The sequence below is a fragment of the Amycolatopsis sp. NPDC050768 genome, from assembly GCF_040654155.1.
Taxonomy (GTDB): Bacteria; Actinomycetota; Actinomycetes; order Mycobacteriales; family Pseudonocardiaceae; genus Amycolatopsis.
The window spans coordinates 1-56946 of record NZ_JBFAHL010000029.1 but is presented as its reverse complement, the minus strand read 5'-3'; the positions used below and the strand labels follow the sequence as shown (position 1 = coordinate 56946).

Here is a 56946-nt window from a genome sequence, read left to right as displayed (position 1 = left end):
CCCAGATTCGCTTCGGGCAAGGAGCTTCGGCGAGAGCTCGGCTCCCTCGACATCGGGCGGAAAAAGGCGGACGTCATCCTGTTCGTCGACTCCTTCACCAGGGGCTTTCGGCCTCAGGTCGCCGGAGCTGCGGCTCGCGTGGCCGCGGACACCGGTCGGCAAACGTTCTGCGAAACCGACGTCTGCTGCGGTTTGACCTGGATCTCCACCGGCCAGCTCAAGACCGCGAAGAAGGTGATGGCGCGTGCGGTGCGGAAGTTGGATGACGGGTCTGAGACGCCTATCGTCGTCCTGGAACCGAGCTGCGCGGCCGCTCTGAAGAAGGACTTGCCGGAACTGCTCGGCTCGGCCTCGGCCGAACGTGTCTCGGGTCGAATCCGGAGCTTTGCCGAAGCTGTGACGGAATGGGCTGAGGAAGGCTGGCGCCCGCCGGCGGTACCGACGAGCGTCACGGTTCAAACACACTGCCACGAGTACTCGGCCTTCGGGGCAACCACCCAGCGTCGGGCGCTGGCCGGCCTCGGAGTAGCCGAGGTTCTCGAAGTCGGCGGATGCTGCGGTGTCGCCGGAAACTTCGGCTTCGAGGCCGGGCACTACGAGGTATCCCTGCGCGTTGCCGAACAAGCCCTGATTCCGGCCTTGGCGCGGACACCGGTCGGGAATCCGGTCCTGGCAGACGGATTCAGCTGTTCCGTGCAGGTCGCGCACGTTGCGCCCGACCGGGCGAGCCTGCACCTCGCGGAACTGATCGACCCGGCCGACACCGTAATGTAATCACCTGTCTTCAGCATTCGTCCCCTACTGGCACACCCACCGAGGCCGAAGAGTGCCTCCGGCGCAGCACCGGCAGCGCCTTCCATACATCAGTTCATTTCGACAGTGTTGTCAGTAGGGTCCATAGTTCCGGGCGCGTGTGACCTAACGTCGTCCTCAGGAGACGGGTCTAGATTGGACGCTCGAAGCAACCCGAACTCGGCGCATGATTTCAGAGAAGCCGCCGAACAGCCGCGGCTCACTCAGGAGGAAATCATGACTGTCAGGACGCATCGCGTAGGCCGCCAGGGCTTGACGACGTCGGTCGAAGGCTTGGGCACGATGGGCATGACCGCGATGTACGGAACGCCGAACGACATCGAGTCGGAAGCCACTATCCGCCGGGCGGTCGACCTCGGGGTCACGCTCTTCGACACGGCAGACATGTACGGACCCTTCACCGGCGAGGAGCTCGTCGGGCGGGCACTGGCTCCCTATCGCGACCGGGTCGTCGTCGCCACCAAATTCGGCGGAGTGACCCTCGACGAGACCGGAAAGATCGTCGGCGGTCCGAACGGCCGGCCCGACTACGTACGACAGGCGGTGGAAGGCTCGCTTCGCCGCCTGGGCACGGATCACATCGACCTGTACTACCAGCACCGCGTCGACCCGGGGGTTCCGGTGACCGAGACCTTCGGCGCGCTGGGCGAACTGGTGACTGAGGGCAAGGTTCGCTACCTCGGCATCAGTGAGGCGTCCGCGGAGAACATCCGCGCAGCCCACGCTACGGCACCACTGTCGGCTGTGCAGACCGAGTACTCGTTGTTCACGCGGACCGTGGAGACCAACGGTGTGCTCGACACGGTGCGCGAACTGGGCATCGGGTTCGTGGCGTACTCCCCCCTCGGACGGGGGTTTCTGACCGGTGAGCTGCGCACACTCGACGAGCTGCCGGAGAACGATTGGCGCCGCAGCGCGCCGCGGTTCAGTGGAGACAACTTCGCGGTCAACCTCGCTCTTGCCGATCGTGTGCGGGTAATCGCGGACGAGTACGGCGCGACGCCGGGGCAGCTCGCACTGGCGTGGGTGCTCGCGCAGGGGATCACGGCCATCCCCGGTACCAAACGCCGCCCCTATCTGGAGGAGAATGTCGGCGCCGTGGAACTCACCTTGGACGAAGCAACGCTGACCGCGCTCGACGAAGCGATTCCGGTCGACCAGGTCGAGGGTGAACGGTACGTTGCCGCTGCGATGAAGGCAATCCAAGGGTGATCACGTGACTGAGCACAACGACCTGGGCCGCTTTCTCCGGGCTCGGCGCGAAATGTTGCGGCCAGCGGACGTCGGTCTCGTCGCCGGCGGGCGGCGCCGCACGCCCGGCCTGAGGCGCGCGGAAGTGGCCATGCTGTCGAACATCTCCGTCGACTACTACGAACGGCTGGAGCAGTCGCGCAACGCACATCCGTCACAGGGAATGCTGGCGAGTCTGGCGCGAACGCTCCGATTGTCCGTCGACGAGCGCGACCATCTGTACCGGCTCGCCGGCTACTCGCCGCCTCTGACGGCCACCACGGACGGCTATGTCGATCCCGCGATGATGTACCTCCTCGATGCGCTGAACTCGGTGCCCGCGCAGGTCGTCGACGACATCAACACGGTGCTCGCGCAGAACCGGCTCAGTCAGGCCCTCGTCGGCTCGTGGGACCTCGGAAACCATCGCGATGGCAACGTGACTTGGCGCTGGTTCACCGATCCCGAGTCGCGTGCGCTCAACGTTTCTGAGGAACACGAGGCGATCGGACGCGCCTACGTGGCCGACCTGCGGGCGGCCTCGGCACGTCGCGGAACCGACGTCGTGTGCGATCAACTCGTCGTCGATCTTCTCCAAGCGAGCGACGAGTTCGGCCGGTACTGGACCGAGATGCTCGTGGAGCCCCTCCGCTCCACTCGCAAGAAGCTCGTTCACCCCCACGCGGGACCGCTGGACGTGCAGTGCGACTTCGTCCTTTCCGCGGCCACCGGCCACCGGATGGTGATCTTCCGGCCCCAGCCGGGCACCACCACCGCCGCGGCCTTCGAGTTCCTGAACGTCCTCGGCGAGCAGACTTTTCGCGCGTGAGACCTCTGTTCCTCGCACGTGATTGACATCTGTTCTGGCATGAGAAGTTGAACCTGTGCAACGCAGTGCAGACGTTGCGATTGGTCCGGCAGTCCGTCGGGCGCGATGATTCCCTTTACAGCCGGACTCTGATTTGTGATGGCTGCTCTGTGAGGCGCATGGCTTCAGACAAGGTCTTGTCGAGTGAATCCAATATTCAACTCCTGAAAGGAGCCACTCCGCCATGTCTTCTGTCGTGCTCGTGACCGGCGCTTCAACCGGGATCGGCAACCTGACCTCTCGCGCGCTCGCCGCGCAGGGGCACATCGTCTACGCCAGCATGCGCGACGTCGCGGGCCGCAACGCCGCCCGTGCCGACGAGCTCAGGGAGCTCGGCCGCCACGAGGGACACGACCTGCGGGTCGTCGAGCTTGACGTCCAATCCGAGGCTTCCGCCGAGACGGCTGTGTCGGCCATCCTCGCCGAGGCCGGCCGGCTGGACACCGTCGTGCACAACGCCGGGCACCTGTACATCGGCTACGTCGAGGCCTTCACCCCCGAAGACGTGCAGCGCCTCTTCGATATCAACACGATCGGCATCCAGCGGGTGAACCGCGCGGTCCTGCCGCACATGCGTGAACGGCGATCGGGCACGCTCGTGTACGTGGGCAGCACAACCTCGATCGTGGTGCCGCCGTTCATGGGGCCGTATGTGGCCTCGAAGACCGCGGCCGACGCACTCGCGCAGGTCACGGCTTATGAGGTCGGCCAGTACGGTATCGAGACCACCATCGTGATGCCCGGTCCCTTCACCCAGGGCACTGAGCACTTCCCGCACGCCACTCACGCCTCGGACACCGATCGCAGTAAGGGCTACTCGGACCTGGACCCACTCGTCGCGCGCACGGAGGAAGCCACCGACGCACTCTTCCCGCCCGGCGTGGACGCACACCCCCGCGCCGTTGCCGACGAGATCGCACGAGTGCTCGCACTTGCCACGGGTACCCGTCCTTTCCGGACCGTCGTCGACTTCAGCCAAGCTGGCGTCGAGGAGGTCGTCGAGGTGCTCCACCGCGCGCAGGAAGCCTTCGTGACCCGGCAAGGCTACGCCGAACTCCTCCGGGTCAAGCGGTAGCCGGGCGCGCACCGGAATATCCGCGCAGCCGGTCGATTTGCGTCACCGGAGCCGGATCTTGCGGGCGACGCAAATCGGCCGGCCGGGCGCCTCGATACCGAGACTGTGCGGCTTGGCTGATCGCAGCCGATTTCAGTCGGGCATTCGGGAACCAGCGAGCTGAGGTTCTAAGCTCTCGTGGAGCTGTTGGTGTTTGGCTGGTCGAAACTGTGCAGCAGAACCTGTGTCGTGTGTTGGATGTGCTCGATGAGGGTGGCGACTGCGAGGTCGGCGTCCTTGGCGAGGATCGCGTCCAGGATGGACTTGTGCTCGCCGGTGATATCGCGGTTCTCGTGTCCGAGGGGAACGGACCAGCGTCGGTAGAGTTCCGCGGAGTCGCGCAGCGAGCGGGCGATCGCCAGAAGTCGAGGGTTCGGGCAGCCCGACAGCAGGGCCAGATGGTAAGTGGCGTGCGCCTCGGACCATTCTTCGGAGATGCGGTCGGGATCGTCAGCGTCCATCTGCGGGGTCTGCTGGAGCCGGTGGTGTGCGGCAAGGACCTCGCTCTCCCATCGCACGTCGTCTTGTGCGAGCGCCTCGCGCAAGACGAGTGACTCGATCGCGACCCGAGCCTCGGTCAGGTGCTCGAGGTCTTCGACGGAGATCGGCGTGGTGCGGAAGCCGAGCTGGGGTTCGGCTTGGACCAAGCCTTCGGCGGTAAGTCGGGACAGGGCCTCGCGGACCACGCCCATGCTGGCGTCGTACTTGCTGCACAGCTCGGCGAAGGGCAGTCGGCTGCCCGGAATCTGACGTCCGGCCAAGATGTCCTTGCGCAGTGCTAGGTACACCCGCTCGGCGCGAGTCGAGGACTTGGTCGAAGGCATGTCGACCAGTCAACCACGTTCGAGTTCTTCGAACAATGTCGAAAATTAATTGACATATTGATAACTCTGAGTCAGGCTGATGCCCGCAGCACGGCGAGCTGCCCGGACGACCGGCAAGGAGGCCGCGACGTGGTGGACGAAGCAGCTTTTCGTGAGCTGATGGGTGCCGTCTGCGCGCCGGTTACGGTGGTCACGACCACGACGGGCGAAGGCCGGCCCCACGGCACGACGGTCAGCTCGTTCGCCTCACTCTCCTTGCGGCCCCCGATGGTGAGCTTCGCGCTCGACACGGGATCGGCTCTGCTGAGCCACGTGCGCGAGTCGCGGCGCGTGGGCGTGAACGTGCTGGCGCACGGCCAGGAATCTGTCGCCACGGCTTTCGCGGGCCGGGGCGAGGCGAAGTTCGCCGGCTTCTCGTGGCGCGACGACGACGGCTTGCCGCGCCTTACCGGTGCCGGCGGTTGGCTGGTCGGGACGGTGACGCAGCTCGTCTCCGGCGGCGATCACGTGCTCGTGCTGGCGGAAGTCATGGCGTCCGAGGTCGCCGACGCCCCGCCGTTGGTCTACGCGCGCCGCACCTTCGGCACCCACTCCCGGCTCGGCGAGCGCGCCGAACCACTGTCCTGACCGCTGCGTTTCGCGACCGATTTTCCCAACGAGCAAAGGAGCCCGTGATGTCCATCATTCTCGACCGGCCGAGCGCGACCGCCGAGGACCGCCGGCTGCGCACTGATCTTGTCGAACGCGCGGCAAAGCTCGTGCCGTTGCTGGCGGCGAACGCGAAGCGCGCCGAGGACGAGCGGCGGGTGCCGGAGGAGAACATCCGGTTGATCGAGGAGGCGGGGTTGTTCACCATCATGCAGCCGCGCCGCTTCGGTGGCCTCGAGGTCGACTTCCGCACGAAGCTGGAGGTCACACGGGAGCTCGCGCGCGGTTGCGGGTCGACGGCGTGGGCGACGAGCCTGATGAACGTCTGCGCGTGGTTCACCGGGCTCTGGGGCGCGCAAGCGCAGGAGGACGTGTGGGGTGAGAACCCGCGCAACCGGGTCGCGGGCGTGTTCGCGCCCAGCGCCACCGCGAGGGTGGTCGAGGGCGGCTTGGTCGTGACGGGCAAGTGGGGCTGGGCCTCGGGGTGCCTGCACTCGCAGTGGGCGCTCGTCGGCACGCCGGCGGTCGAGGGTGAGGGCAAGTCCTACGACCAGGGCATGGTCCTGATCCCGATGTCGGAGCTCACCATCGAAGACACCTGGTTCGTCGTCGGCATGCGCGGCACCGGTTCCAACACGCTGGTGGCCGACGAGGTCTTCGTCCCGGAGCACCGGTTCATCTCGGTGCCGAAGATGACTCTCGGCGAGGTCGCCACCCCGTTCAAGGACGAGGCTCTCTATCGGTCGGCGTTCGTGCCGGGTGCCGCGATCATTCTCGTGGGGCCGCAGCTCGGCCTGGCCCAGGCGGCGCTCGACCTCGTGCTGGAGAAGGCGCCCAAGCGCGGGATCTCCTACACGTTCTATGACAACCAGACAAAGGCGCCCGTCGTGCAGCTGGCAGTGGCCAAGGCCGCGTCGCTCATCGACACCGCGCACCTGCTGGCCTACCGCGCCGCGGCAGAGATCGACGAGAACGCCCACAACAGCGTGTTCCCCGACTACACCGCGCGGGCGAAGGCGCGGATGGACGTCGGCCAGGCCATCGTCACGGCGCGCGAGGCCATCCGGGAGCTGGTGACCGCGCACGGCGCGTCGAGCTTCGCGGAGTCGAGCCCGATGCAGCGCATCTGGCGCGACAGCGAGGTCGCCAGCCGCCACGCCGTCGGCAACCCCGAGATCAGCGCCGAGGTCTACGGGCGGGCGTTGCTGGGTATCCACGAGGGCGTCAGCCCGCTCGTGTGACCGGATTTCCCCGCCACAGTAACGAACTCACCCTGGAGTGGAGTGTCATGACCGAACCGCGCATGCCGTGGCAGGACCTCGTCGAGTACTCCGAGACGCACGAGCTGCTGGCCAAGCAGCTCTACGTGGTGTTCTCGACGCCGACGAACGGGCTCGGCCCGGTGCTGGAGAACCTCGACCCGCACGTCGAGTACCAGACCAAAATGGAGCTTGACGGCGTCATGTTCGCCGCCGGTCCCTTCGCCAGCGACGACCTGCAGGAGTGGCACGGCGAAGGCATGTTCGTCTACCGCGCGAGCTCGCTGGAAGAGGCGACGAAGTTCGCGGAGGCCGATCCCATGCACCAGTCCGGTGCTCGCAGCTTTCGCGTCCGGTTGTGGCTGCTGAACGAGGGCACCTTTTCGGTGCAGCTGTTCTACTCGGGCGGCCGGCCGAAGATCAGCTGACGGCCCGCTCGAGCCCGCCGGACGAGCAGGAGGTGACCATGTGACAGTGGTGGCGACGGAAGTCGGCATCGACGCCGACCCGATCCGCGCGCGAGTCTCGCGCGCTCTGGACGAACTGGCACGCGGGCACGCGATCGTGCTGGCCGACGACCTCGCCGGCGGGCTCGGCGTGCTGGTGTTCGCGGCCGAGAAGACGGTTACGGGAGCGATGACGTTCGTCGTCGAACATTCCTCTGGGCTGGTGTGTGTGGCGCTCCCGACGGCGCGCTGCGCACAGCTGCGGCTTCCACCGATGTGCCCGCCCGAGGACCGTTCGGCGCCGGACTACTGCGTGACGTTCGACGCGGCCGAGGGCACGACGACGGGAATTTCCGCGCGCGATCGGGCGCGTGGTGCCCGGCTGCTCGCCGATCCCACGACCACGCCCGAAGACCGTGTGCGGCCGGGGCACCTCATCCCGTTGCGGGCGGCCGACGGTCGGGTGCTGGAGCGGGTGGGCCGAGCCGAGGCCGCAGTGCGGCTCACCGAGCTGGCAGGCCTGGCGCCCGCGGCCGTGCTCGCCGAGGTGGTCAGCCCGGCGGACCCGACGCGGCTGTGCGAAGGCACCGAAACGGCGGCGTTCGCGGCGGCACACGGATTGGTGTGCGTTTCGCTGACCGACGTCGTGGAGTACGAACTGGCCGCGCTGGACGAACCCGTGCCGACGGCCCGGATGAGAGGACCTTCATGAAAATCGGCTATCTCGACGGCCGCGCGGTGCTGGCGGTACCCGGGGGAGTGCTCGACGTGCACCGTGCGAGCGGCGGGAAACTGCCCTCGGCCGGGGCCGAGCTGTTCGGTGTCTGGGACGAACTGCGTGCGCTCGCGCAGCACCATGCCGCCGACGCCGTGTTCACTGTGGACGAAGCCCGGCTGGGCCCACCGTGCCCGGCCCCGCGGCAGGTGTTCGCCATCGGGCTCAACTACCGCGACCACGCGTCCGAAGCCTCGTTCGCGGTACCGGACTCGCCGACGGTGTTCCCCAAATACGTCTCGAGCTTCACCGGAGCCCACGGCGAAGTGACGCTCAACAGCGACACGGTCGACTGGGAGGTTGAACTCGTCGCGGTGATCGGCATGGGCGGGCACCGGATCCCGGTGGCCGATGCCTGGTCGCACGTGGCCGGCCTCTCGGTCGGCCAGGACTTGTCGGACCGGACCGTGCAGATGAGCGGCCCGGCGCCGCAGTTCGGACTCGGGAAGTCGTTCCCCGGGTTCTCGCCCATCGGTCCGTGGCTGGTCACCCCGGACGAACTGGCCGACCCTGACGACCTCGAGCTGGGCTGCTCGGTCAACGGCGAGCAGGTGCAAAAGGGCCGGACCCGGGACCTGGTGTTCCCGATCCCCGAGCTCATCGCGCGGCTGTCCGAGGTCGTGACACTGTATCCGGGCGACGTGATCTTCACCGGTACGCCGGCTGGGGTGGGGATGGCCCGCACCCCGAAGTGGTTCCTCAAGCCCGGCGACGTGCTGACCAGCTACGTGCGCGGGATCGGCGAAATGCGGCACGTGCTCGTCGGCGCGGACGCCTGACACCGGACGGCGAAGGAGCAGAAACTGTGGCATTGCACAAGATGGCGGCGGTCGTGATCGGCGTCCCGAACGTCGCCGAGACCGCGGCCTACTACACGGAATTCGGGCTCACACCCGGCGGCAACGGCTGGTTCTCCACTGTGGACGGCGGGAACCAGCTGCGGCTGGTCGACTCGCCGATGCGGCGGCTGGTGTCGTTCACCGTGGGCGTCGACGACCCCGATGACCTCGACCGCGCCGAAGCCACGCTGCGCGCGGTGGAGGCTGTTGTCACGCGTGGCGCCGGGCGGCTGACGGCGATCGACCCGGTCGGCGGAGTCGAGGTCACGCTCGAAGTCCTGCCCCGCCTGCGCCAGCCCGAGACTCCGGCCACGGTGTACAACGGCCCGGGCCGCATCGAGAGGGCCGGCGCCCGGGCCAACGGGGTGCTGCGCACGAACCCGATCAAACCGCGCAAGCTCGGCCACGTCGTGATCGGCACGACTGACTTCGTGATGTCGCACCGGTTCTTCGTCGAGGGCGTCGGCTTCAAAGTAAGCGACCTGATCAAGGACACCGGGGCGTTTCTGCGCTGCTCGACCGACCACCACAACCTGCTGCTGCTCAAGGCGCCCGTGAGCTTTCTGCACCACACCTCCTGGCAAGTCGACGACGTCGACGAGGTCGGCCGTGGCGCCACCCGCATGCTGGAGGACCATCCCGAACGGCACATCTGGGGCCTGGGCCGCCACCACGCCGGGTCCAACTTCTTCTGGTACCTCAAGGACCCCGCGGGCAATTTCTCGGAGTACTACAGCGACCTCGACTGCATCCTCGAAGACCAGCTGTGGAAGCCAGAGGCCTTCGAAGGTGCGAAAGGCTTGTTCAACTGGGGCCCACCGCCACCCCCGTCGTTCCTGCACCCGGACGACCTTGCTGCGCTGATGACCGGAGCACACGCACCCGGCTGACACCTCGCGCAGCGTAGTGACGACGGGCCGGCGCGATGATCGCCGACCGTCGTCAGCGAGCGGAGAATCGATGCGCTCCGGTAGCCGCGGGGCCGGCGATGTGCAGCTTGCCCAGGCGGCTACCGGAGCGCATCGCGCCGCCCATCGGGGACAACAATGCGGTTGCTCGCCTTGTCCGCACGGGGATTGGCGAACGGCACGGCAGCGTGGTCTATCGCCGGTCGGTCCGGAACTTTCATTCGCCGGCCGCAATGCAGGCTTCGCGCAAGATCCTGGTGTCAGCTCGCAGTAGCGCAGTCGAGCCCGAGCAGGCGCTCGGTGTTGCGGTGCGCGATCTTCTCCTTGTCCTCATCTGAGATCGGCGCGTCCTGGAGGAATGCAACTGCGCCCTCGTTGCCGATGAACGGATAGTCGACGGCGTAGAGGATCCGGTCGACTCCGACGGTGTCGATGCAGTACCGCAGCTGGGCTTGGCTGAACATGCCGCTCGGGGTGATGAAGACGTTGCCGAGAAAGTAGTCGCGGAAGGTCCGGTTGAGCCCCGTTGCCGACTGGGGGAGGGCTTCGTCGATCCGGTCGAGGTAGAAGGGGATCATCTCACCCCAGTGCCCGAGGATGAACTGCAGGTCGGGGAAGCGGTCGAGGACGCCAGCGAAGGCCAGGTGCAGGAAGTGGACGGCGGTTTCCTGGTGCCAGCCCCAGGCCGCGGTCTGCAGCCGAGTCGTGACCGGGAGCGCGAGGCCGTCGTAGTTTTCCGCGCTCGTCGCGCGCGGCGGCGGGGTCGGGTGCAGGTAGATCGGGACACCGAGATCCGATGCGGCGCGCAAGATGGGATCGAACCGTGGCTGGTCGAGGAACTCGCCGTCGGTGCGCCCCATGATCATTGTGCCGACGAAACCCAGCTCGGACACACATCGCCGCAGCTCGTCGCCGGCGATCTCGGGCACAGCCGTGGGCAATGCCGCGAACGCGGAGAACCGGCCAGGGAAATTCCGCATCGCCGCGGCGGCGCGGTCGTTGGCAGCGCGGGTCAGCCCCTCGGCGACGTCAGCCGGCAGGAACTGGGCCAGGCACGACAGCACCTGCATCGTGATGCCGGCGCGGTCCATATCTGCCACCCGTGCCGCGCCGATGTCCATGAGGATTTCGGGGGAGGGTGAGTAGGGTAGGCCGCTGTCGGCTGCGTATGCGGCTGCGAAGCCGGGGCTCAGCTCGAGGGTTGTCTTCGCCGACGCCGAGGCGATCGCGGGGTCGGCGAAATGCTCTTCGAGTGTGATGATGCGCATGGGAAACCTCTGACTCGCGCGACGTGGACGGTGAACTTTGCCGGATCCTCCACTCCAGACTCGACGTGGCGGGGCACAAGGTCAAACAGTTGGATCTGATCACTCGATCGGTGCCGCTGATGGCGGCTGCTGGTGTGGAGGCGGAATGGAACTTCGGCATCTCCGGTACTTCGTGGCCGTCGCCGAGGAAGGTGGCTTCAGCAGCGCCGCCCGGCGGTTGCACGTGGTCCAGCCGACGCTCAGCATGCAGATCAAGGCGCTGGAAGACGAACTGGGCGGTCCGTTGTTCGACCGGGGTCCCCGAAGCGTTCAGCTCACTGCGGCGGGCGTGGCTTTTCTCTCCGAGGCGCGTCGCGTCCTCGCTCTGAGCGAGCGTGCGAAGGCCACCGCGCGGCTCGTCCTGGGCGGCGAGACCGGAAGCGTGCGGATCGGCTTTTCGGGTGCCACGGTGTTTGGCGGTGTGTTGACCGACTGCCTGCGCAGTTACCACGAGACCTACCCGCGGGTCCGGATCGAGCTACAGGAGGCGAGCCCGACGCAGCAGCATGACTCGATCCGCGCCAACGAGCTGGACGTTGGGTACAGCGCGTCACCAGAGCACGGCGGCGGGACGGGGCTGAGGGCCGAACCGGTGTATTCGGCAGATTTCCTCCTCGCCTTGCCCAGCCACCATCCCCTCGCCGTGCACGATGTCGTTCCTGCTGAGGCGTTGCGCGGTCCCGAGTTGATCGGGTACGCGACCGGCACGCACGAAGATCCGATCCCCGACGCTCTGAGGGCGCGTCTCGGCCTCGATGTCGAACCGACGCGCCACCGCGCCGGCAGCACGCTCAGCGTGCTCGAGCTCGTCGCTGCGGGGGTCGGCATCGCGCTGGTTCCGGACGGGGTCGACCGGATCGCGGTACCGAGCGTCGTCTACCGCGCGCTGTCCGGATTCGGGGCGAAGGCCGAATTCTCGCTCGTCCACCGCACCGACGAGACGAACCCGGCCGTCGTCGCCTTCCTCGAGACCGCCCGAGGTCCGAAAGCGACGGTCCAGCGGCATCCGGAAATCCCCTTCGCACCTCGTTGACGTCCGAATTCAGGAGCGCGCTCGTGAACAGAGACCGGCGGTGCCCTTTGCCGTTACCGGTAGTTGTGGGAGCACTCTGCGTGCCGATGATCGGTAGACTCGAACGGAACACCGAACCGACTTCGCGGCTCGGTTCGCAGCACGCCTCGATCCGGCCACAGGTGTCTCGTAGCTCGAAGGAACCGGCTGGCCCGGTAGCCCGTGGTGCTGACCTTGGTCCTGACAGGCAGGCCCGGTTGGCGGAATCGGAGGAATTATGAACGGCAGCGGCGGCGGTTGCGCTGCAGCAAGTCGCCGAAGTCAGCTGGCGCCGTTGTGCAGGTACCCGGTCTTCGTGACCAGCGACCCTTGCAGCGCCGCACGCGATGGGACACGAGCTCTGTCGCCGCACCGGCTTCGGCCGGTTGGCGCGATCCCGTTCGCGACCCGGCTGCATGCTGTCGACGTCGGCGCGGTGACCGTTGGTTACAAGGAGTACGCCGGAGAAGTCGTGATCGAGTCCACTGCACCGCTGGACTACTACATGCTGCTGATGCCGTTGCGGGGACGCCTCGACATCGCCAAAGACGGTGCTGCTGTCGGCGTCCCGCCTGGTTCGGGGGCGGTTGTCGGACCCGGAGACGGGCTGAACATGCGCTTCGCTGGGGATAGCGCGGAACTCGTTGCGAAGATCCCCTTGGGAGCGATGCAACGGCACATGCGTGGGCTTGGTCGCGGGCGCGGTGCCAACCTGCGGGTGCGGTTCGCGCTCACGACACCCGGCCCTGCCGAGTGGATGCGCGCCCTGGCGTTTGCTTCGGCCACAGTGGATCGATGCGCTCGCGGCACTGTTCCTGCCGAAACTGGACGACTGATCGAGGACGCGCTGGTCTCGACGCTCCTGTTGTCGCAGCCCCACGACCTCGCTGCTGAGCTGTATCGTGGGCCCGACGACGACCGAGCCCTGATCCTTCGTGTAGCCGAGGAGTTGCACGCGCTCCCGGCCCGGCCGAGCATTCCGGAGCTTGCTCATCGGCACGGATTGAGCACACGTGCGCTGCAAGATGGATTCCGCCGTGTCCTCGGTGTGCCACCTTCTGTCTACCTCCGGGACCTGCGGTTGGATCGGGTTCACGGCGACTTGTCGCGGGATGCGGGCGACACGGTGGCCGAGGTCGCCTATCGGGCTGGGTTCACTCACCTCGGCAGGTTTGGCATTGCCTACCGTCGTCGATTCGGTGTTCTCCCGTCAATGACGTTGGCGACTGCTCGCCGTGCGCGTGATGCGGATACTCGCGTGTAAAGAGGATTGTCGGTTTGGTCGGCAGTGGTCGCTTCTTGCTTCGTCGCGCCAGGCGCCGCTGCGCTTGGCAACAAACGCCGCCACGTTTGCCGGCTCGACGAGGATGGTGTCAGCCCCGCCGTACCCGCCGACTGCGCCGTGCTCGTGATGCGGATAGTTCGACGTGAAGCGGATTGTCAGGTTCGTTGAGTTTGGTCACAATCGCGGTGTCTGTGAATTGGCTTCAAGATGACGACGTGGAGTGCTGCATGACCATGACGACCGCGAATGCTCCTGGTGCCGTGCGGCGCCACCGAATGCTTGTCGGCGACGCCTGGGTCGACGCCGTCGGTGGTGAGACTATCGAGAGTCGTAATCCTTTTGACGGGAGTGTCTTCGCAGAAGTGCCGGCGGGCGGGCGGCCGGACGCGGCCGCTGCTATTGCTGCCGCGGCCGCGGCCCAGCCGGAGTGGGCGGCGACGGCGCCAGGGGTCAAGCAGCGGTTGTTTCTTCGTGCAGCTGACCTGCTGGAGGAGCGTGCCGATGACGTCGCCGAGGCGCTGGCTCTGGAAACCGGGGCGGGACGGGCATTCGCGCTGTATCAGATTGGCTGGTCGGTCTCGCAGCTGCGGCACGCTTCGGGTTGGGTGTACCGGCCTTCAGGCGAGATGTTGCGAACCGAACACCCCCACACCATGTCCACGGCCGAACGTCGACCGCTCGGAGTGGTCGCCAGCTTCACCCCCTGGAACGGCGCGCATGTGCTGGCCTGGCGCGCCGTCATCGCTCCACTGGCCGCCGGTAACACGGTGGTTCTCAAGCCGTCCGAAGAAGCGCCCGTTACAGCGGGACTGCTTGTCGCGGAGATCATGCGGGACGCTGGGTTCCCTGCGGGGACGGTCAACGTCGTAACTCACGCCGGACCGGCTGCGGCCGAGGTCGCCGAGGAATTTTACGTCAACCCGGCCGTGCGTTGCCTGTACTTCACCGGCTCTGCCGGCACCGCCCGTACCATCGGGAGCCGGGCCGGTGGAGCACTCAAACGAAGCGTGCTGGAACTCGGCGGATACAACAACATCGTGGTTCTCGACGACGCCGACCTGGACCGGGCCGCGCGTATCGTTGCCTTCAGCGCGTTCTTCCACCAGGGCCAGATCTGTATGAACGCCAGGCGGGTGCTCGTGCAGAGTTCCGTGCATGACGCGTTTGTGGCGCGACTCGCCGCGGTAGCCGAGTCGTTGGCTGTGGGGGATCCGAGTGATCCTGCCACGATCGTCGGCCCCTTGATCACCGAGCGGGCGCTGGACCAGGTGACCACTCGGGTGGCCTCGGTCGTGGCCGCCGGCGCGAATGTGGTCACCGGTGGGACGTCTGACGGTCGGTTGTACCGCCCGACCGTGCTGACGAACGTGCCAGACGATCATGACATCTCCTGCGAGGAGACCTTCGGACCGGTGGTAGTCGTCCGCCCGGTCCAAGACGAAGAAGAGGCCGTGGGATTGGTCAACGCCAGCCGCTACGGTCTGTCCTTCTCGGTGTTGACCGGCGACACTGGCCGTGGAATCGCTGTCGCGCAGCGCATCGACTGCGGCGCCGTTCACGTCAACACGCCGACGATCAACGATGAGGCCCACGCGCCCAATGGCGGGATGAAGGACAGTGGCTGGGGTAGGTCCGGCGTTGATGCGCTCGACGACTTCACCGAGATCCGTTGGGTCACTGTCGACATGGGTACGCGAGAGCTCCCACTCTGAGGTCTTGCGGGGGCATCGGGCCGACGTCGTCAACCGGCCGGGTGCCCCGCAAGGCCCTTTTACCGATACCGCCTCGGTGGCGGCAATTGCCTGTCCCGCCACGCAGAACGCAACGGCAGCCGCCGCGCCCGCCGTGTCGGCAAGTCTGGCGCACCGCGCGACGTGGTCACAGCTGTTCGCGGACCCCAATCAGCTCGGTGGCCTGGGCGGCGTCCACTCGATAACACCTCGCGCGCTCTGTACCCCGGTGGCGGTCCCGGATCCGCGGTGACTGCCGCCTACGCGAGCATCCGGAGATGAAACGCGCCACGGCAGGTTGACCGTCGCGAAGAGCGACGACCCGGTGGTTGCTGACGACGACGTTCGCCGCGAGCCGGCCACCCCGCTGGCAGGCGCGGCGGCGTATCCGTCGCGCCCGCCCGGCAGGCGGGGTCAGTGCGTGTGATCGCCGCCGGTGCTTTCGGAGATCTCGAAGATGTTGCCCCACGGATCGCGGAAGAACGCGAGCCGTGCGCTGATTTCGAGGATTTCGAAGGGCTCGTTGACGATCTCCACCCCGCGGCTGCGGAGCTCGGCGAGGACCGTGTCGACGCTGTCCACGGACAGGCACACGTGGTTGTAGCCGTTGACGGACATGCTGTCGTCGATGTTCGCGAATCGGGGCTGGGCCACGGCGCCCGGTCCTCCGAGGATCTCCAGGTGGAAGTCGTCCTGAGTGGGTGGCAGGAGGAAACCGAGAGTCAGGTCGCCATAGGGCCAGGTCTGCGCCAGGCGCCAGCCCAGGGTGTCGACCCAGAACGCGCGCGCCTCTTCGAAGTCCGGGTAGCGAATCGCGATGTGGTGTCCGCGCATCGACGCGAACGGCGACGCGGGATTCTGCGGCAGGGTGGCCGTCGGCGGCATGTAAGTACTCCTCGGGAATACGGGCCTCCACACCGGAGGCTCTGAGGTCCACAACTACGCCGAACGCGTGAAGCCACCCAGACCTTGCGTCGCCTACGTTTCCCGGGACTATGACTGCCAGGGACTGGCTGACCCGCCGCGAGGTGGGATATGCGGTGAGGCACCCGATTACGGTTGTCCCGACGAGAGGACCGGCCATGCCTGCGCTGCCGCCGTTGCACGCGTTGTCGGCGGCGTTCGTGGCGCGGTGGCCGCTCGGGGCGCGCGGGGCGGCGAGTGTCGGGGTGCCTTTGCTGGTCGGGGTGCTCGCCGGGCGGGCGGACCTGGGGGCAATCGCGTCTCTGGGCGGGCTGGCGGGTGTTTACGCGGGAGACGCGCCGCGGCGGCATCGGCTGCGAGTGGTCGCTGCGGTGGGGCTCGCGTTGACGGTGCTGGTGCCACTGAGCGGGCTCGCGGCGTGGGCGCCGTGGCTGTCGATCGTCTTCGTCGGCCTGGCCGCGGCGGGCACGAGTTTCGCGTGCCTCGCGACGCGGGTGCCGCCACCGAGGGAGTACTTGATCGTGCTGGCCGTGCTGGTCGCGTCCGGGGAGCCGGTGGGGCCGGCCGACGCGCTTGTGCACGGTGCCTTCGTCGCAGCCGGGGCGCTGACCGGGTTCGTGGTGTCCAGCGTGATCGGGCCGGGCGACGGATTGGACCGCGTGACAGGCCAGGTGTGGGACGCGGTCGGGGACGTGCTTCGGACAGCTGGGACCTCCGCCGCAGCCGACACGAGACGGAAAGCGGTCGGCGCGCTGAGCCGCGGGCTTGAAACATCAAGGCAGACCCGGGTCGGCCGGTCGGCCGCGGCACTGCGGTCGCTTGCGGTGGCTGACCTCGTGCTCGCTTCCGCGTTGTCAGTTTCGTTCGACGCCACCGAGCCGCTCGCCGCGGAGGCGTGGCAGCCGGAGCTCGACGACCTTCGCAGTGGGCACCCGGCAGCCCCGCCCGCCCACTGCGGCCTCAGGCGGGCGTTCCGCGACGCGAACCTGGTGCTCGCCGGCCACGGCGTCGGCGACACGGAGGCGACCGAACCGCGTGTCGGTGAGAAGCTTCGGCAAGCCCTGACCCCGCGCGCGGTCGTGCTGCCCGCGGCTGCGCGCATCGGTGTCGCGGTCGCTGCCGGGGTGCTCGTCGGCCGGCTGCTGGGCTTGGCTCACGCCTACTGGGTGGGGCTCACCGTTGCGGCAGTGCTACAAGCGTCGAACGTGACGCTGCTGCTGCGCCGATCCGCGCACCGCACCGTGGGCACCGCAGCCGGGGTCGCGCTCGCGGCCGCGGTGTTCGCGGGCGGACCGTCGTCGCTGGTGATCGCAGTGGTCGCGATGGTGGCGCAGTTCGTGGCCGAGGTGTTCCTGCCGGTGGTCTACGGCGTCGGAGTCGCGTTTGTGACCCTCGTCCCGCTGTTCCAGTACGCGCTCGCCGTGCCGGGCATCGAGTTCGGCAGCGCGCTCGGTGCCCGGTTGCTGGATACCGTGATCGGCGCCGTCCTCGCCGTGGTGCTGCGCGTCGTGTTGTGGCCGCGCGCCACCACCGCCCGGTTGCCGCAGGTGCAGGCCCGCTCCATCCGCGCGGCCGCTGACGTGTTCCGCCGACGCTGGCTCGACTTCGGCGACACCGAGGAGCCACGGCGGCGGCTGCGCGAAACAGTTCTGGACCTGCGCAGCGTCGCCGAAGACGCGCGTGCGGACCGCCTGCCGGACCGGCGGGCCGAACGCGCGGACCAGGTCACCTACGCCGTTGACGAGCTGGCGCTGCTCGCGTTCGCGATCCCGTACGACCGCCCCACCCCGCCTGCGGAGGCCGCGGAGGCGTTTCTCCGCGGGCTCGACAGGTTCGCCGACGCACTCGAACGGGGGACTCTCACGCATGACGCCGAACCCACCCCGATCCGCGGCTATCCGCGTATCAGTGCGGCAAACCACCTGCTCAGCAACATCCTCGGGGCAGCGCCGGGGGCTCAGGCGTCGGGTGATTCCCGGGGGGTCTGATCGGGCATTCGGCGCAATACTGAACGGCATGGCGACCGACCCCGGCATCCGCACCGGCACGACGACCGCAGCGAGCCCCGCCCCCGTGTGCCCGGAGCTGCACTTCGACCAGCGCACAGAACTCGGCGAATTCCTGCGCAGCCGGCGGGCCCGGCTCAAACCGGCCGACGTCGGGCTGCGGGAGTACAACCGCCGCCGACGCGTGCCCGGTCTGCGCCGCGAAGAGCTGGCCCAGGTCGCGGGAGTGTCGGCTGCGTACTACACGCGCCTCGAGCAGGGCAACGGCCAGAACGTCTCGAACGAGGTCCTCGACGCGATCTCCTCGGCGCTCGGCCTTTCCGAGGCCGAGCACGCGCACTTGGTGCACCTCGCCAGGCCGCCGCGGCGCAAGCAGGGTGTCGAGCTGCGGCGCCAGCAAGTACGGCCCGAGCTGCTCGAGATGCTGTCGGCGTTGGACAGCGTTCCCGCCTACGTGTGGGGACGCCGCAGCGACGTGCTTGCGTGGAACCGCCTGGCGTGCGTCCTCTTCGGCGACTGGAACGCGCGAGCCCCGCGCGACCGCAACTGGGGGCGGGTCGCCTTCCTCGAACCCCGGGCCCGGCAGCGTTTCGCTGACTGGGAGGCCAAGGCGGCCGACGTCGTCGGTCACCTGCGCTGGTACGCCGGCCGCCATCCGAACGACCCGCAGCTGGGAGAACTTCTCGCGGACCTGTCGGTCAGCGCGGACTTCCGGCGCATGTGGGACGCCCACCAGGTCAAGCGAAAGACGCACGGCCGCATGCGGATCAACCACCCAGCCGTCGGCGAACTGACCGTCTGCTACGAGACTTTCACGCTTCCCGGCGACGAGGACCAGTCGCTGGCGATCTACCACGCCGAGGCCGGGACGTCGTCGGAGGAAGCGTTGCGTTCGCTGACGCTGTCCCGCGAACTGACGGCTGGCGTGCGGGACTGAACCCGGAACTCAGCGACGCCCGCCAAGTCGTCGACGCCGGCCCGCCGCACCCGCGACGACTACGGACCAGGGATGTGGGCTGGCTCGCCGTCAGGCGGCCGGCCTGCCCTAGACTGTCGTGCGTGCCAGGACAACGCGCTGAAACCGGCTATCGCGGGCGTAACGCGACGTCGGATCGTGCTCTCGACATCTTGACGATGTTCGCGGATGACCAGGCGACGGTGACGGGTCCGATGGTCGCGGAACGGCTCGGTGCTTCCCGATCCACGGCTTACCGTTACGTGCAGTCCCTCGTGACGGCACGGTTTCTCGAAGAGGCGCCCAACGGTGGCTTCAGACTCGGGATGCGCGTGCTCGAGCTCGCCCAGCTCGCCCGGCGGACGGTCGGGCTGTCCGAAGTGGCGACACCCGTGATGGAGGAGCTGGCGGAGGAAGTGGGGGAGGTCGTCCTTCTCACCCGGCGGACAGGTGACCTCGTCGTCTGCCTGGATCGCGCAGAGTCCCGCGAGCGTCGAGTGCGGATTTCCTACGAGCGCGGGGCGGTGCTGCCGATCAACGCCGGGGCGTCCGCGACGGTCCTCCTCGCGTGGAGTGACCAGGAGGAGGTCCGGGAGCTTCTGAACCGCGCGACGCTGCAGCGGTTCACCGACGCGACGCTGACCGATGTGGACGCGCTCGTCGCCCGGCTGGACAACATCCGGTCCGACGGATACGCCATTGCCCGGTCCGAGCTGGACGTCGAGGTAATCGGGATCGCTGCGCCGATCTGGGGGCCACAGGAGGGCGAGGTGGTCGCTGCCGTGAGCGTCGCAGGTGTCGTGTCCCGCATTCCGCGGAAAGCAGAGCGGATGATCGTCGCGAAGGTGCGCTCGGCGGCCGCGCGGATCAGCGAGCAACTGGCCGTGGCCCGGGCCGGGCGGTAGGTCTCCCCCGGCCCGGCCGACGCGGGAAACCAGTCCGCGCTGGTCAGCCGGCCACAATCGTGAGCTGTCGGCTGATCGTTTCGGCCGCCTCTCGTACCTGTGTGAGGATCCGGCGTTCCAGGGCCTTGGGAACACGCGAGGCCAGAGCTGCCACCGTGACTGCCGCTGTGACTTTCTCGCCCGTGAAGATCGGTGCGGCGATGCCGACGACGTCGTCGTCGACCTCGGCGCGGGTGACGGCGTAGCCGTCGCGCTTGATCCGCTCCAGCCGGTCCATCAGCTGGTCCACGTCGATCAGTGTCGCCGGAGTGAACTGCTGCAGGTGGGATTGGGCGAAGGTCTGCCGGATCGAATCGGGTTCGTCCCACGCCAGCAGGACGAGGGCGGAGGCGCCGGCGTTGATCGGTAGCACCGCCCCCCGCTCGTAGGAGATCCGCAGCCGGTGGGTCTCTGACTCCGCGCGGTCGAGGCAGACGACAAGGTTGCCCGCTCGCCGGGTGATGAGGGCGGTCTCGCCCGCTCGTGCCGCCAGGTCGACGATGACAGGCGCAGCGATGTCCGAGAGGTCGTGCGCTCGCCTCGCCAGCCGGCCCAGTTCGACGAACCGCATGCCCAGCCGATACCCGCCCGTCGGTTCCTCTTCCAGGAAGCGCGCACTCACGAGGCTTTGCAAGTAGCGGTAAGCGGTCGAGCGCGCTACCTGCAACTGCTTGGCCACTTCGACCCCGCCGACGACCGGGTGGTCGTCGTTGAACAGCGACAGGACGTCGAGGGTTCGATCGGCCGTCGAGTTGCGCTCGCGATAGCTGCTGGATTCCTGTCCTGGCATGCAGGGCACCCTACCGGCGGTGATCACGAGCGAATCGAACCGGTCGCGGCACTCGGAGGCCGAGCTCGAGCAGCCGTGGACTGTCGGCCCACCGCTGCGGCCTGTCGATCCGCGCGGGGCGATCACCAATCGTGATTGTTGCCAACGAAACGCGGGCAAGCGGCGGACCCCGGGGTCTCGGGCCACGGTCTGTCGGAAATGTGTCCGGGCGGATCTTCGCTGTTCAGTGCGTAGATGGAGGTGCGGCGACTCCTTGCCGGGCTCGTGCGTGTGTTGACCGCGGCAGACCCGGGTAGGTAGTGTCCTGTATGACGGATGGAACGTCTCGTTTAATAGGACATGCTCCGGGTGGGCCCGTGATCGATGTGGTTGCGCTGGGAGTCTGCACGACAAGGGAGTCGCCGTGTTTCCTCTGAACGCTTGGTATGCCGCGGCCTGGGAGCAGGAGGTCGGGCGCACGCTGACCGCGAGGACGATCTGCGGCCGGCAGGTGGTGCTCTATCGCACGGAAGGCGGCGAGGTCGCCGCACTCGCGGATGCGTGCTGGCACCGCTTGGTTCCGCTTTCGATGGGCCGTCTCGACGGCGACAACGTGGTATGCGGCTACCACGGGATCGCTTACGACCCGCGAGGCCGGTGCGCGTTCATGCCGTCCCAAGAGACCATCAACCCGAGCGCCTCGGTGCAGTCGTTCCCGACGGTGAGCAGGTACCGGCTGGTGTGGGTCTGGCTCGGCGATCCGAACCTGGCGGATCCGGCCAAGCTGCCCGACCTCCATTGGGCGTCGGACCCGGCGTGGGCCGGAGGCGGTGAGACCCTCCACGTCGACTGCGACTACCGCCTCGTGCTCGACAACCTGATGGACCTGACCCACGAGACGTACCTCCATTCCAACAGCATCGGCAACGACGCCGTGGCGGAGACCCCGTTTTCGGTCAGCCACACCGACGACAAGGTGGTGCTGACCCGGTGGATGCTCGGCATCGAGCCGCCGCCCGCGTGGGACGCCGAGCTCAAGTGGCGTTTCCCGGATTACGACGGCCCGGTGGACCGCTGGCAGATCATCACCTGGCAGGCGCCGTCGACGATCACCATCGACGTGGGGGTCGCGAAGGCCGGAACCGGTGCGCCGCAAGGGGATCGAAGTCAAGGTGTCACGGGGCAGGTGCTCGACATGATCACACCCGAGACGGACCGGTCTTGTCACTACTTCTGGTTGCGCATGCGCGACTACAACCTCGACGACGAGGACTACACGGCCGCCATGGTCCGGGCGGTCCACGGGATCTTCAACGAGGACGCCGAAATGCTGAACGCGCAGCAGAAGGCCATCGAGGCCCACCCCGGCTACGACTTCTACAACCTGAACATCGATGCCGGCGGCATGTGGGTTCGGCGGCTCATCGACCGCCTGGTCGCCGCGGAGGCCGATCTCGTCGGCGAGCGCGCGCTCGCGGAGCGTGGCTGATGCCGCCACGTCAGACGGCCAGCTGGCATCGCGTCAAGGTGCGGGAAAGTTTCGCGGTCGCAGATCAGATCCGGCGGATCGTGCTGGACCCGCCCGCCGGGCCGGCGCCGCAACCGGGCAGCCACGTCGACGTGCTGGTGCCCGCCGCCGGCGGCGGGCATCTGGTCCGTTCGTACTCCGTCGTCGACGACGGACGGTTCGCGGCGCTGAGCCTCGGTGTCCGGCTCGACCCGCACAGCAGGGGCGGATCCGCCTTCATGCACCGGCTGTGCCCGGGTGACGAGGTCACGATCACCGCGCCCATCCAGACGTTCGGTCTCACCCCGCGGCAGTCGAGGTACGTGCTCCTCGCAGGCGGGATCGGGATCACTCCGATGATCGGCATGGCGCGGAAACTCAAGGCCGACAAGACGGACTACGAAATCTTCTACGCCGGACGCAATCGCGTGGACATGGCGTTCGTCGAGGAGCTTCGCGAAGACCACGGGGAGCGGGTGAGGGTCCGCTACGAGGACGAGGACGGCCGATTCGATCTCTTGGAAGTCTTCGGCGGGTTGACGCCGGAGACCGAACTCTACGTGTGCGGTCCGGTCGGCATGCTCGAAGCCGCCCAGAAGGCATGGGAGGCCACGGGACACCCGTCCCACCTGCTCCGGTTCGAGACGTTCGGGAGCAGCGGGCGCCTGCCCAACGAAACCTTCGAGGTCGTCGTCCCCAAGCTCGGCCTCACGGTCACTGTGCCTCCGGACAAGTCCGCGCTGGATGCTCTGGGTGAGGCCGGCTGCGAGGTCATGAGTGACTGCCTGCGCGGGGAGTGCGGGCTCTGCGTCCTGCCGGTCCGCGTCGCGGACGGGGTGCTTGACCACCGCGACGTGTTTCTCAGCGGACGCCAGAAGGCACAGGGGGACCAGATGTGCCTGTGCGTGTCCCGGCTGAGCGGCGGCTCGCTTGTCCTCGATCTCCCGTGACCGGTCGTTACGGGGAAAGGAATCGCATGGATCGGACTGAGAGCCAGGTCGTCGTGGTGGGGGCCGGGCCGGTCGGGATGACGGCCGCGGCGCTGCTGGCCGCACGCGGCGTGCCGGTGACGGTGTTCGAGCGCAACACCACCACCAGCGATGAACCGAAAGCCATCTCGCTCGACGACGAGTCGCTGAGGGTGTACCAGTCCGCGGGCCTCGCGGATCGGATCCTGCGAGTGATCGTGCCGGGCACGGGGACGCGGTACTACGACGCGTCCGGTGCTCCGGTTTTCCAGGCAAGATCCCCACGCCCTTTTCGGCTCGGGTATCCCTTCAAGAACCCGTTCGCGCAACAGGACCTGGAGCGCGAACTCTTCGCCCACCTGGCGGCGCACCCCCTGGTGACCATGCGCATGGCGACCGAAGTGCGTGATATCGGCCTGGTGCCGGACGGCGTGGTGGTGAGCTACGCGTCCGCCGCTGAGCCCGACGACGGCGTGCGGGCGGTTCATACGCCGTACGTCCTGGGATGCGACGGCGGTAAGTCTATCGTGCGCCGCACGCTGGGAGTCGGCATGACGGGACGGAGCCACCCGGAGCCGTGGTTGGTGGTCGACGTCCTCGACGACCACCACAACGAGCGATACGGCATGCACCACGCGGACCCGGCGCGTCCGCATGTGATCATCCCCGGTCGCGGTGGCCGGTGCCGGTACGAGTTCCTGTTGCACCCGGGGGAGGGCACGCCCGAGTCTGGACCCGACTTCGAGCTCGTGCGCCGACTCCTGGAGCCGTTCCGCACCATCACTCCGGAGCAGATCGAGCGGGCGATCATCTACCGTTTCAACGCGCTCGTCGCCGACCAGTGGCACCAGGACAGGGCGTTTCTGTTGGGCGACGCGGCGCACATGATGCCGCCCTTCGCCGGGCAGGGTCTCAACTCGGGCATCAGGGATGCCGCGAACCTCTGCTGGAAGCTGGCGGACGTCCTGGGCGGCCGGCTCGATCCCGTCGCGCTCGACACGTACGAGAGGGAAAGGCGCGGTCACGCTGAGGCGACTGTACGGCTCTCGGAGCGGCTCGGCCGGGTGGTGATGTCGACCAACAGGCGGTTCGCGCTGCGCCGCGACGCGTACCTGGCCGCTGCTCTACGCGACGCCGATGCGCGCTCGTTTTACGAGGAGATGCGTTACCGGCCGCCGCACGTCTACGAGTCCGGCCTCATCGCACCCCGGTGCGACGACACCGTAGGGCCAACTGGCGTGATGCTCGGGCAACCGAGGACGTTCGACACCTCGCGCGGACGGACGATGCTCCTCGACGAGGTCGTGGGGACCGGCTGGGCGCTTCTGGGTATCGGTGTCAGCCCGGAGGACCTCGCCGAGGCCGCTCACCTTGTCGATGCGGTGGAGCCGACCGCCGTCCTCGTCTCCATCGACGACCGGCTGCCCTCCGGTGGCACCGAGTGCCTCGTCGACGTGGACGGGGGGCTCGACGCCGAGTTCGCGCCGTACCGAGGACAGTTCGTCCTCGTCCGCCCGGACCACTTCGTCGCTGCGGTGTGGACACGACGGCAGCCTCCCGCTCTCGACGCCCTCCACGTCACCGCGTTCGACGATCGGCGCCCCGCGCTCGTCGCCGGGTGACCTAGCGACCACACCGTGCTGCCGGCGCTCAACCGCCGGCTTTGAAAGGAGAACCAGCAGATGCCACCTCGCCATCGCGTCACCTTGCCTGAACCCGGCGCCGCCGGGGCGTTGCGCCGGACCGCGACCTCCCACATCGGTCTCCGGGTACCGGACGTGGCCGCCGCCGTCGAGTTCTACGGCAAGATCCTTGGTCTGAGAGTCCACTCCGGACTGGACGGTGGTGGGCAACGGCTCGGCTGGGGCTCGGGTCACCACGTCCTCGACCTCGTGCCGGGCGAGGAAGGTCTGGACCACATCGGGTTCGAGATCCGGGACGAGGGCGGTGTAGCGGACCTGGAAAAGCGGCTTCGCGGTGGCGGTCACGCCGTTGCCGAGCTTGACCGGTCGTACCTCGACGGCGCCGGACCCGAGGTCAACGGCCTCGTGGCGACGGATCCGGACGGCAATACCGTGCATTTCCACGGCCCCGTGCGCCGCGATGGCGAGCATGGCGCGGACACCGGACGACGCCCGGTCAAATACCAGCACGTCACGCTGTCCACGAAAGACGTGCCGGCGATGGTCGCGTTCTACACCGGGGTGGCCGGGTTCCGGCTCTCGGACCAGTTGGCCGACGGCAGTTTCGCGTGGCTGCGCAGCGACCGCGACCATCACACCCTGGCTGTGGTCGCCACCGGCCGCGCAGGCGGGATCGACCACTACTCTTTCGACCTGGCCGAGTGGGAGGACTTCAAGTCCTGGTGCGATCGGTTGACCGAGGAGGACGTGGCCGTCACCTGGGGGCCAGGTCGCCACGGACCGGGCAACAACCTCTTCATCTTCTTCGACGACCCGGCCGGCAACCACGTGGAGCTCTCCGCCGAGATGGAGAAGTTCCACGACGACCGTGTCGAGTATGTCCCGCGCCGCTGGGAGCCGATCCCGGTGAGCGTGAACCTGTGGGGCGGGCAGCTCGCCACCTGGCGGAAGACCACGGAAGGAGGTCGCTGAGCGATGGCATACGCCACCTACGAACACAACCGGCAACGTCGCGTCGGCCGCGTCGACGGAGACCGCCTGATCCCCCTGGCGGGGATCGAGGCGCTCGGGCTGCACACCGACGTCGACACGTTGGCGAATGCGGTGGAGCTGCCTGCCGAGGCTGTCGCGATCGACGACGTGTACCTGTGCCCGGTGGTCCCCGCCCCGGACAAGATTATCTGCGTCGGACTCAACTATCTGACGCACGTCGGCGAGACCGGCCGGGATCTGCCGACGTATCCGGTGCTGTTCACGAAGTTCGCTTCCAGCCTGATCGGGCCGCGGGACGACATCGTGCTCCCGGCAGAGTCCGCGCAAGTCGACTACGAAGCCGAGCTGGCCGTCGTCATCGGGCGGCCAGGGCGACGGATCCCGAGGGAACATGCGCTTCACCACGTGCTCGGGTACACCGTGGCGAACGACGTGACCATGCGCGACTACCAGTACAAGACGCACCAGTGGCTGCAGGGAAAGGCCTGGGAGCGTTCGACGCCGCTCGGCCCCTATCTGGTGACGCCCGGAGAGACGGACGTATCGGCGGCCGGGATCCGCACCGTGCTCGGCGGCGAAAAGCTCCAGGAGTCCGATACCGCGAAGCTGATCTTCGACATTCCGACTTTGATCTCGGTGGTCTCCGAGTTCTCCACCGTTCTGCCCGGCGACGTCATCTTGACCGGGACTCCCGGCGGGGTCGGCTACCGCCGCGAACCCCAGCGCTTTCTCACCCACGGCGACGTGATCACCGTCGAAGTGGATGGCGTCGGAGCGCTGACGAACCGAGTGCGCCGGGAGGACTGACCACCCGCGCACCCACTTCACCACTTCCTGAACACCGAGAGGGTTCCTTCAATGCCGAACGAGAGTCTCGAGGAAAAACTGCGTCGGATCGGCAATCCGGTCGAGATGCTGCGCAACGCCCCGTCGAAGCGGTTCAAGTTCGACTACCCGGACCAATACACGACCTGGCAGGACGAGCAGCGGGCTTGGACGAGCACCGCGGTGTTCTTCGACCAGTCGCACCACATGACCGACGTCTACTTCCGTGGTCCCGACGTCAAACGGCTCTTCGCGGACACCGGAACGAACAGTTTCGCTACCTTCGGGCGGGACAAGGCGAAGCATTTCGTGGCGTGCAACGAGGAGGGCCGCCTCATCGGCACGGCGGTGCTGTTCGGTCTGGAGGAGGACGAGGTCAACCTCGTCGGACCGACCGCCGCCGCGAACTGGGTGCAGTACCAAGCCGAGACGGGCGGTTACGACGTCGAGGTGACTCGTGACGAGCGGACAGCCGAGAACCCGGGCAAGCGGTTGACGTTCCGGTACGAGATCGAAGGACCGCGCGCCTGGGACATCCTCGAGAAGGCCCAGGGCGGCCCGATCGACCGCATCAAGTTCTTCACGATGACGGATCTGAAGCTCGGTGGCGTCCGGGCGCGAGCCTTGTCGCACACGATGGCGGGCGTGCCGGGCGCCGAGTCGATCGGATTGGAAATCTTCGGTCCCGTCGCCGACGGGCCGGCGGTCCGGGACGCGATCCTCGCCGCCGGCGAGGAGTTCGGCCTGGTCCAGGGCGGCGCTCTCGCGTATTACACCGGGGGAACCGAATCCGGGTACCCGGCGCAGCCCACCGCCGCCGTCTATACCGGCGAGCGGATGAAGCCGTACCGAGAATGGCTCTCCGGTGACGGCTACGAGGGCCGGCTTTCGATCGGAGGCAGCTTCCGCTCGGACCGCATCGAGGATTACTACGTCACGCCGTGGCAGTTCGGCTACGGCCACCTGGTCAAGTTCGACCACGACTTCATCGGGCGCACTGCGCTCGAAGAGCTCGCGAACCAGCCGCGCCGCACCAAGGTGTGGCTGAAGTGGAACGAGGAGGACGTCAGCCGCGTCTATGCGAGCAGTCTCTTCGACGGCGAGCAGCGAGCGAAATACCTCGAGACGCCGCTTGCCCGATATTCGCGGGTACACGTCGACTCTGTGCTCGTCGGCGACGAGCTCGTCGGACGGTCCACTTTGTCCGCGTACACCGTGAACGTCGGGTCGTGGATGTCGGTCGGATTCATCGACGAAGGCCACGTGCACGACGGTGCCGAAGTGCTCATCGTCTGGGGCGAGGAAGGCGGCGGCACAGCCAAGAAGTCGGTGGAACGCCATGTCCAGACGACGATCCGCGCCACGATGAGCACGCGCCCGCTGGCCGGCTGACACCGGCGGTTTCACGCCGAGCGGGCTGCTTCGTCCAGAGGCAGGCCGGTGCACATTCACCGCTTCACCGCCCGGCCACCCATTGCCCGCCGGGACCGGAACGAGCCTTTGGGCCGTCGGTCTTCGGCGGGTCCCCGGCTTGCCGTCGACGCCTGCCGGCCGCGGAGTCGTCTCGCGAGCACGCGAGCACGCGGTCCGTGTCGCCGGACGTCGGCCACAACCAGGAAGCAGCCCTCTAGGCGGCGCGGCCGCGAGGGTCCGGAACGTAGGAGATCACATGCCGTCCGATGCCGTCCTCACCTTGTCCTGCCCGGACCGCCCGGGGATCATCAACGCCGTCACTGGATTCCTCCTCGATCGTGACGCCAACATCGTCGAGTCAAGCCAATTCGGAGACCGCACCACGGGCCGCTTTTTCATGCGGGCCCAGTTCGCCCTGCCCGACGAACTCACCCGCCTCGACCTCTCGGCGCTTGACGCGGAGTTCGCAGCCGTCGGGGCCGAGTTCGGCATGTCGTGGCGGTTCTCCTCTGCCGCGGACCGCCAGCGGGTGCTCATCATGGTCAGCAAGTACGGTCACTGCCTGAACGACCTGCTCTTTCGGGCCCACACCGGCGCGCTTGACGTCGATGTTGTCGGCGTGGTGTCCAACCACCCCGACCTCGGCCCGCTCGCCCGGAACCACGGGGTGCCGTTCACCCACATCCCGATCACCTCCGACACCCGGCAGGACGCGGAGGAGCAACTGCTCGACCTTGTCGATGCACTCCGGGTCGACCTGGTGGTGCTCGCGCGGTACATGCAGATCCTCTCCGAGGACCTGTGCAAGAGGCTTGAGGGCCGCGCGATCAACATCCACCACTCGATGCTGCCCAGCTTCAAGGGCGCCCGGCCGTACCACCAGGCCTTCGACCGAGGCGTGAAGTTCGTCGGCGCTACCGCTCACTACGTCACGTCCGATCTCGACGAAGGGCCGATCATCGAGCAGGAGGTCGCCCGGGTGGACCATGCGATGTCGGCTGAACAGGTCACTGCCCTGGGCCGGGACACCGAATGCCTCGCGCTGGCCCGCGCGGTCCATTGGCACACATCGAACCGGGTGCTGCTCAACGGTCAGCGCACGGTCGTCTTCCGCTGATCCGCGCCGGAAAGCCCACTACCGCTGGAGTCCACAATGCACCTTTCCCTCGCCGTCGACAGGCTCGTCAGATCCGCGCACATCGAGGCGATCCCGCTTCGCGGAGTGCAGGACGAACTCCTCGCCGCGCCGGCCGGAACGACCTTCACCGTCACCTGCTCCTCGAAGCTCGGGCTCGAGCGGACGGTGGAGTTCGCCGAACTCCTCGCGAAAAACGACTACTCGGTGATCCCGCACCTTGCGGCACGGCAGGTGACCGGGCGCGGCGAGCTGGCCGAGTTCCTCGAGCGGCTCGGCAACGCCGGGATCACCGACCTGTTCGTCGTCGGCGGAGATGCTGTGGAACCCGCCGGCCCGTACTCCGGGGCGGCCGACCTTCTCGAGGCGCTGCCGGAGCTGGACCACGGGATCACGAGTGTCGGTGTCGGCTGCTATCCCGAGGGACACCCCCAGATCCCGGAGGAAGAGCTGCTGACCGACCTGCTGCGAAAGCAGGACAACGCCGATTACATGGTCAGCCAGCTCTGCTTCGACGTCGGGGTTCTCCTCGCCTGGTTGCGGTCGGCGCGGTCGGCGGGCGTCATCCTCCCACTGTGGATCGGTCTCGCCGGACCCGTACAGATCCGTAAGCTCGTCGACGTTTCGCTGCGGATCGGCGTCGGGTCGTCACTGCGCTACCTGCGCAAGCAGCACGGGATGATCAGGAACCTGGTGAGGGGAAGCGCTTACCGGCCCGAGGAGCTGCTGTCGGCGGCCGTCGACGAACTCGGTCCGGACAACCTCGGAATCGAGGGCATCCATCTGTTCTCGTTCAACCAGATCGAGTCGGCGACCTCGTGGCAAGGGCGTTTCGCGAAGTGATCACGGCGCGAGGTGGCGATCCACCCGGCTCGAGCGGGCTACTCCTTTGCACGTCGGGGCGGACTGGTCCAGCGGGCTGCCTGGTGATGGGAATTCTCAACGTCACGCCGGACTCGTTCTCGGACGGTGGGGCTCATCCGACGGCTGCACATGCGATCGAGCACGGTCTGCGTCTCGTCGCCGACGGCGCCCACATCATCGACGTCGGGGGCGAATCGACCCGGCCCGGTGCCACGCGGGTCTCAGCCCGGGAAGAGACGGCACGGGTGCGCACCGTCGTTCGTGAGCTGACGGCAGCCGGTGCCGTGGTGAGCATCGATACGACCAAGGCGTCGGTGGCGCGGATCGCGCTCGACGCCGGTGCCACGATCGTCAACGACGTCAGTGGCGGCCTCGCCGACCCGGAACTGGTGCGCTGCGTCGCGGAGGCCGACGTCCCTTACGTCGCAACGCACTGGCGTGGACCGAGCAAGTCGATGGGCAGGCACGCGGTCTACGAGGATGTCGTGACCGACGTAGTCGGCGAACTGGCCAGGCGAAGGGACGCACTTCTCGGCGCCGGCGTGGCAGCCGACCGGCTGGTTCTCGATCCAGGGCTGGGCTTCGCCAAGGACGCGCCGCACGACTGGCAGCTGCTCGGGCACCTCGGCGCGCTGCGGGCGCTCGGGCACCCGGTGCTGGTGGGTGCCTCGCGGAAGAGGTTCCTCGGCGCTGCTCTGGCGGCTGGGGGCCGGCCCGTCCCGCCCCCCGTGGAGCGGGACATCGCGACCGCGGCCGTCTCCTTCCTCGCGGCGACGGCGGGTGTTCACTGCGTGCGAGTGCACGACGTGCGCGCGACCCTTGACGCCTTGCACGTCGCCGAGGCGGTACTCGCACACACCCGTCCGCCGGTTGCCAGCTCGCACGTGCGCGACGCCGGGCCATCGCGGCCTGGTCTGGCCGGGCGAAGTGCACCGGTCTCGTCCGGGAGCCGGTGACCCGTAGGGCTCCCGAAATACCCTGCACGCCGAGAAGACGAGGAGATAAATGTCCACACAGGATGGCATGGCTCGGTTGCTGCCGGGCAAGCCGGTCGCCCAGCGAGTGCTTGCCGACGTCACTGCGCGCGCGACCGACCTGCGGTCGTCAGGAGTCGTGCCCAGCCTCGCGACGATCCTCGTCGGTGACGACGACGCGTCGGCGGGATACATCAGGATCAAACAGAAGCAGGCCGCCGCACTCGGTCTCGCGTCGCCGCATACGCATCTGGCCGCGAACACCTCGCAGGACGAACTCGTCGCCACCATCCGCGAGTACAACGAGGATCCATCCGTCCACGGGATGCTGATCCAGTATCCCGTGCCCGCTCACCTCGACTACGACGCCGCACTGTCGGAGATGGACCCGGCCAAGGACGTCGACGGCATGCACCCCACGAACATGGGCCGCCTCGCCGTCGGCCTGCCCGGCCCGCTGCCGTGCACCCCCGCCGGCATCGAGGAGCTCTTGGCCTACCACCGAATCCCTGTCGCCGGCCGGGAGGTGGTGATCCTGGGCCGCGGCGCGACTCTCGGCCGCCCGCTCGCCCTGTTGCTCGCACAGAAGCGGCCGACGGCGAACGCGGCCGTCGCGGTGGTCCACACCGGAGTGCCCGACTGGGACCGCTACACCCGCCGAGCGGACATCCTCATCGCGGCGGCCGGGGTACCGGGAATCGTGCAGCCGGAGCACGTCAAACCCGGCGCGGTCGTCGTCGGTGGTGGAGTGCGCTACGACGGCAAACGGCTGCTCCCGGACGTCGACGAGAGCTGTGCGAGGGTCGCTGGTGCGATCACCCCGCGCGTCGGCGGAGTCGGCCCGACCACCGTCGCGATGCTCTTTCGCAACCTCATCGAGGTGGCCGAAAAGGCGGCCGTGACCGCCGGCACGGCGGCTAGAACCGCTTAAATGGACGGCGCCCCCCGTATTCGGCTGGGCACCGTCTTCACCGGCCGGGTCTCGCGCGGCAGGCCGACGATGTGGACGATCTCATCGGCGACCGCCCGTACCGCCGTGCCCGCCACGATCGTCGTGCCCGGCGCTTCGTGTGGAGACGGCGCCTGCGCCAGGGGCAGGAAATCGGAAGGGATGGATCAGCGTGCGGCTTCTCGTTCGGCGTATGCCTGAATCACAGTGCTGAGGGCTGTTTCGGCTCGGCCCATCTCCTGGTGACGCCCGTGCCGGGATGGTCTGAGGTAGACGAGCATCCCGCCCTCGTCAGAGAGCCGCGCGAGAGCCGTGTCGAGATGTGCCCGACAGTGGCAAGCGCCGGCGGCGATGGTCCCCTGCAGGCACTCGACGTGGACATGGGCGGGCCCAGGCCGATGGCCGAAAACGACGAAGTGCTGTAGTCCTGTGTCGTCGGCGTATACACCGGTTCGCTGCACGCCGGACCGGCTCGGCCACTCGATCCACTCGACTCGCCTGATCCTGCTTTCGAGGCACCTTCCGGCGAGTTGGTCCTGGGTAACCACAACCAGGCCGTACTCCTCAGCGAGCGCGCGAGCCTCACACATCGTCGCAAGTGGGCCGACGTCGGTGACCATCGTCGCGAGCAGACCCACCTCGGGTAGCCCTGCCTGCGCACAGAGGTCCAGTGCGGCTTCGGGAAGGCCATAGTGCGCGCGTCCCGCTGTGCGCGACACACGAATGGGTATCACGTGACCCGGGCGGGTGAGATCGGCGGGCCGGGAAGCGGGGTTTGCGAGTACGCGGGCGCAGTGGGCCCGGTCTGCCGCGCTGATCCCGGTGGTCACCCCGTCGGCAGCATCGACCGAGACCGCGTAGACGGTGCCGGTATCCGCCGCAGCGGGCCGGAGGGGGGATAAGTCGAGTTTGTCGGCCAGATCATCGTGCAGGGCAACGCACAGCAGGCCTGAGCTGTGCCTGACGGTCCATGCGGTCCAGGTCGTCGAAGCAAGCGACGCCGCCAGGACGATTGCGCTGCGGTCCTCGCCGGCAATGACCACGGGCTCTCCCTTGCCGAGCGCGCTGATCGCTTGCCCGACGCGGATCGGATTGTCGTAAGGGTCGTTCACAATCCGGCCTCCGATCGGGGTTCCGGTCCGGTGTGACCGGTTGCGAGAGGCACGGGGGCCTTCACGATCTGCATGATCGTGTCCTCGATCATGGCGAAGACGATCGGCATCGTTGCTCCTCGTGTGATGAAGGGCCTGTTGGTGACGGCGCCACGTGACCTTTGTGGACCGAATCAGGGGCTCCACGGTGGCACGGTGGCTCTGTGACGATGGCCGCCGTCACTACACTGTGGACTTAAAATCCATGTTGTCAACCCTGTGGTCCGCAGGAGTCCACTTCGGACTACCGCACTTGTGCGTCGGCCAGGCGGGGTGAACGGGAAGTTCCTGCATCACAACGTCTCCGACCCCTGACATCGAGACGTGTCGCGGGACGACCCACCACTGGCGCGGCCAATTTTCCTTGCCGTTGCCGATGCCGCGAACCGTGGAAGCTCTTGACTGCCGGAGTGCGCCGTGGCAATGTTCTGTCTCGATAGACGGTCTGTGGGTCCTGCAGAGTAGGACAAGGAAGGTGGCCCGTGACTGGCGAACCCGTGCGTGATCTTGTGATCGTCGGATCCGGCCCTGCCGGGTACACCGCTGCGATCTATGCCGCCCGCGCTCAGCTCAGCCCGATCGTGGTCGAGGGCTACGAGCACGGCGGCGCCTTGATGACCACGACCGATGTTGAGAACTTCCCCGGGTTCACCGAGGGGGTTCAGGGTCCTGACCTCATGGGGCGGATGCGCGAGCAGGCTCGTCGTTTCGGTGCGGACCTCGTCGGCGAACGAGTCGAAAAGGTGTTCCTGGACGGGGAGACGAAGGTCGTGACGACAGACCGCGCCGAGTACCGCGCACGAGCGGTCATCCTCGCGATGGGCGCGAGTGCGCGGATGCTCGGGGTCCCGGGTGAGCAGTCCCTCGTCGGCCGGGGAGTCAGTACGTGCGCCACGTGCGACGGCTACTTCTTCCGTGATCGCGACGTCGCCGTTGTCGGCGGCGGAGATTCGGCCATGGAAGAGGCGATTTTCCTGACTCGGTTCGCCCGCTCGGTGACGATCGTCCACCGGCGCACGGAGTTCCGGGCGTCGAAGGCCATGCTTCGGCGAGCCGAGGCGACTCCGGGGATCACCTGGCTCACCGGCACCGAGGTCGAGGAGATCGCCGGAGGGGAGGGCGTCGAAACCGTAGCGGTACGCGACGCGGCGACCGGGCAGCGCTCGACGCTGACCGTGGACGGGGTGTTCGTGGCGATCGGGCACGACCCGCGAAGCTCTCTCGTGCGCGATGCGGTGGAGCTCGACGAGGCCGGCTACGTCAAGGTTTCCGCACCCGGAACCGCGACGAACGTGCCCGGTGTTTTCGCGGTGGGAGACCTCGTCGACAGTACCTACCGGCAGGCCATCACCGCAGCCGGATCCGGGTGCGCCGGTGCCATGGACGCGGAGCGCTGGCTGAGCGAGTGGGCCGCCTGATCGCGGACGCAGCAAAGGAGAATCGGATGGACATCACTATCGAAAAGCTCGACACCGCGGGGTTCGACGCGGCAGTTGCGGGTTCTCAACCGGCTCTGGTGGTTTTCACGGCACCCTGGTGCACCGTCTGCCGGGGGATCGATCCCGACGTGCGGCAGCTCGCGGAGGCAAACCCGTGGGGGATGGTGGTGCGCCGCGTGGTGATCGACGACGACCCGGCGCTGGCCCAGCGGTTCGACATCCGCTCGATCCCGTCGGCGCTGCTGTTCACCGAAGGCGAGCTGGCCGCGAAGATCCAGCCGCGCAAGCCGGGGGAACTGCAGGCGGCGCTGGAGGAGGCCCTGGCCGGCGGACAGACGACCTGATCCAGGTCGGCTGGGTCCGTTCCGATGACACGATGAGGAGAGTGCGATGGCGTTCAGCTACGTGGAAATGATGCAGGGCTTCGGGCTCGACGAGTATGCGAAGCTTCCATCCTTCGAGCCGGTCGCGCCGGCGTCCTTCGGCAAGGCGCTGTCGGACGCGCGAGTGGGGCTCTTCGCGACAGTCGGCGCGCACCTGCCGACTCAGCGGCCGTTCAACCAGATCAACGACCTGTCCTTCCGGCTGGTCCCCCTCGACGTGCCCACTGCGGAGCTCGAGTTCGACCACCCGTCGCCCATCCGTGGTTTCGCGACCGAGGATCTGAACGTCGTCTTTCCCCGGGACCGGCTCGCCGAACTGCAGCAGGAGGGACTGTTCGCCGAGCTCGCGCCGGCTGCGGTCTCGATGCTCGGGTCCATCACGCTCTACAGCGAGCTCGTCGAGAAGACCGTGCCCGCCATCGCCGACGTGTATGAGGAACAGGGTGTGGATCTGGTCCTCCTGGTCCCGTTCTGTCCGGCGTGCCACCGCGCCACACACCTCGTGGCGCGAGCCCTCGAAGCTCGTGGTCTGCCGTGTGTGACCATGACCGCGCTGCGCGAGATGGCGGAGGCGTTCAAGCCCGCGCGGCCGGCGTTCGCCGACTTTCCGCTCGGCGCCACGGTCGGCCGTCCGCACGATGGCGAAATGCAGCGTGCCGTGCTTCGATCGACCCTGAAGACGGTCGAGTCTCCGGCAATACCCTGGGCCATCAACGACCTGCCCCAAACGTGGTCGGCCGATCGCGCGTGGGAGGACGACGTCCGGGAGTTGTACGCGAAGCAGGGCAAAGACGTCCACCGCGCCCGAGTCGCCACGCACATCGAGGACGGGCAGGGCCTGGCCGGGCGGGAGTCGGAGCTCGACATCGCTTGTGGCTGCTGACGCGGCCAGGATCCACCCACGAACACCCAGCCTCAACGGAGAGGAGACGGTCGGTTGACCGGGAACAGGGCAGTAACGTATGTGGAGCCGGGGAAAGTCGAGGTGCGCTCCGTCGACTACCCGGGTCTCGTCCTGAAGGACGGCCCAGGGGTCCATCCCGCGAACGTCGGGCGTGAATGTCAGCACGGCGTGATCCTCAAGGTCGTCACGACCAACATCTGCGGGTCCGACCAGCACATGGTGCGAGGGAGGACCACGGCGCCGGCGGGTCTCGTCCTCGGGCATGAGATCACCGGTGAGGTCGTCGAAGTCGGCCGGGATGTCGAATTCGTCGCCGTCGGAGACGTCTGCTCCGTCCCCTTCAACATCTCGTGCGGCCGCTGCCGGATGTGCAAGGAAGGCCACACGGGCGTCTGCCTCAACGTCAACCCCGACAGGCCTGGTTCGGCCTACGGCTACGTCGACATGGGCGGCTGGGTCGGCGGACAGGCCGAGTACGTCATGGTGCCCTACGCCGACTGGAACCTCCTGCGTTTTCCTGATCGTGACCAGGCGCTCGAGAAGATCCTCGATCTCACCATGCTCTCGGACATCTTCCCGACCGGCTACCACGGCGCGGTCAGTGCGGGCGTGCGGCCCGGTTCGACCGTGTACGTGGCGGGAGCGGGTCCGGTGGGGCTCGCTGCGGCTCATTCCGCGCAGTTCCTCGGAGCCTCCGTGGTGGTCGTCGGAGACCTCAACAAGGCCCGGCTCGACCAGGCGCGCAGTTTCGGGTGCGAGGTCGTCGACCTAACGGCCGATGCGACGCTTCCCGAACAGCTCGATCAGATCATCGGCGAGTCGGAAGTGGACGCCGCGATCGACGCGGTCGGATTCGAGGCCCGTGGGCACGGACCCGATGCGGAAGAGGCGCCGGCGACGGTCCTCAACTCGATCATGGAGGTGACCCGTGCTGCCGGGAGCCTGGGGATCCCCGGGCTCTACGTGACCGGCGATCCGGGTGCCGCCGACGCGTCGGCCAGGCAGGGCTCCCTGTCGCTGCGCATCGGGCTCGGGTGGGCCAAGTCGCTGTCGTTCACCACCGGGCAGTGCCCAGTGATGCGGTACCACCGCGGTCTCATGAACGCGATCCTCCACGACAAGGTCTCCATCGCCCGTGCCGTCAACGCGACGGCGATCTCCCTCGACGAGGCACCGCGCGGGTACGCGGAATTCGACAGCGGAGTCGCGCAGAAGTTCGTCATCGACCCGCACGGCACGGTGGGCACCACTGTCGCTTCCCGCGGATGACCCGCCGGGCACCGAAGGAGAATGCTGTGTCCGTATCTGCCCGGAGGGCCGCCGGAAACGCCCGCGACGCGGGCAACGACCTACTGCGCCGGCAGCTCGTGCAGGCCAATCACATCCTGGCCCAACACGGGATCGTCGATGGGTGGGGGCATGTCAGCGTGCGCTCGGACGAGCGCGACGACCGGTTCCTCGTCGCCCGTTCGGTGGCACCCGCCACCGTCCGGCCGGCGGACGTCCTCGAGCTCGACGTCGCGACGGGGGAGACCGTCGGCGAAGGCCGCAGCTACCTGGAACGCCACATCCACGCCGGCATCTACCGTGCGCGCCCCGATGTCCGAGCGGTCGTGCACAACCATGCGCCGGCGCTCATCCCCTTCGGAGTCACCGGAACCCCGCTGCGGCCCGTTTCCCACGTTGCCGCGTTCCTCGGCGAGCACGTTCCCACCTTCGAAATCCGCGACACCGCGGGGCCGGCGAGCTCGATGCTCGTGGACAGCCCGGAACTGGGCGACGCGCTGGCCGCGTCCCTCGCGGATGCGACGGTCGTTCTCATGCGCGGGCACGGTGCCTCGGTCGCGGCGACTTCCCTTCCCCACGTCGTCTACCGCTCGGTGTACGCGGTCCAGAACGCTCACCTCCAGGCGGAGGCCATGCGGCTCGGGTCCGTGACCTACCTCAGCTCCGAAGAGGCGAAGCTTGCCGCGGAGACGGTCGACAGCGGGGTCGACCGCGTCTGGAATCTCTGGGCCGGCTCGGTCAGCAAGGCAAACCCCGGATGGGGTGCCGGCTAGCCCCTGGCTCCGGCAATGACGCAGTTCCCCACCGTTCTAGTCAGAGGCACCTCTGCACGTCCAAAGGAGGACGCAGTGGCCTTTCACCTGGTCGCCATAGCGCTGTTGGTCCTGGTGTTCCTGGTCGGCACGACGACCAAGGTCAACATCGGTGTGCTCGCACTAGTCGCGGCCCTTCTCCTCGGCACCCTGATGCACGGCGAGAGTCCGGCCGACGTTCTGGCGGGATTCCCCGGCGATCTGTTCCTGCTGGTTTTCGGTGTCACGTACCTGTTCGGCATCGCGACCGTGAACGGCACGATGGAACTGCTCGTCCAGTGGCTGGTGCGGGTCGTCGGTGGTCGCCGAAGGGCGGTGCCGCCGGCGCTGTTCGTCGTCACATTCGCCGCGGTGTCTCTGGGCGCGATTCTGCCTGCGCTCTCAGCCGTCATCGGTGGTCTCTCGCTCGGGCTGGCCCACCGGCTCGGCATCAAGCCGATTCTTAACGCCCTCATGGTGCTCTTCGGCGGCATCGCGGGAAGCTTTTCACCCATCACCCTCTTGGGCACCATCGTGAACTCGACCCTGGCGCGCAACGGGATCGCGATCTCAGCCGTCGGTCTCTACCTCACAACGGCCGCGTTCTCGTGCGTGCTGGCCGTGGTCGCCTACCTCGCTTACGACGGGCCGTGGGCAAGGCGCCGTCTGGTGGTTGCGGCGGGAGGCGGTCCGGGCGCTGCCGCTCAGGCGGCGCCGGTGAGCGGCGAGGTGCCCTTGGACGAGAAGCCGACGGCACTCACCCTGACTCCGGCGAGGCGGACCACCTTGCTCGGCATCGCCGCCCTCGTCGTCGGGCTCCTCGGCTTCGGACTCGACGTCGGGATGCTCGCGATCGTCATCGCCACGGTGCTGCAGCTCGCGCATCAGTCCGCCAACAAGGACGCGTTCGGGCAGATCAGCTGGTCGGTGCTCGTGATGATCTGCGGCGTGGTGACCTACATCGACCTGCTCAGCAAGGCCGGGACCATCAAGGCCACCGGGGAGTTCCTGGGCTCGCTCGGGTCGCCGGTGCTCGCCGCGTTCCTGCTGTGCCTGATCAGCGCCGCGTTCTCGGCAGTCGGTTCCAGCGCGGCCATCATCACCGCGGCGATCTCGCTGATCCTCCCGCTCCTCGCCGGCGGAGCCGTGGGCTCGCTCGGGTTCGCGGCGGCGATCGCGATCTCCGCGACCACAGTCGACATCTGCCCGGTGTCGTCGTCGAGCGCACTGGTCGTCGCCAGCGCACCGGCGGAACTCCGGGAGTCGGTCTACAAAGGACTGATGCGGTGGTCGCTCGCGTTGGTCGTGGTCGCTCCCGTGGTGTCGACGGCTGTCCTGGTACTGCCCGGCTGGCTGTGAGCGCAGTTCCTTCACGTTCCTGAGAGGAAATCGGATCATGTACATCGTTACGGCGAACACCCCGCTGTATCCGGGTGAGATGGCCGGCCGGCCGGTTCGGCCCGGTTCGGAGAGGAGCACGAAATGACTGCACAGATGAGCCGGGCCGACCAGCTTCGCGAAGCACGGCACCCGGTGTACAACGACCGCAAGCTGCACCTGGGGACCTTCTCGTCGAACCTGTCGGGCGGGTGTGCCATCACCACTGTCGACGGTGTTCTCGAAGCGACCTGGGACCAGACGCTGTCCCTGGCCAAGATGGGCGACCAGATGGAGTTCGAAGCCCTGGTGCCGGTCGGGCGCTGGCGCGGTTTCGGCGGCGAGACGAACTTCAACGGGGCGGGATTCGAGTGTTTCACCTGGGCCGCGGGGTTGAGCAGCGTCACGGAAGACGCCGGCCTGTTCGTGACCTCGCACGTCCCGACGATCCACCCGGTGATGGCGGCGAAACAGGCGACGACGATCGACCACATCTCGGGTGGGCGCCTCGCCTTGAACATCGTCACCGGCTGGCACGCGCCGGAGATCGAGATGTTCGGCGCCAAGCAGTTGCCGCACGACGAGCGCTACTATGTCGCCCAGGAGTGGGTTGACGTCATCCGTCTGCTGTGGACCTCCGAGGAACCCGTCGACTTCGACGGCAAGTACTTCCACATCACCGACGCCGTCCTCGCGCCTCGTCCGGTTCAGTCGCCGCACCCGGTGCTCATGAACGCCGGGGGATCCGGAGCCGGACGGCACTTCGGCGCCCGCAACTGCGATGTGGTGTTCGTGGTGACGGACATCGCGCAGCAGAGTCCCGAAGGCATGAAGGCCAAGGTTGATGAGTTCAAGAGGCTGGCCCGCGAGGAGTACGGCCGCGAGATCCAGGTATGGACCAACGCATACGTCGTCCAGGAGGACACCGAGGCGCAGGCCAAGCAGTTCCTCGACTACTACGTGAACCAGAAGGGTGACTGGGCCGCTGCGGAAAACCTCACCTCGAGCATGGGGATGAACTCCCAGTCGATCTCCCCGGAGACACTGCAGGCGATGAAGTACCACTTCATCGCGGGCTGGGCCGGATACCCGATCGTCGGCACCAAGGAACAGGTTGCCGACACGCTGATCGCGCTGGCCGGCACCGGCCTCGACGGCGTCCTGCTGTCGTGGCCCCGCTACGTGCAGGACATGGCCCGGTTCCAGGCGGAAACCTATCCGCTGCTCGAGCAGGCAGGAGTTCGCTGATGGTCATCGGAACGACCGAGTCGAACCGCACCCGGGTACACGAACTTCTCTCCGCCGACTGGCGCCTCCTCGTCGGTGGTCGCCTCGTCGAGGCGCCCGGACACCGGACCTTCGAGGTGACGAGCCCTATCGACGGGAAGATGATCGCGACAGTTCCCGACGCGGACGCCGAACTGGTCGATGACGCTGTCGCCCACGCCGAATCGGCGTTTCCCGCGTGGCGCGACCTCGATGTCCTCGAGCGGGCAGCACGCGTCCGCGAACTCGCGGACGTCGTGGAAGCGAACATCGACGACCTCGCGCTGCTCGACGCCGTCGACGGTGGCGCGCCGATGGCCGTGATGGCAGGCGACGTCCACATGGCCGCGGGCCTATGCCGCTACTTCGCCGGCCTGGCCCTGGAAATGAAGGGCTTCTCGCTCCCGACGGGGGACCTGCACTTCACCGTCCGCCAGCCTTACGGCGTGGTCGCGAAGATCGTCCCCTTCAACCACCCGATCCTGTTCGCGATCAGCAAGCTCGCAGCGCCGCTCGTCGCCGGCAACTGCGTGATCCTCAAGCCGGCGGAAGCGACGCCGCTCTCGGCGTTGCATCTCGCGCGGCTGATCCAGCACGTGTTTCCGCCAGGCGTCGTGCAGATTGTGGTGGGCGACGGGCCGGCCGTTCCCCGATCATTGGTGCGGCACCCCGGAGTCGCCCGGATCGGGTTCACGGGCAGTGAGACGACGGGCCGCAGCATCATGCGGGACGCGGCTCAGACCGGCGTGAAGGAGGTCAGCCTCGAACTGGGCGGGAAGAACGCCCTGATCGCGTATCCCGACGCGGATCCCGTCGAGGTGGCCCACGGTGCCGTCCAGGGGATGAACTTCACCTGGTCCGGGCAGTCCTGCGGGTCCACCTCGCGGCTGCTCGTGCATGAGTCGATCGCCGACGCAGTCGTCGCCGGTATGGTCGAGCGTCTGAAGGACCACGTGATCGGCTCCCCGCTGGATCCCGTTAGCGACCAGGGCCCACTCGTCAGCCGTGAGCAGCACGAGAAGGTCTTGCGGTACATCACCGGTGCGATCGAGAAGGGCGCCGTTGTCGTCACGGGAGGCGGTCGTCCTGCCGGTCTTGACATCGGCAATTACCTCGAGCCGACCATTCTCGACCACGTCGATGCCACCTGGCAGGTCGCGACGGAGGAGATCTTCGGCCCAGTCCTCTCCGTCATCCGCTGGAGCGACGAAGAGGACCCGGTCGCGATCGCCAACTCCGTCCGGTACGGCCTCACCGGCAGCGTGTACACGAACGACGTCCGGCGTGCATTGCGAGTCGCCCAGCGTCTGGACGCCGGATACGTCTGGATCAACGAGACGGGCAAGCACTTCCTCGGAATGCCGTTCGGTGGGTTCAAGGCGTCCGGTCTCGGAAGGGAGGAGTCGATCGACGAACTGTTGAGCTACACAGAGGTCAAGTCGATCAACGTGAAGCTGTGATCTCCGGGTCTGACTCGGCCCGCGTGATCCGACGCGCGGGCCGGGCCGGAGTCTCGGAGGACGGCACATCACGCACGACAAGGCCGGCGTGCAGATCAGGAATCGGACGAAGTGGCGGGGGTTCATGGTACGGGCAGAGCGGTCTATGACTGAAGCGGGTAACCGCTCCACGACTTACCGCGACAAGAACAGCACCGCGGACCGGGCGCTCGATATCCTCGGCATGTTCGCCACGGAGAGGTTGAGGATCCGTAGTGCTGACGTCGCCGGCGAACTCGGCGTCGCGAGGTCGACCGCCTACCGCTACTTGTCGACCCTCCATCGCGCCGGCTACCTCGAGGACGATCCTCAGGGCGGCTTTCGTCTAGGTCAGAAAGTGTTCGAGCTTGCCCGGCTGGCTCGTTCGTCCTACGGTCTGTCGGCGGTCGCGTTGCCGATCATGGAGCGGATCGCCGCCGAGATCGGGGAAACGGTGCTCCTCACGCGGAGGTCAGGTGCGCAGGTGGTCTGTCTCGAGAAGGCGGAACCGCCGGAAAATCGCGTCCGGCTGTCCTACCAGCGGGGAACCGTTCTGCCCCTGAATGCGGGGGCTTCGGCGTGGGTACTCATCGCGTGGGAACCGCCGGACGAGTGCGAGCGCCTGCTCGCTGAGCACCCCTTCACCGAGCTCACGTCGGCCTCTGTGGTCTCCCCGAGCGACGTGGCCGCCCGGCTTGGCGACATCAGGAACGCCGGTTTCGCGGTCACCCGAGGTGAACTCGACCCCGACGCGATCGGCATCGCCGCGCCGATCCGAGATGACCAGGGCAAGGTCGTCGCCGGGCTGAGCGTCGTCTCCATCAACCGCCGGGTGCCGGCGGACCGCGAAACCGAGCTCGTCGAGGCGGTCCTCAAGTCGGCGGGCGAGCTGTCGACCCGGATCGCGCTCGTCGCCAACTGACAGTTTCCCGGGCTGTTCAAGCGGGGAAGCACGATTAACGCCGCGAGACTGGCCCGGCGCCCGGAACCAGCCCACGCATGGCGGCCTTCCGCCATCCTCTTCGCCTGGGAGCTCACATGACTACCACCGTTGTCGTCGGAAACCCGAAGCCGGCCTCGCGCACACTCGTCGCCGCCCGGCAGCTCGCCGAGGCGCTCACCGGGCGCCCGGTCGACCACGTGCTCGACCTGGCACTCGTGCCGGTGGACGAGGAGTCGGCCGAGGCCGCTGTCCGGACCGTTGCGCGGTCATCGGTCGTCGTGGTCGCGAGCCCCACGGTCGGCGGGACCTACACGGGATTGTTGAAACTCTTCCTGGACCGGTTCGCCGACGGACCGGGACTACAGGGAGTGGTGGTGGTTCCGCTCATGGTCGGTGCCGGGTTGGCGCATGCGATGGCTCCCGAACTCCTGCTCAAGCCCGTGCTGGCGGAACTGGGCGCCACATGCGAGTTCCCGGGTCTCTACCTCCCCGAGAATACCGTCGACGACTCCGTGGCGCTCAAGTCATACGCGCGACGATGGGCTCCGGTAACCGCCAGGCTCGCCGCTGCCCGGGCTAGCGGCGAAGTGGCGCCGACCGGGCCGATCGCGCCCCCGTTCACGCCCGCCGAAACCGCGGACGGCCGCGCATTGCGGGACGCGTTCGGCTGCTTCCCGAGTGGCGTCGCGGCAGTGTGCGCCCTGGTCGACGGCAAGCCGACCGGCATGGCGGTCAGTTCCTTCACCTCGGTATCCCTCGACCCGCCTCTGGTCTCCGTGTGCGTCGACAACGGATCGAGCACCTGGCCTCGGCTGCGCGACGCCGGACGGGTGGGCGTGAGCGTGCTCGGTGAGGCGCACGAGTCGGCGTGCCGGTCGTTGTCGGCGAAAACCGGGGATCGCTTCGCCGGGCTTTCTCTCCACACTACTGATGCGGGTGCCGTTTTGATCACGGGAGCGACCGCGTGGCTGGACTGCACGATCGAGGACGAGATTCCCGCCGGTGACCACCACATTGTTCTTCTGCGGATCATCGGTCTCCGCACCGGTCCGGAGACCCGGCCGTTGGTGTTCCACCGGTCGCGCTTTCCACGTCTGGTCGAGGTGCCCGCTGCAGAGCCTGCCTCGCGTTGATTCTGATGTGCTCCGTTCCGTAGTCGCAGTTGAGCTCGACTTGGTCCTAATCGGTGACGATCTCAACGGGCGGCCACGGTGTTGGCCGGAACCGCGGATCGCTCGGACACCCATGGCTCAACGCCGTAGTCAGAGGCTCACCGAACACCGTGATGCTTCACCTCACGTGACAGACATCGAAGCCATCCCTGTCACCCAAGCAGAGCCACCACGGCTCACAGCTGGTCCCCGGACCCGCTGAGCTGGCGAAGGACAACGATCACCAGGGATCGACGTCCATCGGACTGCCCGGCCGGCTCGGGGAGAGCTGCGGCGGGTCGAAGTCGCCGCGATCGAGCTTCGCCCAGTCCTCGGGTGTCGGGTCCTTGTACATTCACGGCCGCCAGATCGAAGCTTTCTACTGGCTTTCGTTCACCTTCCCGTTCGACTTCACCGGCCAGCCCGCGGCGACCATCCCAGCCGGCTTCACTGGCGAAGGACCGGAGGGCAACGCTTGGTGCGCCAGTGCCACGCGCCGCCAGCCCGCCCTCTTCCGCGATGCGCTTCGCCTCGGCGGAGACGATGCCCTGCTGCAGCCACAGCGCCTTCGCGCCGATGGCGACGGCGTCGGCCGCGATGCCCGGGGCCTCGGCGGCCGGGCGGAAGACGTCGACGAGGTCCACCGGCTCCGGGATGTCCTTGAGGAAGCGGTAGACCTTCTCGCCGAGCAGTTCCGTGGCCGACGGGTGCACGGGGATGATGCGGAAACCGTGGGCCTGCAGCGTGGCGGGAACCCCGTGCGCGGCCTTCGCCGAGTCGCGGCTCAGGCCCACGACAGCGATCGTCGTGGCGTTCGCGAGGATTTGTTCGGGTTGCAAGCCCGGTAAACGTCGCCAGGCGAACGGTGGATTCCGCGTCAGCCGATCTTCGAGCCGTACATCTCACCGAGGTTGTCGGCGATGAGCTCGATGCGCGCGCCGGCGGCGTGCTGCTCGGCAGCCGCCCGACAGACCTGCTCGACGTGGACCTTCGGCTCGCGGGCTGCACTCTGCATGTCAACGGCACGCTCGCCGCGACCGGCGCGGGCGGCGCGGTGCTGGGTTCGCCGGTGAACGCGCTCGTGTGGCTGGCCAACACTGTCGGCCCGCTCGGCGTGACGCTCAAGCCGGGGCACGTGGTGCTTCCGGGGTCGATGACCCGCGCGTCTCCGGTGGGGCCGGGGGACACGGTCGTCGCGAACGTGGCCGGACTGGGCAGTGTGACCGCGGTGTTCGCGGCGGAGGAGGACGCGTGCTGACCGACGCGATGCTCACGGCTCCGGTCGTCGCTGGGATGCGGGCCCAACCGGTGCTTGTCTTCCGGCTGCGGCACGGCGCCGTGGGTCCCGGCGCTACCGCGTTCGAAGCCGTCTCCCGGGTCTACGGCGGCGTCGCGCGCTCGGCGACGGTGTCGTCACGGCTGTGCGTCTCGGCCCGGTCGGGGTGCCGCCGGAGGGGCTCGACCTCACTCTGGAAGCCGTGCTGCTCGAAGTCGACGGCCAGATCGTCGACACGGCCACGGGCGCCGCCGTGGGCCATCAGGCGCTCGCCGGCCTCGGCGACGTCGAGGGAGGCCTGCTCGTGGTGACCGACGGCCTCACCGAACCCGTCGGCGTGCGTACCGGCTCCCGCGTGGCGGCGGACTTCGCTCACCTCGACGTGGTCATGCTATAGGCGCTGCGCTCACCGCGGACAACGCGCGTGCGGGCGTTTCTCGTGCCCGATCGACACTTACGGGCATTTTCGCATTACGGGGGTGCTCGCCGTCACTCACAAGCGTCAGTTCTTCCTTGTTTCGCACGAAAGAACACTCCTTCGGGGCGTGAACAGGAACTCGGATCCATAGCGACGGAATACGTCGAGCGGGTGATCCGGGCGGCGGTCCTTGACAGATTCCGTTGCGAAGCTTGGAATCGGGTGAGCACGAGGTCTGAGCCTCGACGAGTCGCGACCCGCCTTCCGGGGCTCGCGAACCACCACTTCCACCCTTCAGGGGGCTCGATGTCACGCGCCGAAGAATATCCCGAGGTCGCACCCCGAAGAGCCGTTGCTCCTACGAAGTGTCCATATAGGACGGATGAAGTGCGGATTCCCGTGGAGGTGCACGAGGCCGTCGAAGCTCCCGGAGCGTGGCCGGTCCTCGGTCACATCGTCCCGGTGCTGCGCAAACCTCTGGAGTTCCTTCCCGCGCTGGCTCGCTACGGCGACGTCGTCAAGGTGCGATTCGGCAACTTCCCCGTCTACGTCATCGCCGACCCCGACGCCACTCGCGACGTGCTGGTACCGGGCGACCTCGAGTACAAGCGAGGCCTCTGTTTCGAACGGTTGAAACCCGGCCTGGGCGAAGGGATCGCGACCGCGTCAGGCGACGAGCACCGGCGGCTGCGCAAGCTGCTCCAGCCGGTCTTCAGCCGCGAGCGCCTCGTGGAGTACTCGTCGATCATGCGCACCGCGGCCGAAGAAGCGGCGGATTCCTGGCAGGACGGCGCAACGCTGGCGGCCGACGAGGTCATGAACGACCTGGCCCTGACCGCGTTGACCCGCAGCCTGTTCAAGTTCACCGCCAACGCCGAGACGGCCGACGCGATCAAACACGGCATGCGGCTGCTGACCCACAGCCTGCTCAAACGCATCGTCCTGCCACCGGCGTGGGAAAAGGTTCCCACTCCCGGCAACATCCGCTTCACCCGTGCCATGAACCGGATGAATCGCTCGATCGACGAGGTCGTCTCCGCCTATCGCGCGGCGAGGCAGGACCGCGGCGACGTGCTATCCGCGTTGCTCGCGGTGCGCGACGAAGACGGCAATGGCTTGTCCGACGAGGAGCTCCACGCGCAGGTGATGACGTTGGCACTCACCGGCGTCGAGGCACCCGGGGCGACGCTGGGCTGGGTGCTGTACGAGATCGGCCGCAACCCCGAGGTGGCCGCGCGCGTGCACGCCGAGCTCGATGAGGTCCTCGCCGGCCGCGCGCCGGAGTATGACGACCTGCCCGCGCTGGAGTACCTCGGCCGCGTGATCGACGAGGTACTCAGGCTGCACACGCCGCTTTTGTTCTCGCGGCGCACGTTGACCGAGGTTCGCGCCGGCCGGTCCACCATCCCGGCCGACGCGGAGCTCATCTACAGCCCGTACCTGCTGCACCACGACGCCCGCTGGTTCCCGGACCCGCTGCGCTTCGACCCCGACCGCTGGCTTCCGGAGAACGCGCAGCGGATTCCGAAGGGCGCCTACATCCCGTTCGCCGCGGGCTCGTACCAGTGCATCGGCAAGGTGTTCGCGACGATGGAGCTCACGATGATCGCCTCGGTGATCTGCTCGCGCTGGAACCTGAGTCTGGCGCAGGGCACGGAAGTCCGCGAGGTGGCCAGCGCGCTGATCCGCCCGGACAAGCTGCCGATGATCTTCAGCCGGCGCACGCTCCCGGCTTCGGTGTGAATGCCATGGGAACCTACGAAATGCCGGATCTGCGGCTGCCGTTCGAAACTGCCAGTCATCCCGACGCATCGCACGTTCAGGAGCTCACCGAGGCCTGGTGCCGCAAGTTCGGCCTGCTGCGTTCGCCGGAGGTGGCGGCGAAGTTCCGGGCCCTTGGTTACGGCCGCATCATGGCCACGCTCACCCCCTGGGCCTCGCTCGAGGGTCTCGCGCTGATCACCGACTGGAACAGCTTCTTTTTCGTCACCGACGACCAGCAGAACATCGGTGTGACGACCGGCCGCGCCGAGCGTTACGAGGGTCTCGTGGCGAGCATGCGGCGCATCATCGGCGGTGACGAGCGGGCGACGGTGCACGAGGACCATCCGCTTGTCGCGGCGCTGCGGGATCTGCTCGAGCGCACGGTTGCCGGTCGACCGGGTTACTGGACAACGCGGTTGCGTCATAACCTGGACCGGTGGCTCACGGGGCACCTGGCCGAGAACGCCTATCGGCTGTCGGGGACCGTGCCGACCGTCGAGGACTACATCTCGGTGCGCCGCGACGCGTCCACAGTACTGCCCACTGTAGACCTCGTGGAGCTGGTCGAAGGCGCGACGGTGCCGGACGTGCTGTACCGGACGCCGCACTACCAGACCCTGGTGCTGGGCACGGCCGACATCATGTGCTGGATCAACGACATCCACTCGCTGCACATGGAGCAGGGCGATCCGATCAACCTCGTCACGGTGCTGGACCACCACGAGCATCTGGGCGTGCAGGGCGCGATCGACGCCGTGGCCGCGCGGATAGCGTCCCGTGTGGACGATCACCTCACGGCGGCCCGGGAGCTGCCGGAAGTCATGGCGGCGCTGGAAATCGAGGCGCCGGAGCTTGTGCTGCGGTGCGTGCGTGACCAGCAGTCGTGGGCGGCCGGCATGGAGGCCTGGGACCGTACCGGCACCATCCGATTCTCGCCCTCCGAGGCTTCTCCCGATGGCGCGAAGGCGTCCTATGTGGAGGACCTGCTCGACTGGCCAACCACGGCCTGACTTCGACTCGACATTCCTCTTTGGAGCGTTCCATGACCATGCTCCTGGCTCGCCAGGCTCCCACCGCGCCGGGTGGTCTCCCGTTGCTCGGGCACACGCTTTCACTACTGCGCCGCGACCGCGTCGGTTATCTCACGTCGTTGCAGCCCGCCGGTGACATCGTGCGGATCCGGATCGGCACGAGGCCGTTCCTCGTGCTGAACTCGCCGGAGCTCGTGCGTGCCGTGATGGTGGAGGAGGCGAAGAGCTTCGACCGCGGGCGCATCTTCCAGAAGGCGCGCCCGTATGTCGGCGACGGATTGTTCACCGCCGAAGGCACCGAGCATCTTCGACAGCGCCGGATGGTGCAGCCGGCGTTCCATCGGGAACAGATCCAGCGCAGCATCCGCATCATGAGCGACGTCGTCCGTGAGCAGGCGGCGACGTGGCGGCCCGGCGAGACCGTCGCGATGGACCGCGAGATGCACGTGATGGCGAGCGAGATCATCGGCCAGACCATGTTTCTCGCCCCGGAGGCGCGGGAGGTGGTGCAGCTGGCCCGGGACCAGCTGCCGGCCCTGCTGCAGGGGCTGGGCCAGCGCACGCTGTTGCCCGACTTCTTCGCGCGCGTGCCAACCCCGGTCGGCCGACGCTTCGACGCCGCCTGCGCCGACCTGCGTGACGCCGCCGCGCGCCTCGTCGCCGTCTACCGCAGGGACCACGGCGACCTCGGCGACTTCGTGTCCCTGCTCCTGGGCGCGCACGACGCCCGGACCGGCACGACGCTGACCGACACGCAGATCCGCGACCAGATCATGACGCTGCTGATCGCCGGCATCGAGACGCCGGCGACGCTGATGACGTGGGCGATGTACGAGATCGCGCGCGACCCCTCGCTCAGGCAACGGCTCGAAGTGGAGGTCGACGAGGTTGTCGACGGGCGCGACATCGAGGCGGCGAATCTGCCCGCGTTGACACTCACCGAGGCTGTTGTGCAGGAAAACCTGCGGCTGCACCACCCACTGTGGATTCTCATGCGCCGCGCGGTCAAACCCGTCACTCTCGGCGGCGTGACCATCGAGCCGGGCAGTGAGGTGCTCTACAGTCCCGCGGCTTTGCAGCGCGACCCGGAGATCTTCGCCGATCCGTTGCGGTTCAACCCCGACCGTTGGCTTGGTGACGCGTCGACCGAACGGATGCGGCGGGCGTTCATGCCGTTCGGGCTCGGCAACCGGCAATGCATCGGCGACGCGTTTTCCGGGGTCCAGATGAAGATCACCATCGCCGGCATCGTCGCGGGCCGCCGGCTGGACCTGCTCGCCGGTTTCCGCCCGAAGACCGTGATCTCCAGCATCGTGCACCTCGACCGGCTGCCGATGACCGTCCACACGCGGGGGAAACACTGATGCTCGAGGGCAAGTCTGTGATCGTGACCGGTGCCGGCTCCGGCATCGGCCGCAGTACCGCTCTGGTGCTGGCCGGGTACGGCGCGCGGTTGCTGCTCGCCGACATCGACCACGGCACGTGCCGGGAGACGGCCGACTTGGTCGTGGCACAGGGCGGCACGGCTACCGCGGTGAAGGCCGATGTGGCCCTTGAGGACGATGTCGAAGCGATGGTGGCGGCCGCGGTAGCGGCTTACGGCCGGCTCGATGGGGCGTTCAACAACGCCGGTGTCGACGGTGCTTTCGAGTCCGTCGCCGAGTCCACTCGGGACAACTGGCACCGGGTGATGTCGGTGAACCTCGAAGGCGTGTGGCTCTGCATGCGGGCCGAGATCCGCCGGATGCTGGGCGCCGGCGGAGGGTCCATTGTGAACACGTCGTCGACTGGCGGTTTGGTCGGGATGGGCATCGGCCTGTCCGCTTACGTGGCGGCCAAGCACGGCGTCGTCGGCCTGACGCGCGCCGCCGCTCTCGAATACGCGACACAGGGGATCCGCGTCAATGCCGTCTGCCCGGGCACCGTGCGCACCGGCATGTACGAGCAGGTGGTGGCCACCGGGGTAGTCACGGAGGAGCAGATCGCGGCGATGCAGCCGATCAACCGGGCCGCACAGCCGGAGGAGATCGCCGAGGCGGTGGCGTGGATGCTGTCGGACCGCGCGTCTTTCGTGACCGGGCAGGCGTGGGCTGTCGACGGTGGGCTGGTGGCGCAGTGAGCTAGGGCGTGTCTGATGATGCCTTGGTCCAGCGGATCACGGCATGGAGAACGATCGCGGATCGGTAAACGATGGCGAGCTTGCCGTAGCGAGTGGCCAGGTCACGCCATTGATTGAGCAGCTTGAAGCGGCGTTCGATCACGTTGCGGCCCCGGTAATCGAGCGAGTCGAACGCGGGCGGGCGACCACCACGGGGACCCGACGTTCGTAGAGGCGGGTCATGCGGTTCGTGCGGGGATGCGGTGTTCGACGTGCATGGAGTTGTGCACGTTCGAGGCGAGTTCCCGGAGGCGTTTGTACTCGGGTCCAGCCACCTTGAACAGACCGAGGAGATACGACGTCATGTCCGGTGACGGCCTGCGTGATCCGGCTTCCCAGTGGCTGATGTTGGCCGGTGGGACGTCTACCCGGTCCGCCTGTTCACGGAGGCCGAACTTCGCTCGCATTCGGGCCCGGTGAAGTTCGGCGCCGAGCGCGAAGGCGGCGGGTGGGGTCGCGCGGGAACGGATCTTCACTGGGAGTCTTCCTGAGATAGATCGGCGAGGGCGTGGTGAATCGGCGGACGAGCTCTGCGGCGCGTCAGCGTCGCCTGCGGGGCGCACGGCGCGATCCGTGACGGTCGGCGGTCCCGGATCGTCGCGGCGTGGCCGGTCGAGCCTCGGCCACTTCGGGAACAGGAGGCCGCGTGCCGTCACCGTTGAGATCCGATCGAGGTTCGTCGGTGTCGTCCGGTGCCGGCAGCTGGATCGGGTGTTCGTTGACCACGCCGGTTTCGAGGTCGCCGGCGTAGCTTTGCAGGATCTCGGCCGTATCGGCCAGTTGCTCGGATACTCGACGAATAGTGTCCACTGTGGAGTTTCCGTTGATCAAAGCGTCGGTGAGCTGAAGCGCTTGCAGGCAGGTCCGGTTGAGCGCCGCTGCTGCGTGTTCGGTGCTGAGGTCCATGGGGTCGTCCCGGCGTGCTGGTCGTGGTTGGGGTGGTGATGTGCGGTCGAGGTTTCGCAGTCCCTTGAGGACGCGGTCGAGGAAGTCGAGATATGGGTCTTCGACGAGGTCGAGGTCGGCGGCTGTCGGCCAAACAGGGGTTGCGCCCGGGTGAGGTGACGTGCCCCGCGACTCTCGTGGGTGGCGTGCCATCCTCACCCAACTCTCCGTGTTACCCCGCGGCGGTGACAGTGCGCCGTGCGGGCTGGAAGATCGGTTACGTTCCAGGAGTCGGCGCCGGCAAATCGCCGACCGGCCGGCTCGAGTGTGGCGTCGGCTGAAGTCCCCTCCTGCGTCCTGGTTTCTGCCCAGTCGCCGGTGGCGTATGGAGGGGACTGCCCACCGGGGCGTCATTTCGGGACCTGCGGCAAGCGGTCGAACGCACTGGTGTAGCTGCGCCCGACGACCTCGGCCATCGAGATCTCCAGCGCCCGGCACGTGATGGCCAAGGCGACGACCGGGACGGCCCGGAGGCCGTGTTCCCAGTTCGCGACCCGTTCGGGCGAGTACTCCACACCGCAGCGTTCGATCAGCTGCTGCCGGGTCCACCCGCGCTCGGAGCGGGCGAGGTGAAGTTCCGCCCCGATTCCGGCCAGAAACGTCTTCGATGCTTCGGTGAAGCTGTGACCACGGGGATCCGTCCCGGCCGCGGGCCGGGCCGGGCGCGCCGGTGCCTCACCTGCGAGCGCGCCGAGACCGTGCTCGATGAATCGCCGGACCCACCGGCGGACGGTGGAGGTGGAGACTCCGGCACGCGCGGCGCCTTCGGTGAACGGCTGGCCCGAAAACCAACTCTGCACCGCGGCGACGCGGACCCGAACGACCGGATCGGCATGCCGCGATTCCCGTGCCAGGGCTTCGCGCTGTCCGGAGCTGAGGGAGGGGCGTGGCTTCACCGTGCTGCCACCGGCGACAAGGGTTGCCACCCCATCAGCTGAGCGAGGACTCGCTCGACATCGAACAAGTCTGCCCTCAGCTGCGTGTAGGCGGCGAACTGCGTCTCGGCCGGGACGGTGGCCCAGGCCGAACGCCACACCGCGATCCGGTCCAACGCCTCGGTCAACAGCTCAGTGGCCGGGTCCTCGACGGCCAGCCTTCGCGCCGCGGTGATCAGCACGCGATGGTTGAGGCGAAACTCGCGCAGACTGGCGCCACGGTCGAGGTGTGGTGGTTGCAGCATCGGAAGGTCGACGAGTGCGTGGCGGGCGCGGTCGACAACGGCTCGGCGGCACAAACGCTGCGCCCACCTCATCCGCGGTGGCTCTTGGCGACATAGCAGCCGTTGGGGCGAAAGGTGCGATCGATGCCCCGGTGGAAGCCGACTGCGCAAGCCACTCCGAGAAGAGGACGCTGGTGCCGCTCGCCGCATTCGGTGTCTTGAGCCTCGCCACGGTCGTGTTCGTGCACGAACTGGCCGAGTTTTCGTCATCGGCAACGGCGTCCGAGCCGGGCGGCTGCGGCCCCTGCGGGGCATCACGGCACCCGAACCGGTTTCGGCGCAGCAGATTCCGGCCGGGGGGAAGTCCGAGGAGGACGGATGCTCGTGCTGTGCTCCGCAGCAGGTCTTCCCCGCGCTTCAGCCCGAGATGCCCGCCCTCAGCCCGAATCGGCGCGACTTGCCGCCCAGCTGAACCCCGCCCCTTGGATGGCTGTGCTGTTTTGCGGTTGACCTTCGAGTCGGCTGGAAGGTTTACGGTCGTGAGGTGACGACGTTGCGGATCTCCCAGCTGGCAGAGCGAGTCGGCGTGAAGCCGACGACGTTGCGGTTCTACGAACAGGCTGGGCTGCTTCCCGCACGCCGGTCGGAGTCGGGTATCGGCTTTACGACGAGGAGTCGGTGGAGCGCCTGGAGTTCATCGCCACCGGCAAGCACCTCGGGCTGCCGCTGGAGGAGATCCGTGACCTGCTGGGTGTGTGGGAGGACGGGTTGTGCACCGACGTGCGCACGGCTGCGGCCGATGCTCCTTGCTCGCCTCGGCGAGGCCCAGCAGCGCGCCGCCGAGCTGGAGGCGTTCACCGATCGCCTGCGCGAGGCACTGAACGAGATCGACGGTCCGCCGCGCCCGGGCCGGTGCGACCCGGGCTGCGGATTCCTGCACCAGAAGCCGCCGGTAGCGGAGCCGGCGCCGGTGCCCGTTGAGTTCAACGTGCGTCGGCCGGCGGAAGAGCCGGAGTCCGCGCCGATCGCATGCCTGCTGACGGGCGGAGAACAAGCTGAGCGCATCGGGCAGTGGCGTGAGCTGCTCACCAGAGCAGAGCGCGAGCCGACCGATGAGGGGCTGCTGTTCCGGCTCCCGGCCGAGCTGGCCGGGCGCGTGGCCGAACTCGCAGCCGCCGAGCAGCAATCCTGCGCCTTCTTCGGATTCACCCTGCGCCTCCGCCGCGAGGTGCTCGAGTTCGACGTACACGCGCCAGCCGAAGCAGCGCCGCTGCTGGCCGACGTCTTCGGTGACTGACCCCACGCCTCAGTCTTGTGCGCACAGCGCGCGCTACTGCCCGCGCTTCGAGAGGATTGTTCGTGCTCGTGTTGCGTTCGATCGGGCTGTTCGTGCTCGCCGCCATCTTGGAGATCGGTGGTGCCTGGCTCGTGTGGCAAGGCGTCCGCGACCACCGCGGCTGGTTGTGGATCGGGAGCGGGATCATCGCCCTCGGCCTTTACGGGTTCGTCGCAACCCTGCAGCCCGACGCCCAGTTCGGCCGCATTCTGGCCGCGTACGGCGGCGTGTTCGTCGCCGGCTCCCTGCTGTGGGGTGTCATCGCCGACGGCTACCGCCCCGACCGCTTCGACGTGATCGGAGCATTCATCTGCCTCACCGGCGTCGGGGTCATCATGTACGCCCCGCGCGGCTGACCAGCTGGTCGGACCGCCGATCGTGGCGTGTGGCGCGCACTTTGGCCCTACACTGCGGTCTCGACGTCACTGGGGAGTGCTCCAGCGGTCGGCGTTGTGGCGTTGTAGTCCATGTAGACCGGCCCACCCCGCAAGCACTCCGGCCGTGTCGGCCGCGGGAATTGCGTGTTCGGTCATGCGAGGTCTCCGGTGTCGACGGGCATTTCGGCCAGGCGCCACTCCAGCATGCCGTCGTCCAGCCGGACCGCGCGGCGGCCGCGGTCGGTCAGCAGCCGCACCGCGTCGTAGGCCAGTACGCAGTACTCGCCTCGGCAGTACACGACGATGTCCGCGCCGTCGGGTAGTTCGTTGATCCGGTCCGCCAGCTCCTCTACCGGGACGCTCAGCGCGCCCGGGATGTGACCCGCCCGGTACTCGTGCACCGGCCGGACGTCCAGCAACACCACTTCCCCCGCTGCCGCGCGCACCTGCAACTGCTCGCGGGTGATTTCCTCGTCGGGCGCGGCACCGAGGTAGGCCTCACGCGCATGCGGCACCGCCGGCTGATGGGCCTGGGCGACGGTGCGCAGCAACGCGAACAGCTGCGCGACGTCCTCGCCGGCGAGGCGATAGTGCACCCGTACCCCGTCCCGGCGGGTCGCGACGAAGCCTGCCTGTTTGAGGGTCTGCAGATGTGCGGACGCGGTCGTCAGGTTCAGCCCCGACGCGGTGGCGAGCGCGTCCACGGTGCGCTCGCCCTGTGCCAGCAGGTCGAGCAGTTCCAGGCGCTTGCCGTTGGCGAGCGCCTTCCCGCTGACCGCGAACGCCTCGTACAACCGCGCCTTGGCCGCCGTCTTCACCGAACCACTGTCCGGATCGGTCGCGGTGTTGTCCGCCATCTTCCCATCCTCCATAAATCTATGGATTAATGTATATCAGACGCTGGACACGTCACGCGGCACGCACAGGGACGGTCGCGCGCCGCTCCGGCAAGGTTGGAGAACGTTGTGAGCTTCACCGACGATCACCTGTTCCCGCTGGTCGACGAAGGACTCGGCAACAGCGCCTACCTGGTGGATCTGGGCGACGGCAGCGCGCTGGCCGTCGACGCGTCCCGGGATCTGCGCACCCTCCACACGGCCGCGCGACGGCGTGGTCTGCGGGTCGCCTTCGCCGCGGACACGCACCTGCACGCCGATTTCCTCTCCGGCGCCGTGCAGCTCGGCCACGACACGGGAGCGACGGTGCTCGCCTCCGCGGCGGGACGTCGCCTGTTCGACCACACCCCGCTGGCTGATGGTGACGAGGTCGATCTCGGCGGCCTGACACTGAGGGCCCTCGCGACCCCCGGCCACACCGACGAGCACCTGTCGTTCCTGCTGCTCGACGGCGCGTGCGAACTCGGCGTGTTCACCGGCGGCTCGCTGATCGTCAACTCCGCGGCTCGCACGGACTTGCTCGGCCCAGCACGGACCGAGCAGTTGGCCCGCGCCCAGTACCGGTCGCTGCAACGCCTGATCACCCTGCCCGACGCCGTCGCCGTGTGGCCCACCCACGGCGCGGGGTCGTTCTGCTCCACCCCACCCGGCAGCGAACGCACGTCGACCATCGGGGAGCAGAAGCGCGCCAACCCGTTGCTGGCGGCACCCCACGAGGACGCGTTCGTCCATGTTCTGCTCGCCGGGCTGGGAACGTATCCGGCGTACTTCACCCGCCTCGCCGAAGCGAACCGGCGCGGCCCGGCCATCCTGGCCGGCACTCCGCCGATCGCTGCGCTCAGCGCCGCCACGGTGCGGGCGCTCCTCTCGGACGGGGCAACCGTCATCGATGCCCGCCCCGCGGACGACTACGCCACCGCCCACATCCCCCGCGCGGTGTCCATCCCGTTGCGCGAGCAATTCGCGACATGGCTGGGCTGGCTGATGCCCCACACCACCCCACTGGTATTCGTCCTCAATCCCGACCAGGACCCCGCCGACATCGCCTGGCAGTCCGCCAAAATCGGCTACGAACGACTGGCCGGACAGCTGGCCGGCGGCATCACTGCCTGGACGGACGCGGGCGGTCCGGTTCGCAGCACTGCCTTTGCCACCGCCACCCACGCGCCGACACGATCCTATGTAGACATCCGCCAAGCGCAGGAGTATCGCGCCGGTCACGTTCCGAGCGCGATCCACCTCGAACTCGGCGACCTGACCACACACGCCGCCGACGTCCCGCCCGGCGCTGTTGTGGCGTGCGGGCACGGTGAACGCGCCATGACCGCCGCCAGCCTCCTCGAGCGCGCCGGCCGCACCGATCTCACGGTGCTCGACGGGGGTCCCGGCGACTACGTCCGTGCCCACGACCTGAACCTCACCGGCGGGACCCAGCCGTCGTGACCGCAGG

55 protein-coding genes and 3 pseudogenes (1 of these 58 only partly in view) are annotated in these 56946 nt (G+C 67.8%); 46 read left to right on the top strand and 12 right to left on the bottom strand.

Annotated features, from left to right (window positions below; genetic code table 11):
* The 4 genes from AB0H62_RS47745 to AB0H62_RS47730 all read left to right on the top strand — a co-directional run.
* Window positions 1-774: the final stretch of an FAD-binding and (Fe-S)-binding domain-containing protein gene (locus tag AB0H62_RS47745; protein WP_220241471.1), read on the top strand. The gene continues 2130 nt to the left of window position 1, outside the view; the window shows 774 of its 2904 coding nt (coding positions 2131-2904); its start codon lies beyond the left edge, outside the window; its stop codon occupies window positions 772-774.
* Window positions 775-1029: 255 nt separating this feature from the next.
* The gene (locus AB0H62_RS47740) at window positions 1030-2025 is read left to right on the top strand and encodes an aldo/keto reductase (protein WP_220247800.1); all 996 of its coding nucleotides are present in this window, start codon (window positions 1030-1032) and stop codon (window positions 2023-2025) included.
* A gap of 4 nt (window positions 2026-2029) precedes the next feature.
* A complete protein-coding gene (locus AB0H62_RS47735) occupies window positions 2030-2872 on the top strand; it encodes a helix-turn-helix transcriptional regulator (RefSeq protein ID WP_255638095.1) in 843 nt (280 codons plus the stop codon).
* Window positions 2873-3095: 223 nt separating this feature from the next.
* A complete protein-coding gene (locus tag AB0H62_RS47730) occupies window positions 3096-3986 on the top strand; it encodes an SDR family oxidoreductase (protein WP_360592649.1) in 891 nt (296 codons plus the stop codon).
* 167 nt (window positions 3987-4153) lie between these two features.
* Here the strand turns inward: AB0H62_RS47730 and AB0H62_RS47725 are convergent, their stop codons facing one another.
* Complete coding sequence (locus AB0H62_RS47725; RefSeq protein WP_220241469.1) at window positions 4154-4849, bottom strand: GntR family transcriptional regulator; 696 nt, start codon at window positions 4847-4849, stop codon at window positions 4154-4156.
* 129 nt (window positions 4850-4978) lie between these two features.
* Here AB0H62_RS47725 and AB0H62_RS47720 point away from each other — a divergent pair, with 129 nt between their 5' ends.
* From AB0H62_RS47720 to AB0H62_RS47695, 6 genes are read left to right on the top strand one after another with little or no spacing between them, the layout of a single operon-like run.
* Complete coding sequence (locus tag AB0H62_RS47720; RefSeq protein ID WP_220241468.1) at window positions 4979-5476, top strand: flavin reductase family protein; 498 nt, start codon at window positions 4979-4981, stop codon at window positions 5474-5476.
* Between the two features lie 47 nt (window positions 5477-5523).
* A complete protein-coding gene (locus AB0H62_RS47715; protein WP_220241467.1) occupies window positions 5524-6738 on the top strand; it encodes an acyl-CoA dehydrogenase family protein in 1215 nt (404 codons plus the stop codon).
* 47 nt (window positions 6739-6785) lie between these two features.
* A complete protein-coding gene (locus tag AB0H62_RS47710; protein WP_220241466.1) occupies window positions 6786-7184 on the top strand; it encodes a YciI family protein in 399 nt (132 codons plus the stop codon).
* 40 nt (window positions 7185-7224) lie between these two features.
* Complete coding sequence (locus AB0H62_RS47705; RefSeq protein ID WP_360592648.1) at window positions 7225-7914, top strand: 3,4-dihydroxy-2-butanone-4-phosphate synthase; 690 nt, start codon at window positions 7225-7227, stop codon at window positions 7912-7914.
* Complete coding sequence (locus AB0H62_RS47700; RefSeq protein ID WP_220241464.1) at window positions 7911-8756, top strand: fumarylacetoacetate hydrolase family protein; 846 nt, start codon at window positions 7911-7913, stop codon at window positions 8754-8756. Before AB0H62_RS47705 ends, AB0H62_RS47700 begins: the two co-directional genes overlap by 4 nt.
* Window positions 8757-8782: 26 nt before the next feature.
* A complete protein-coding gene (locus tag AB0H62_RS47695) occupies window positions 8783-9706 on the top strand; it encodes a VOC family protein (protein ID WP_220241463.1) in 924 nt (307 codons plus the stop codon).
* 278 nt (window positions 9707-9984) lie between these two features.
* Here AB0H62_RS47695 and AB0H62_RS47690 read toward each other — a convergent pair whose 3' ends face one another.
* Window positions 9985-10992 (bottom strand): amidohydrolase family protein, encoded by a 1008-nt coding sequence (locus AB0H62_RS47690; RefSeq protein WP_220241462.1) that lies wholly within the window; start codon window positions 10990-10992, stop codon window positions 9985-9987.
* Window positions 10993-11137: 145 nt separating this feature from the next.
* Here AB0H62_RS47690 and AB0H62_RS47685 point away from each other — a divergent pair, with 145 nt between their 5' ends.
* The 3 genes from AB0H62_RS47685 (at window position 11138) to AB0H62_RS47675 (ending at window position 15079) form a co-directional block, all read left to right on the top strand.
* The gene (locus AB0H62_RS47685; RefSeq protein WP_220247798.1) at window positions 11138-12064 is read left to right on the top strand and encodes a LysR substrate-binding domain-containing protein; all 927 of its coding nucleotides are present in this window, start codon (window positions 11138-11140) and stop codon (window positions 12062-12064) included.
* A 334-nt stretch (window positions 12065-12398) separates the two neighbouring features.
* The gene (locus tag AB0H62_RS47680; protein WP_220241461.1) at window positions 12399-13346 is read left to right on the top strand and encodes an AraC family transcriptional regulator; all 948 of its coding nucleotides are present in this window, start codon (window positions 12399-12401) and stop codon (window positions 13344-13346) included.
* A 248-nt stretch (window positions 13347-13594) separates the two neighbouring features.
* Window positions 13595-15079: an aldehyde dehydrogenase family protein gene (locus AB0H62_RS47675; RefSeq protein WP_220241460.1), complete on the top strand. Its 1485-nt coding sequence runs from the start codon at window positions 13595-13597 to the stop codon at window positions 15077-15079.
* A gap of 432 nt (window positions 15080-15511) precedes the next feature.
* Here AB0H62_RS47675 and AB0H62_RS47670 read toward each other — a convergent pair whose 3' ends face one another.
* Window positions 15512-15982, bottom strand: a complete 471-nt coding sequence (locus AB0H62_RS47670; protein ID WP_220241459.1) for a VOC family protein — start codon at window positions 15980-15982, stop codon at window positions 15512-15514.
* 197 nt (window positions 15983-16179) lie between these two features.
* Between AB0H62_RS47670 and AB0H62_RS47665 the strand changes: the two genes are divergently transcribed.
* The 3 genes from AB0H62_RS47665 to AB0H62_RS47655 all read left to right on the top strand — a co-directional run bounded on the left by AB0H62_RS47665 (window position 16180) and on the right by AB0H62_RS47655 (window position 19887).
* Complete coding sequence (locus AB0H62_RS47665) at window positions 16180-18009, top strand: FUSC family protein (protein WP_220241458.1); 1830 nt, start codon at window positions 16180-16182, stop codon at window positions 18007-18009.
* A gap of 28 nt (window positions 18010-18037) precedes the next feature.
* Window positions 18038-18964, top strand: coding sequence for a helix-turn-helix transcriptional regulator (locus AB0H62_RS47660; protein WP_220241457.1), 927 nt, complete (start codon window positions 18038-18040; stop codon window positions 18962-18964).
* 74 nt (window positions 18965-19038) lie between these two features.
* Window positions 19039-19887, top strand: coding sequence for an IclR family transcriptional regulator (locus AB0H62_RS47655; protein WP_255638094.1), 849 nt, complete (start codon window positions 19039-19041; stop codon window positions 19885-19887).
* Window positions 19888-19930: 43 nt separating this feature from the next.
* Here the strand turns inward: AB0H62_RS47655 and AB0H62_RS47650 are convergent, their stop codons facing one another.
* Window positions 19931-20842: an IclR family transcriptional regulator gene (locus AB0H62_RS47650; protein ID WP_255638093.1), complete on the bottom strand. Its 912-nt coding sequence runs from the start codon at window positions 20840-20842 to the stop codon at window positions 19931-19933.
* Between the two features lie 277 nt (window positions 20843-21119).
* Here AB0H62_RS47650 and AB0H62_RS47645 point away from each other — a divergent pair, with 277 nt between their 5' ends.
* The 10 genes from AB0H62_RS47645 to AB0H62_RS47600 all read left to right on the top strand — a co-directional run bounded on the left by AB0H62_RS47645 (window position 21120) and on the right by AB0H62_RS47600 (window position 31948).
* Window positions 21120-22184 carry an aromatic ring-hydroxylating dioxygenase subunit alpha gene (locus AB0H62_RS47645; RefSeq protein ID WP_220241456.1) on the top strand — a complete coding sequence of 355 codons (1065 nt, stop codon included), beginning with the start codon at window positions 21120-21122 and terminating at the stop codon, window positions 22182-22184.
* Window positions 22184-23152 (top strand): PDR/VanB family oxidoreductase, encoded by a 969-nt coding sequence (locus AB0H62_RS47640; protein WP_220241455.1) that lies wholly within the window; start codon window positions 22184-22186, stop codon window positions 23150-23152. Before AB0H62_RS47645 ends, AB0H62_RS47640 begins: the two co-directional genes overlap by 1 nt.
* Complete coding sequence (locus tag AB0H62_RS47635) at window positions 23149-24792, top strand: FAD-dependent monooxygenase (protein ID WP_360592647.1); 1644 nt, start codon at window positions 23149-23151, stop codon at window positions 24790-24792. Before AB0H62_RS47640 ends, AB0H62_RS47635 begins: the two co-directional genes overlap by 4 nt.
* A gap of 60 nt (window positions 24793-24852) precedes the next feature.
* Window positions 24853-25785 carry a VOC family protein gene (locus AB0H62_RS47630; RefSeq protein WP_220241453.1) on the top strand — a complete coding sequence of 311 codons (933 nt, stop codon included), beginning with the start codon at window positions 24853-24855 and terminating at the stop codon, window positions 25783-25785.
* A 3-nt stretch (window positions 25786-25788) separates the two neighbouring features.
* Window positions 25789-26613, top strand: coding sequence for a fumarylacetoacetate hydrolase family protein (locus AB0H62_RS47625; protein ID WP_220241452.1), 825 nt, complete (start codon window positions 25789-25791; stop codon window positions 26611-26613).
* Window positions 26614-26664: 51 nt separating this feature from the next.
* Entirely contained in the window at window positions 26665-28023 is a 1359-nt protein-coding gene (locus tag AB0H62_RS47620) for an aminomethyl transferase family protein (protein WP_220241451.1), read from the top strand.
* A 277-nt stretch (window positions 28024-28300) separates the two neighbouring features.
* On the top strand, window positions 28301-29161 hold the full coding sequence (gene purU / locus AB0H62_RS47615) for a formyltetrahydrofolate deformylase (protein WP_220247795.1): 861 nt from the start codon (window positions 28301-28303) through the stop codon (window positions 29159-29161).
* Window positions 29162-29197: 36 nt separating this feature from the next.
* A complete protein-coding gene (locus AB0H62_RS47610; protein ID WP_220241450.1) occupies window positions 29198-30022 on the top strand; it encodes a methylenetetrahydrofolate reductase in 825 nt (274 codons plus the stop codon).
* 86 nt (window positions 30023-30108) lie between these two features.
* Window positions 30109-30999 (top strand): dihydropteroate synthase, encoded by an 891-nt coding sequence (folP, locus tag AB0H62_RS47605; protein ID WP_220241449.1) that lies wholly within the window; start codon window positions 30109-30111, stop codon window positions 30997-30999.
* A 49-nt stretch (window positions 31000-31048) separates the two neighbouring features.
* Window positions 31049-31948, top strand: a complete 900-nt coding sequence (locus tag AB0H62_RS47600) for a tetrahydrofolate dehydrogenase/cyclohydrolase catalytic domain-containing protein (RefSeq protein ID WP_255638092.1) — start codon at window positions 31049-31051, stop codon at window positions 31946-31948.
* A 185-nt stretch (window positions 31949-32133) separates the two neighbouring features.
* On the opposite strand, the gene AB0H62_RS47595 is transcribed toward AB0H62_RS47600, so the two are convergent.
* Window positions 32134-33078 carry a 3,4-dihydroxy-2-butanone-4-phosphate synthase gene (locus AB0H62_RS47595; protein ID WP_220241448.1) on the bottom strand — a complete coding sequence of 315 codons (945 nt, stop codon included), beginning with the start codon at window positions 33076-33078 and terminating at the stop codon, window positions 32134-32136.
* Window positions 33079-33599: 521 nt separating this feature from the next.
* On the opposite strand from AB0H62_RS47595, the gene trxB reads away from it, so the two are divergent.
* The 10 genes from trxB (at window position 33600) to AB0H62_RS47545 (ending at window position 44118) form a co-directional block, all read left to right on the top strand.
* Complete coding sequence (trxB, locus tag AB0H62_RS47590; protein WP_220241447.1) at window positions 33600-34535, top strand: thioredoxin-disulfide reductase; 936 nt, start codon at window positions 33600-33602, stop codon at window positions 34533-34535.
* A gap of 26 nt (window positions 34536-34561) precedes the next feature.
* Complete coding sequence (locus tag AB0H62_RS47585) at window positions 34562-34900, top strand: thioredoxin family protein (RefSeq protein ID WP_220241446.1); 339 nt, start codon at window positions 34562-34564, stop codon at window positions 34898-34900.
* A 46-nt stretch (window positions 34901-34946) separates the two neighbouring features.
* Window positions 34947-35822, top strand: a complete 876-nt coding sequence (locus tag AB0H62_RS47580) for a glycine/sarcosine/betaine reductase selenoprotein B family protein (protein WP_220241445.1) — start codon at window positions 34947-34949, stop codon at window positions 35820-35822.
* 54 nt (window positions 35823-35876) lie between these two features.
* On the top strand, window positions 35877-37112 hold the full coding sequence (gene fdhA, locus AB0H62_RS47575) for a formaldehyde dehydrogenase, glutathione-independent (RefSeq protein WP_220241444.1): 1236 nt from the start codon (window positions 35877-35879) through the stop codon (window positions 37110-37112).
* Between the two features lie 26 nt (window positions 37113-37138).
* Entirely contained in the window at window positions 37139-37903 is a 765-nt protein-coding gene (locus AB0H62_RS47570; protein WP_220241443.1) for a class II aldolase/adducin family protein, read from the top strand.
* 75 nt (window positions 37904-37978) lie between these two features.
* A complete protein-coding gene (locus AB0H62_RS47565) occupies window positions 37979-39280 on the top strand; it encodes an SLC13 family permease (protein ID WP_220241442.1) in 1302 nt (433 codons plus the stop codon).
* Between the two features lie 123 nt (window positions 39281-39403).
* Window positions 39404-40546 (top strand): LLM class flavin-dependent oxidoreductase, encoded by a 1143-nt coding sequence (locus AB0H62_RS47560; protein WP_220241441.1) that lies wholly within the window; start codon window positions 39404-39406, stop codon window positions 40544-40546.
* The gene (locus AB0H62_RS47555) at window positions 40546-42024 is read left to right on the top strand and encodes an aldehyde dehydrogenase family protein (protein WP_220241440.1); all 1479 of its coding nucleotides are present in this window, start codon (window positions 40546-40548) and stop codon (window positions 42022-42024) included. The genes AB0H62_RS47560 and AB0H62_RS47555 overlap by 1 nt, the downstream gene beginning before the upstream one ends.
* A 145-nt stretch (window positions 42025-42169) precedes the next feature.
* The gene (locus AB0H62_RS47550; RefSeq protein WP_220241439.1) at window positions 42170-42964 is read left to right on the top strand and encodes an IclR family transcriptional regulator; all 795 of its coding nucleotides are present in this window, start codon (window positions 42170-42172) and stop codon (window positions 42962-42964) included.
* A 77-nt stretch (window positions 42965-43041) separates the two neighbouring features.
* A complete protein-coding gene (locus tag AB0H62_RS47545) occupies window positions 43042-44118 on the top strand; it encodes a flavin reductase (protein ID WP_360592646.1) in 1077 nt (358 codons plus the stop codon).
* 518 nt (window positions 44119-44636) lie between these two features.
* On the opposite strand, the pseudogene AB0H62_RS47540 reads toward AB0H62_RS47545, so the two are convergent.
* Window positions 44637-44975: pseudogene (locus AB0H62_RS47540) on the bottom strand (CoA-binding protein); the annotation flags it as partial.
* An 89-nt stretch (window positions 44976-45064) separates the two neighbouring features.
* Between AB0H62_RS47540 and AB0H62_RS47535 the strand changes: the two are divergent.
* From AB0H62_RS47535 to AB0H62_RS47510, 6 genes and pseudogenes are all read left to right on the top strand, one after another.
* A pseudogene (locus tag AB0H62_RS47535) lies at window positions 45065-45394 on the top strand (fumarylacetoacetate hydrolase family protein); the annotation flags it as partial.
* 163 nt (window positions 45395-45557) lie between these two features.
* The gene (locus AB0H62_RS47530) at window positions 45558-45809 is read left to right on the top strand and encodes a hypothetical protein (RefSeq protein WP_220241438.1); all 252 of its coding nucleotides are present in this window, start codon (window positions 45558-45560) and stop codon (window positions 45807-45809) included.
* Between the two features lie 408 nt (window positions 45810-46217).
* Window positions 46218-47573, top strand: coding sequence for a cytochrome P450 (locus tag AB0H62_RS47525; protein WP_220241437.1), 1356 nt, complete (start codon window positions 46218-46220; stop codon window positions 47571-47573).
* A gap of 5 nt (window positions 47574-47578) precedes the next feature.
* Window positions 47579-48604, top strand: coding sequence for a hypothetical protein (locus AB0H62_RS47520; RefSeq protein ID WP_220241436.1), 1026 nt, complete (start codon window positions 47579-47581; stop codon window positions 48602-48604).
* A gap of 32 nt (window positions 48605-48636) precedes the next feature.
* A complete protein-coding gene (locus AB0H62_RS47515; RefSeq protein ID WP_220241435.1) occupies window positions 48637-49989 on the top strand; it encodes a cytochrome P450 in 1353 nt (450 codons plus the stop codon).
* Window positions 49989-50744: a glucose 1-dehydrogenase gene (locus AB0H62_RS47510; RefSeq protein ID WP_220241434.1), complete on the top strand. Its 756-nt coding sequence runs from the start codon at window positions 49989-49991 to the stop codon at window positions 50742-50744. Before AB0H62_RS47515 ends, AB0H62_RS47510 begins: the two co-directional genes overlap by 1 nt.
* Before the next feature lies 1 nt (window position 50745).
* Here the strand turns inward: AB0H62_RS47510 and AB0H62_RS47505 are convergent, their stop codons facing one another.
* The 5 genes from AB0H62_RS47505 to AB0H62_RS47485 form a co-directional block, all read right to left on the bottom strand.
* Window positions 50746-51054 carry a transposase gene (locus tag AB0H62_RS47505; RefSeq protein ID WP_360592651.1) on the bottom strand — a complete coding sequence of 103 codons (309 nt, stop codon included), beginning with the start codon at window positions 51052-51054 and terminating at the stop codon, window positions 50746-50748.
* Window positions 50963-51259 (bottom strand): helix-turn-helix transcriptional regulator, encoded by a 297-nt coding sequence (locus AB0H62_RS47500; RefSeq protein WP_220241432.1) that lies wholly within the window; start codon window positions 51257-51259, stop codon window positions 50963-50965. The genes AB0H62_RS47505 and AB0H62_RS47500 overlap by 92 nt, the downstream gene beginning before the upstream one ends.
* Window positions 51260-51323: 64 nt before the next feature.
* Window positions 51324-51689, bottom strand: a complete 366-nt coding sequence (locus AB0H62_RS47495; RefSeq protein ID WP_220241431.1) for a hypothetical protein — start codon at window positions 51687-51689, stop codon at window positions 51324-51326.
* Between the two features lie 389 nt (window positions 51690-52078).
* Complete coding sequence (locus AB0H62_RS47490; protein ID WP_220241430.1) at window positions 52079-52528, bottom strand: helix-turn-helix domain-containing protein; 450 nt, start codon at window positions 52526-52528, stop codon at window positions 52079-52081.
* A 92-nt stretch (window positions 52529-52620) separates the two neighbouring features.
* Window positions 52621-52908 carry a hypothetical protein gene (locus tag AB0H62_RS47485; protein ID WP_220241429.1) on the bottom strand — a complete coding sequence of 96 codons (288 nt, stop codon included), beginning with the start codon at window positions 52906-52908 and terminating at the stop codon, window positions 52621-52623.
* 523 nt (window positions 52909-53431) lie between these two features.
* Here AB0H62_RS47485 and AB0H62_RS47480 point away from each other — a divergent pair.
* The 3 genes and pseudogenes from AB0H62_RS47480 to AB0H62_RS47470 all read left to right on the top strand — a co-directional run.
* Window positions 53432-53628, top strand: a pseudogene (locus AB0H62_RS47480) (MerR family transcriptional regulator); the annotation flags it as partial.
* 58 nt (window positions 53629-53686) lie between these two features.
* Window positions 53687-54184, top strand: coding sequence for a hypothetical protein (locus tag AB0H62_RS47475; RefSeq protein WP_255638884.1), 498 nt, complete (start codon window positions 53687-53689; stop codon window positions 54182-54184).
* A gap of 62 nt (window positions 54185-54246) precedes the next feature.
* Window positions 54247-54579 carry a YnfA family protein gene (locus AB0H62_RS47470; protein WP_220241428.1) on the top strand — a complete coding sequence of 111 codons (333 nt, stop codon included), beginning with the start codon at window positions 54247-54249 and terminating at the stop codon, window positions 54577-54579.
* Window positions 54580-54752: 173 nt separating this feature from the next.
* On the opposite strand, the gene AB0H62_RS47465 is transcribed toward AB0H62_RS47470, so the two are convergent.
* On the bottom strand, window positions 54753-55457 hold the full coding sequence (locus AB0H62_RS47465) for a metalloregulator ArsR/SmtB family transcription factor (RefSeq protein ID WP_220241427.1): 705 nt from the start codon (window positions 55455-55457) through the stop codon (window positions 54753-54755).
* A gap of 108 nt (window positions 55458-55565) precedes the next feature.
* On the opposite strand from AB0H62_RS47465, the gene AB0H62_RS47460 reads away from it, so the two are divergent.
* Window positions 55566-56939 (top strand): MBL fold metallo-hydrolase, encoded by a 1374-nt coding sequence (locus AB0H62_RS47460; RefSeq protein WP_220241426.1) that lies wholly within the window; start codon window positions 55566-55568, stop codon window positions 56937-56939.
* The last annotated feature ends 7 nt before the right edge of the window (window positions 56940-56946 follow it).

Excerpts from the sequence above, each read along its gene's own strand:
- AB0H62_RS47640 (WP_220241455.1), top strand. The coding sequence starts at position 22,184 with ATGCCGCCACGTCAGACGGCCAGCTGGCATCGCGTCAAGGTGCGGGAA.
- AB0H62_RS47510 (WP_220241434.1), top strand. The coding sequence starts at position 49,989 with ATGCTCGAGGGCAAGTCTGTGATCGTGACCGGTGCCGGCTCCGGCATC.
- AB0H62_RS47545 (WP_360592646.1), top strand. The coding sequence starts at position 43,042 with ATGGCGGCCTTCCGCCATCCTCTTCGCCTGGGAGCTCACATGACTACC.
- AB0H62_RS47690 (WP_220241462.1), bottom strand. The coding sequence starts at position 10,992 with ATGCGCATCATCACACTCGAAGAGCATTTCGCCGACCCCGCGATCGCC.
- AB0H62_RS47555 (WP_220241440.1), top strand. The coding sequence starts at position 40,546 with ATGGTCATCGGAACGACCGAGTCGAACCGCACCCGGGTACACGAACTT.
- AB0H62_RS47665 (WP_220241458.1), top strand. The coding sequence starts at position 16,180 with ATGCCTGCGCTGCCGCCGTTGCACGCGTTGTCGGCGGCGTTCGTGGCG.
- AB0H62_RS47495 (WP_220241431.1), bottom strand. The coding sequence starts at position 51,689 with ATGGACCTCAGCACCGAACACGCAGCAGCGGCGCTCAACCGGACCTGC.
- AB0H62_RS47710 (WP_220241466.1), top strand. The coding sequence starts at position 6,786 with ATGACCGAACCGCGCATGCCGTGGCAGGACCTCGTCGAGTACTCCGAG.
- AB0H62_RS47485 (WP_220241429.1), bottom strand. The coding sequence starts at position 52,908 with ATGCTGCAACCACCACACCTCGACCGTGGCGCCAGTCTGCGCGAGTTT.
- AB0H62_RS47700 (WP_220241464.1), top strand. The coding sequence starts at position 7,911 with ATGAAAATCGGCTATCTCGACGGCCGCGCGGTGCTGGCGGTACCCGGG.
- AB0H62_RS47730 (WP_360592649.1), top strand. The coding sequence starts at position 3,096 with ATGTCTTCTGTCGTGCTCGTGACCGGCGCTTCAACCGGGATCGGCAAC.
- AB0H62_RS47620 (WP_220241451.1), top strand. The coding sequence starts at position 26,665 with ATGCCGAACGAGAGTCTCGAGGAAAAACTGCGTCGGATCGGCAATCCG.
- AB0H62_RS47610 (WP_220241450.1), top strand. The coding sequence starts at position 29,198 with ATGCACCTTTCCCTCGCCGTCGACAGGCTCGTCAGATCCGCGCACATC.
- AB0H62_RS47685 (WP_220247798.1), top strand. The coding sequence starts at position 11,138 with ATGGAACTTCGGCATCTCCGGTACTTCGTGGCCGTCGCCGAGGAAGGT.
- AB0H62_RS47580 (WP_220241445.1), top strand. The coding sequence starts at position 34,947 with ATGGCGTTCAGCTACGTGGAAATGATGCAGGGCTTCGGGCTCGACGAG.
- AB0H62_RS47660 (WP_220241457.1), top strand. The coding sequence starts at position 18,038 with ATGGCGACCGACCCCGGCATCCGCACCGGCACGACGACCGCAGCGAGC.
- AB0H62_RS47725 (WP_220241469.1), bottom strand. The coding sequence starts at position 4,849 with ATGCCTTCGACCAAGTCCTCGACTCGCGCCGAGCGGGTGTACCTAGCA.
- AB0H62_RS47550 (WP_220241439.1), top strand. The coding sequence starts at position 42,170 with ATGACTGAAGCGGGTAACCGCTCCACGACTTACCGCGACAAGAACAGC.
- AB0H62_RS47600 (WP_255638092.1), top strand. The coding sequence starts at position 31,049 with ATGTCCACACAGGATGGCATGGCTCGGTTGCTGCCGGGCAAGCCGGTC.
- AB0H62_RS47475 (WP_255638884.1), top strand. The coding sequence starts at position 53,687 with ATGCTCCTTGCTCGCCTCGGCGAGGCCCAGCAGCGCGCCGCCGAGCTG.
- AB0H62_RS47670 (WP_220241459.1), bottom strand. The coding sequence starts at position 15,982 with ATGCCGCCGACGGCCACCCTGCCGCAGAATCCCGCGTCGCCGTTCGCG.
- AB0H62_RS47465 (WP_220241427.1), bottom strand. The coding sequence starts at position 55,457 with ATGGCGGACAACACCGCGACCGATCCGGACAGTGGTTCGGTGAAGACG.
- AB0H62_RS47625 (WP_220241452.1), top strand. The coding sequence starts at position 25,789 with ATGGCATACGCCACCTACGAACACAACCGGCAACGTCGCGTCGGCCGC.
- AB0H62_RS47715 (WP_220241467.1), top strand. The coding sequence starts at position 5,524 with ATGTCCATCATTCTCGACCGGCCGAGCGCGACCGCCGAGGACCGCCGG.
- AB0H62_RS47560 (WP_220241441.1), top strand. The coding sequence starts at position 39,404 with ATGACTGCACAGATGAGCCGGGCCGACCAGCTTCGCGAAGCACGGCAC.
- AB0H62_RS47630 (WP_220241453.1), top strand. The coding sequence starts at position 24,853 with ATGCCACCTCGCCATCGCGTCACCTTGCCTGAACCCGGCGCCGCCGGG.
- AB0H62_RS47675 (WP_220241460.1), top strand. The coding sequence starts at position 13,595 with ATGACCATGACGACCGCGAATGCTCCTGGTGCCGTGCGGCGCCACCGA.
- AB0H62_RS47740 (WP_220247800.1), top strand. The coding sequence starts at position 1,030 with ATGACTGTCAGGACGCATCGCGTAGGCCGCCAGGGCTTGACGACGTCG.
- AB0H62_RS47520 (WP_220241436.1), top strand. The coding sequence starts at position 47,579 with ATGGGAACCTACGAAATGCCGGATCTGCGGCTGCCGTTCGAAACTGCC.
- folP (WP_220241449.1), top strand. The coding sequence starts at position 30,109 with ATGGGAATTCTCAACGTCACGCCGGACTCGTTCTCGGACGGTGGGGCT.
- AB0H62_RS47585 (WP_220241446.1), top strand. The coding sequence starts at position 34,562 with ATGGACATCACTATCGAAAAGCTCGACACCGCGGGGTTCGACGCGGCA.
- purU (WP_220247795.1), top strand. The coding sequence starts at position 28,301 with ATGCCGTCCGATGCCGTCCTCACCTTGTCCTGCCCGGACCGCCCGGGG.
- AB0H62_RS47515 (WP_220241435.1), top strand. The coding sequence starts at position 48,637 with ATGACCATGCTCCTGGCTCGCCAGGCTCCCACCGCGCCGGGTGGTCTC.